The 57,671-nt window shown below is 37.4% G+C and carries 55 protein-coding genes and 1 pseudogene (1 of these 56 running past the window's edge); 22 read left to right on the forward strand and 34 right to left on the reverse strand.

Features of this window, described 5'->3' with window-relative positions; all coding sequences use genetic code 11:
- The 3 genes and pseudogenes from C9J29_RS21745 to C9J29_RS21750 form a co-directional block, all read left to right on the forward strand.
- Window positions 1-95 (forward strand): IS3 family transposase (locus tag C9J29_RS21745; protein WP_141395400.1); only part of this gene is annotated, 95 nt, incomplete at its 5' end.
- A 19-nt stretch (window positions 96-114) separates the two neighbouring features.
- Window positions 115-309, forward strand: a pseudogene (locus C9J29_RS25195) (protoglobin domain-containing protein); the annotation flags it as partial.
- Entirely contained in the window at window positions 292-1,074 is a 783-nt protein-coding gene (locus C9J29_RS21750) for a methyl-accepting chemotaxis protein (RefSeq protein ID WP_374189244.1), read from the forward strand. The pseudogene C9J29_RS25195 and the gene C9J29_RS21750, both read left to right, overlap by 18 nt.
- A 46-nt stretch (window positions 1,075-1,120) precedes the next feature.
- Here the strand turns inward: C9J29_RS21750 and C9J29_RS21755 are convergent, their stop codons facing one another.
- The 5 genes from C9J29_RS21755 to adh form a co-directional block, all read right to left on the reverse strand.
- Entirely contained in the window at window positions 1,121-1,600 is a 480-nt protein-coding gene (locus C9J29_RS21755) for an acyl-CoA thioesterase (protein WP_089986405.1), read from the reverse strand.
- Window positions 1,601-1,668: 68 nt separating this feature from the next.
- The gene (locus C9J29_RS21760; protein WP_036147902.1) at window positions 1,669-3,096 is read right to left on the reverse strand and encodes an aldehyde dehydrogenase family protein; all 1,428 of its coding nucleotides are present in this window, start codon (window positions 3,094-3,096) and stop codon (window positions 1,669-1,671) included.
- Between the two features lie 40 nt (window positions 3,097-3,136).
- On the reverse strand, window positions 3,137-4,105 hold the full coding sequence (locus tag C9J29_RS21765; RefSeq protein WP_089986406.1) for a DUF4003 family protein: 969 nt from the start codon (window positions 4,103-4,105) through the stop codon (window positions 3,137-3,139).
- 333 nt (window positions 4,106-4,438) lie between these two features.
- A complete protein-coding gene (locus tag C9J29_RS21770) occupies window positions 4,439-4,798 on the reverse strand; it encodes a DUF779 domain-containing protein (protein ID WP_036121675.1) in 360 nt (119 codons plus the stop codon).
- A gap of 21 nt (window positions 4,799-4,819) precedes the next feature.
- On the reverse strand, window positions 4,820-6,340 hold the full coding sequence (gene adh, locus C9J29_RS21775; RefSeq protein ID WP_069483192.1) for an aldehyde dehydrogenase: 1,521 nt from the start codon (window positions 6,338-6,340) through the stop codon (window positions 4,820-4,822).
- Window positions 6,341-6,579: 239 nt separating this feature from the next.
- On the opposite strand from adh, the gene rluF reads away from it, so the two are divergent.
- On the forward strand, window positions 6,580-7,281 hold the full coding sequence (gene rluF / locus C9J29_RS21780) for a 23S rRNA pseudouridine(2604) synthase RluF (protein WP_036121681.1): 702 nt from the start codon (window positions 6,580-6,582) through the stop codon (window positions 7,279-7,281).
- Window positions 7,282-7,303: 22 nt separating this feature from the next.
- Complete coding sequence (locus tag C9J29_RS21785) at window positions 7,304-8,023, forward strand: DUF6904 family protein (RefSeq protein WP_096365621.1); 720 nt, start codon at window positions 7,304-7,306, stop codon at window positions 8,021-8,023.
- Window positions 8,024-8,064: 41 nt separating this feature from the next.
- Here the strand turns inward: C9J29_RS21785 and C9J29_RS21790 are convergent, their stop codons facing one another.
- The 12 genes from C9J29_RS21790 to C9J29_RS21845 form a co-directional block, all read right to left on the reverse strand.
- Window positions 8,065-8,562 (reverse strand): cupin domain-containing protein, encoded by a 498-nt coding sequence (locus tag C9J29_RS21790; RefSeq protein WP_089986408.1) that lies wholly within the window; start codon window positions 8,560-8,562, stop codon window positions 8,065-8,067.
- Between the two features lie 116 nt (window positions 8,563-8,678).
- A complete protein-coding gene (locus C9J29_RS21795; protein ID WP_025116481.1) occupies window positions 8,679-9,386 on the reverse strand; it encodes an ABC transporter ATP-binding protein in 708 nt (235 codons plus the stop codon).
- Window positions 9,386-10,165, reverse strand: coding sequence for an ABC transporter ATP-binding protein (locus tag C9J29_RS21800; RefSeq protein WP_025116482.1), 780 nt, complete (start codon window positions 10,163-10,165; stop codon window positions 9,386-9,388). Before C9J29_RS21800 ends, C9J29_RS21795 begins: the two co-directional genes overlap by 1 nt.
- Entirely contained in the window at window positions 10,165-11,100 is a 936-nt protein-coding gene (locus C9J29_RS21805; RefSeq protein ID WP_089986409.1) for a branched-chain amino acid ABC transporter permease, read from the reverse strand. Before C9J29_RS21805 ends, C9J29_RS21800 begins: the two co-directional genes overlap by 1 nt.
- Window positions 11,101-11,112: 12 nt before the next feature.
- Window positions 11,113-11,988 (reverse strand): branched-chain amino acid ABC transporter permease, encoded by an 876-nt coding sequence (locus C9J29_RS21810; protein ID WP_012296114.1) that lies wholly within the window; start codon window positions 11,986-11,988, stop codon window positions 11,113-11,115.
- A gap of 147 nt (window positions 11,989-12,135) precedes the next feature.
- On the reverse strand, window positions 12,136-13,356 hold the full coding sequence (locus C9J29_RS21815; RefSeq protein WP_089986410.1) for an ABC transporter substrate-binding protein: 1,221 nt from the start codon (window positions 13,354-13,356) through the stop codon (window positions 12,136-12,138).
- A 355-nt stretch (window positions 13,357-13,711) separates the two neighbouring features.
- The gene (locus C9J29_RS21820; protein ID WP_107922756.1) at window positions 13,712-14,314 is read right to left on the reverse strand and encodes a methyltransferase; all 603 of its coding nucleotides are present in this window, start codon (window positions 14,312-14,314) and stop codon (window positions 13,712-13,714) included.
- 87 nt (window positions 14,315-14,401) lie between these two features.
- Window positions 14,402-16,186, reverse strand: coding sequence for a CotH kinase family protein (locus tag C9J29_RS21825; protein ID WP_107922757.1), 1,785 nt, complete (start codon window positions 16,184-16,186; stop codon window positions 14,402-14,404).
- 42 nt (window positions 16,187-16,228) lie between these two features.
- A complete protein-coding gene (locus C9J29_RS21830) occupies window positions 16,229-16,912 on the reverse strand; it encodes a DUF4956 domain-containing protein (RefSeq protein ID WP_031416746.1) in 684 nt (227 codons plus the stop codon).
- Window positions 16,913-16,929: 17 nt separating this feature from the next.
- The gene (locus tag C9J29_RS21835; RefSeq protein ID WP_107922758.1) at window positions 16,930-17,631 is read right to left on the reverse strand and encodes a polyphosphate polymerase domain-containing protein; all 702 of its coding nucleotides are present in this window, start codon (window positions 17,629-17,631) and stop codon (window positions 16,930-16,932) included.
- Between the two features lie 214 nt (window positions 17,632-17,845).
- A complete protein-coding gene (locus tag C9J29_RS21840) occupies window positions 17,846-19,264 on the reverse strand; it encodes a sensor histidine kinase (RefSeq protein WP_107922759.1) in 1,419 nt (472 codons plus the stop codon).
- Window positions 19,248-19,934, reverse strand: a complete 687-nt coding sequence (locus tag C9J29_RS21845; protein ID WP_090002649.1) for a response regulator transcription factor — start codon at window positions 19,932-19,934, stop codon at window positions 19,248-19,250. The genes C9J29_RS21840 and C9J29_RS21845 overlap by 17 nt, the downstream gene beginning before the upstream one ends.
- A 216-nt stretch (window positions 19,935-20,150) precedes the next feature.
- Here C9J29_RS21845 and C9J29_RS21850 point away from each other — a divergent pair, with 216 nt between their 5' ends.
- Complete coding sequence (locus C9J29_RS21850) at window positions 20,151-20,486, forward strand: heme oxygenase (RefSeq protein ID WP_036121712.1); 336 nt, start codon at window positions 20,151-20,153, stop codon at window positions 20,484-20,486.
- Between the two features lie 145 nt (window positions 20,487-20,631).
- Here the strand turns inward: C9J29_RS21850 and C9J29_RS21855 are convergent, their stop codons facing one another.
- Window positions 20,632-21,654, reverse strand: coding sequence for a YeiH family protein (locus C9J29_RS21855; protein ID WP_107922760.1), 1,023 nt, complete (start codon window positions 21,652-21,654; stop codon window positions 20,632-20,634).
- Window positions 21,655-21,767: 113 nt separating this feature from the next.
- Here C9J29_RS21855 and C9J29_RS21860 point away from each other — a divergent pair, with 113 nt between their 5' ends.
- Window positions 21,768-22,649 (forward strand): LysR family transcriptional regulator, encoded by an 882-nt coding sequence (locus C9J29_RS21860; protein WP_089986417.1) that lies wholly within the window; start codon window positions 21,768-21,770, stop codon window positions 22,647-22,649.
- 16 nt (window positions 22,650-22,665) lie between these two features.
- On the opposite strand, the gene C9J29_RS21865 is transcribed toward C9J29_RS21860, so the two are convergent.
- Window positions 22,666-23,583 carry a LysR family transcriptional regulator gene (locus tag C9J29_RS21865; RefSeq protein WP_008180625.1) on the reverse strand — a complete coding sequence of 306 codons (918 nt, stop codon included), beginning with the start codon at window positions 23,581-23,583 and terminating at the stop codon, window positions 22,666-22,668.
- A gap of 121 nt (window positions 23,584-23,704) precedes the next feature.
- Here C9J29_RS21865 and C9J29_RS21870 point away from each other — a divergent pair, with 121 nt between their 5' ends.
- Window positions 23,705-24,895 (forward strand): coenzyme F420-0:L-glutamate ligase, encoded by a 1,191-nt coding sequence (locus C9J29_RS21870; RefSeq protein WP_008180626.1) that lies wholly within the window; start codon window positions 23,705-23,707, stop codon window positions 24,893-24,895.
- Window positions 24,896-25,081: 186 nt separating this feature from the next.
- Here the strand turns inward: C9J29_RS21870 and C9J29_RS21875 are convergent, their stop codons facing one another.
- The 4 genes from C9J29_RS21875 to C9J29_RS21890 all read right to left on the reverse strand — a co-directional run bounded on the left by C9J29_RS21875 (window position 25,082) and on the right by C9J29_RS21890 (window position 29,466).
- Window positions 25,082-25,717: an RNA ligase family protein gene (locus C9J29_RS21875; protein WP_090002650.1), complete on the reverse strand. Its 636-nt coding sequence runs from the start codon at window positions 25,715-25,717 to the stop codon at window positions 25,082-25,084.
- Between the two features lie 24 nt (window positions 25,718-25,741).
- Window positions 25,742-26,698, reverse strand: a complete 957-nt coding sequence (locus tag C9J29_RS21880) for an AAA family ATPase (protein ID WP_090002651.1) — start codon at window positions 26,696-26,698, stop codon at window positions 25,742-25,744.
- 154 nt (window positions 26,699-26,852) lie between these two features.
- Complete coding sequence (locus C9J29_RS21885) at window positions 26,853-28,022, reverse strand: M20 metallopeptidase family protein (RefSeq protein WP_237068902.1); 1,170 nt, start codon at window positions 28,020-28,022, stop codon at window positions 26,853-26,855.
- Between the two features lie 31 nt (window positions 28,023-28,053).
- The gene (locus C9J29_RS21890; protein WP_090002652.1) at window positions 28,054-29,466 is read right to left on the reverse strand and encodes a YfcC family protein; all 1,413 of its coding nucleotides are present in this window, start codon (window positions 29,464-29,466) and stop codon (window positions 28,054-28,056) included.
- 576 nt (window positions 29,467-30,042) lie between these two features.
- On the opposite strand from C9J29_RS21890, the gene helD reads away from it, so the two are divergent.
- Window positions 30,043-32,346, forward strand: coding sequence for an RNA polymerase recycling motor HelD (helD, locus tag C9J29_RS21895; RefSeq protein WP_107922761.1), 2,304 nt, complete (start codon window positions 30,043-30,045; stop codon window positions 32,344-32,346).
- A gap of 104 nt (window positions 32,347-32,450) precedes the next feature.
- Here helD and C9J29_RS21900 read toward each other — a convergent pair whose 3' ends face one another.
- The 5 genes from C9J29_RS21900 to C9J29_RS21920 form a co-directional block, all read right to left on the reverse strand.
- On the reverse strand, window positions 32,451-33,206 hold the full coding sequence (locus C9J29_RS21900; RefSeq protein WP_008180632.1) for an amino acid ABC transporter ATP-binding protein: 756 nt from the start codon (window positions 33,204-33,206) through the stop codon (window positions 32,451-32,453).
- 13 nt (window positions 33,207-33,219) lie between these two features.
- Entirely contained in the window at window positions 33,220-33,921 is a 702-nt protein-coding gene (locus C9J29_RS21905; protein WP_107922762.1) for an amino acid ABC transporter permease, read from the reverse strand.
- Window positions 33,922-33,933: 12 nt separating this feature from the next.
- Entirely contained in the window at window positions 33,934-34,641 is a 708-nt protein-coding gene (locus C9J29_RS21910; RefSeq protein ID WP_025116503.1) for an amino acid ABC transporter permease, read from the reverse strand.
- Window positions 34,642-34,725: 84 nt separating this feature from the next.
- A complete protein-coding gene (locus tag C9J29_RS21915; protein ID WP_107922763.1) occupies window positions 34,726-35,589 on the reverse strand; it encodes a transporter substrate-binding domain-containing protein in 864 nt (287 codons plus the stop codon).
- 28 nt (window positions 35,590-35,617) lie between these two features.
- Window positions 35,618-36,787, reverse strand: coding sequence for an acyl-CoA dehydrogenase family protein (locus C9J29_RS21920; protein ID WP_008180637.1), 1,170 nt, complete (start codon window positions 36,785-36,787; stop codon window positions 35,618-35,620).
- Window positions 36,788-37,056: 269 nt separating this feature from the next.
- Between C9J29_RS21920 and C9J29_RS21925 the strand changes: the two genes are divergently transcribed.
- Window positions 37,057-37,803 (forward strand): hypothetical protein, encoded by a 747-nt coding sequence (locus C9J29_RS21925; protein ID WP_008180638.1) that lies wholly within the window; start codon window positions 37,057-37,059, stop codon window positions 37,801-37,803.
- Between the two features lie 96 nt (window positions 37,804-37,899).
- On the opposite strand, the gene C9J29_RS21930 is transcribed toward C9J29_RS21925, so the two are convergent.
- Window positions 37,900-38,274 carry a VOC family protein gene (locus C9J29_RS21930; RefSeq protein ID WP_008180639.1) on the reverse strand — a complete coding sequence of 125 codons (375 nt, stop codon included), beginning with the start codon at window positions 38,272-38,274 and terminating at the stop codon, window positions 37,900-37,902.
- Between the two features lie 206 nt (window positions 38,275-38,480).
- Here C9J29_RS21930 and C9J29_RS21935 point away from each other — a divergent pair, with 206 nt between their 5' ends.
- Both C9J29_RS21935 and C9J29_RS21940 read left to right on the forward strand, forming a co-directional pair.
- A complete protein-coding gene (locus C9J29_RS21935) occupies window positions 38,481-40,430 on the forward strand; it encodes a HAMP domain-containing methyl-accepting chemotaxis protein (protein ID WP_090002655.1) in 1,950 nt (649 codons plus the stop codon).
- A 267-nt stretch (window positions 40,431-40,697) separates the two neighbouring features.
- Window positions 40,698-42,647 (forward strand): methyl-accepting chemotaxis protein, encoded by a 1,950-nt coding sequence (locus C9J29_RS21940; protein WP_090002656.1) that lies wholly within the window; start codon window positions 40,698-40,700, stop codon window positions 42,645-42,647.
- A 44-nt stretch (window positions 42,648-42,691) separates the two neighbouring features.
- Here C9J29_RS21940 and C9J29_RS21945 read toward each other — a convergent pair whose 3' ends face one another.
- Window positions 42,692-43,111 carry a VOC family protein gene (locus C9J29_RS21945; protein ID WP_107922764.1) on the reverse strand — a complete coding sequence of 140 codons (420 nt, stop codon included), beginning with the start codon at window positions 43,109-43,111 and terminating at the stop codon, window positions 42,692-42,694.
- 236 nt (window positions 43,112-43,347) lie between these two features.
- On the opposite strand from C9J29_RS21945, the gene guaC reads away from it, so the two are divergent.
- Together guaC and C9J29_RS21955 are read left to right on the forward strand one after the other, a co-directional pair.
- Entirely contained in the window at window positions 43,348-44,331 is a 984-nt protein-coding gene (guaC, locus tag C9J29_RS21950; RefSeq protein WP_008177848.1) for a GMP reductase, read from the forward strand.
- A gap of 203 nt (window positions 44,332-44,534) precedes the next feature.
- Window positions 44,535-46,268, forward strand: a complete 1,734-nt coding sequence (locus C9J29_RS21955) for a methyl-accepting chemotaxis protein (protein ID WP_174804743.1) — start codon at window positions 44,535-44,537, stop codon at window positions 46,266-46,268.
- A 57-nt stretch (window positions 46,269-46,325) separates the two neighbouring features.
- On the opposite strand, the gene C9J29_RS21960 is transcribed toward C9J29_RS21955, so the two are convergent.
- Complete coding sequence (locus C9J29_RS21960) at window positions 46,326-46,550, reverse strand: hypothetical protein (protein ID WP_008177853.1); 225 nt, start codon at window positions 46,548-46,550, stop codon at window positions 46,326-46,328.
- A gap of 217 nt (window positions 46,551-46,767) precedes the next feature.
- Between C9J29_RS21960 and psiE the strand changes: the two genes are divergently transcribed.
- Window positions 46,768-47,223 carry a phosphate-starvation-inducible protein PsiE gene (psiE, locus tag C9J29_RS21965; RefSeq protein ID WP_008177855.1) on the forward strand — a complete coding sequence of 152 codons (456 nt, stop codon included), beginning with the start codon at window positions 46,768-46,770 and terminating at the stop codon, window positions 47,221-47,223.
- A gap of 15 nt (window positions 47,224-47,238) precedes the next feature.
- Here the strand turns inward: psiE and C9J29_RS21970 are convergent, their stop codons facing one another.
- Window positions 47,239-48,534, reverse strand: a complete 1,296-nt coding sequence (locus C9J29_RS21970; RefSeq protein ID WP_237068903.1) for a GNAT family N-acetyltransferase — start codon at window positions 48,532-48,534, stop codon at window positions 47,239-47,241.
- Between the two features lie 80 nt (window positions 48,535-48,614).
- On the opposite strand from C9J29_RS21970, the gene C9J29_RS21975 reads away from it, so the two are divergent.
- Both C9J29_RS21975 and C9J29_RS21980 read left to right on the forward strand, forming a co-directional pair.
- The gene (locus C9J29_RS21975; protein ID WP_008177858.1) at window positions 48,615-49,658 is read left to right on the forward strand and encodes an HAAS signaling domain-containing protein; all 1,044 of its coding nucleotides are present in this window, start codon (window positions 48,615-48,617) and stop codon (window positions 49,656-49,658) included.
- Between the two features lie 126 nt (window positions 49,659-49,784).
- On the forward strand, window positions 49,785-50,930 hold the full coding sequence (locus C9J29_RS21980) for a SpoIIE family protein phosphatase (RefSeq protein WP_008177860.1): 1,146 nt from the start codon (window positions 49,785-49,787) through the stop codon (window positions 50,928-50,930).
- 45 nt (window positions 50,931-50,975) lie between these two features.
- Here C9J29_RS21980 and C9J29_RS21985 read toward each other — a convergent pair whose 3' ends face one another.
- A complete protein-coding gene (locus C9J29_RS21985; protein ID WP_089986426.1) occupies window positions 50,976-51,830 on the reverse strand; it encodes a CheR family methyltransferase in 855 nt (284 codons plus the stop codon).
- 2 nt (window positions 51,831-51,832) lie between these two features.
- Complete coding sequence (locus tag C9J29_RS21990; protein WP_107922765.1) at window positions 51,833-54,580, reverse strand: ATP-binding protein; 2,748 nt, start codon at window positions 54,578-54,580, stop codon at window positions 51,833-51,835.
- A 170-nt stretch (window positions 54,581-54,750) separates the two neighbouring features.
- Here C9J29_RS21990 and C9J29_RS21995 point away from each other — a divergent pair, with 170 nt between their 5' ends.
- The 5 genes from C9J29_RS21995 to C9J29_RS22015 form a co-directional block, all read left to right on the forward strand.
- On the forward strand, window positions 54,751-55,941 hold the full coding sequence (locus C9J29_RS21995; protein WP_107922766.1) for a M14 family metallopeptidase: 1,191 nt from the start codon (window positions 54,751-54,753) through the stop codon (window positions 55,939-55,941).
- A 150-nt stretch (window positions 55,942-56,091) separates the two neighbouring features.
- Window positions 56,092-56,421: a PadR family transcriptional regulator gene (locus tag C9J29_RS22000; RefSeq protein ID WP_008177869.1), complete on the forward strand. Its 330-nt coding sequence runs from the start codon at window positions 56,092-56,094 to the stop codon at window positions 56,419-56,421.
- Window positions 56,418-56,825, forward strand: a complete 408-nt coding sequence (locus C9J29_RS22005; RefSeq protein ID WP_008177870.1) for a permease prefix domain 1-containing protein — start codon at window positions 56,418-56,420, stop codon at window positions 56,823-56,825. The genes C9J29_RS22000 and C9J29_RS22005 overlap by 4 nt, the downstream gene beginning before the upstream one ends.
- Before the next feature lie 2 nt (window positions 56,826-56,827).
- Window positions 56,828-57,484 carry a hypothetical protein gene (locus C9J29_RS22010; protein ID WP_008177871.1) on the forward strand — a complete coding sequence of 219 codons (657 nt, stop codon included), beginning with the start codon at window positions 56,828-56,830 and terminating at the stop codon, window positions 57,482-57,484.
- Between the two features lie 16 nt (window positions 57,485-57,500).
- Window positions 57,501-57,671, forward strand: the 5' portion of a protein-coding gene (locus C9J29_RS22015; RefSeq protein ID WP_008177872.1) for an alpha/beta hydrolase. The gene runs 861 nt beyond the window's last position; the window shows 171 of its 1,032 coding nt (coding positions 1-171); its start codon is at window positions 57,501-57,503; the stop codon falls past the right edge of the window.

Raw genomic sequence — 57,671 nt, forward strand, 5'->3', positions numbered from 1 at the left:
ACTATATTCACTACTACAATCACAAACGAATGAAAGAAAAATTAAAAGACCTAAGCCCGGTGGAGTACCGAACTCAGGTCTTAGCAGTTGCTTAACTAAATATGTCTAACTTTTTTGGGTCAGATCAAAACCCATGTTCGAATTGGCTTACAATCCAAATGGTATATAGCATCCTTCCAATCCCTTACTTCTACGTTCACAAATTTTGTGAATGAAGTGGATATCTCAAAGCATGATGCCATTCGTGCAATTAACGCGTTTTGCAAAATCATTAATTTTGAGCAACAGCTTGTGATCGAGGCATACGAAAAAGAGGAAGATCGTATTCGAACAGCCGCTGATCAAACGAAAAACGCCCTTGTTACGACAATTCAAAGTACAGCTGAGGAGCTTAACGCCATTAGTGAAGAGACAGCTGCATCGTTGTTAGTCATTTCCTCGCAAACGGATGATATTGCAGAGGCAACCAAGCAGGGATTAAGCTTCGTTGCAGATACACAGGAGAAATCAAGACGTGGGCAACATCAGCTGAAAGAGCAAAATGATTTAATCCAAGTTATTTTACAAAGTGTCAACAGCCTTGAGATAACTATGAATCAGTTACGTACCTCCTCTCAAAAAATTTCTGAGATTGTAGGACTTGTCACGGGCATTGCTGATCAAACAAATTTATTAGCTTTAAATGCGTCTATTGAGGCAGCTCGAGCAGGGGAACATGGAAAAGGCTTCGCGGTAGTAGCAGAGGAAGTACGGAAGCTTGCTGAAGAAACGAAAAATGCCGTGCAAAATGTGTCACATCTCATTAAAGAAACTGAAAGTAATATTACAACAATGGCAAATTCAGTTATTAATGTTGATCAAAAAATTCAACATAGCGTCAATACGCAAGAAAACCTATCTAAATCATTTAATGATATAGCTGATGCCGTATCCGGCATTCAACAACAGTATGTTCATACATCTAGAGATATTTCAGCCATTTCTAATTTAATTACTGAGCTATCACAAGGGGCTACACTTGTTTCCTCTTCTTCTGATTCACTTATTAATGTAGTTAATGAATTGAATATGTAATATAACAAAGGGAGCTTCACCTAAAGCGGTGGAGCTCCCTTTAACCTTAATGTGGCAATGCACGCTTTTGTTTACGATGCTCTCGTCTTGCAGGCCCTGTTTCAAATAAACGTTTTTCCTCATCTGTTTCAGGATAAATGGCAGGTACAGGTACCGGTTTTCCTTCTTCATTTACTGCAACCATTGTTACAAAGGATTCTGTCGTTAATTTTTCCTCACCAGTCTCTATATTGCGAGAAATAACGCGAACATAAACCTCCATTGAAGAACGTCCTGTAGAGGAAACTATACTTTCAATTTCAAGAATATCTCCTACATGGGCAGCCGATAAAAAATCAACTGAGTCTATTGAAGCTGTGACTACAAGTCCCTTCGCATGTTTCATCGCTGTAATAGCAGCAATTTCATCAATATAAGCTAACACTCTTCCACCGAAAATGGAATTGTGATTGTTTGTGTCTGGAGGTAATACGAGACGTGATTGAACCGTACGTGATTGGCTCATGGGTACAGCATTGTTTGTCATATTTCTTGTAACTTCCCTTCATGTATGTTCTTTCGTCATCGTATCGTAGAAAAAGAGCTTATGCAAATTTAGAACGATTTTTTCATCGTAATAAATTTCATGTCTGTCATTTCCTCAATGGCCCATTTAATTCCCTCTCGCCCATAGCCACTCATCTTCACACCACCATATGGCATATTGTCTACACGGAATGTCGGAACATCATTTATAATGACAGCACCTGCCTGTAATTCATCGGCTGCATATAAGGCATCTGGTAATACATTCGTGTAAATACCTGCATTTAAGCCAAGGTCCGACTCATTGACAAGTCGAATTGCGTCATCTAATGTTTCATATGAAACAATTGAGACGATTGGCGCGAAAGTTTCCTGACAAACAATTTTCATATCAGCCGTCACATTCGTCATAACAGTCGGCGTTAACGTCCGTTCTGTAAATACTCCTCCAGTTGCAATAACTGCTCCTTGTGCCTGTGCTTCTTCAATCCACTCTTTAATTCGTCCAACCTCATTCGGGTTGATCATAGCACTTACATCTGTGTTTTTATCTAAAGGATCTCCTACTACAAGCTTTTTAGTTTCCGCAACAAATGCCTCCGTAAATTCATCAATAATAGAAGAATGTACATAAATGCGTTGTAACGAAATACATACTTGTCCAGCAAAGTTAAAGGCACCGCTCACACACCGACTTATAATTTTAGTAAAAGGCGTCGATGGTTCGACAATGACAGCTGCATTAGAACCAAGCTCTAAAGTTACTTTACGTAAACCAACTTTTTCTTTAATGCCTAATCCAACTTTACCACTGCCTGTAAACGTCACCTTTTTGACGTGAGGATGTGTAACCAAAGTATCGCTAAGCTCACCACCACTTCCTGTCACAATTTGCAACGCTCCATCTGGCAAACCTGCTTCACGGAAAATCTCTGCCATAACGAGAGAACTTAATGGTGTTTGAGTTGCTGGCTTTAAAACAACTGTATTACCTACTGCAAATGCCGGCCCTAATTTATGGGCCACTAAATTAAACGGAAAATTAAACGGTGTAATAGCAGAAATTACCCCCAATGGCTCTCTCTTTGTCCAGCCTATACGATCTCCTGCTCCAGGTGCCGCATCCATCGGTACAGTTTCGCCTTTTGGTTGTTTGGCACCCTCTGCTGCAAATTGATAAGTGGCAATGGTACGATCAATTTCCGCTAACCCTGCCGTCAAAGGCTTTCCTGCCTCTAACGCTAAAATCTCTGCAAATTCTTCTTTTCGTTGTCGCATTAAATCGACAACTTTATATAAAATTTCGGCACGCTCGTAGGCTGTCGTCTTTTTAAACGAAAGGAATGCTTGCTGTGCACCATCGATTGCTCTCTCCACATCTTGTATAGATGCCTTTGCCACTTGAGCAATCACCTCACCACTATATGGTGATTTTAGCTCATAGCTTTCCTTTGCATCTTGCCATTGACCGTTAATCCACAGTTTTGTTTCCTTCATCCTTCAAATGCACCTCCAATAATTGTTCTCCCTCATTCTATCACGAAGAGCTCGAACTCGATGCAATAGCGGCTGCACTAACTGCCGCTATCATTGCAGCATGCTGAGCTTGAATTAATAATTCAATAGATGACATAATCGTCATAGACAGTGATTTTTGTACTTTCGCCATATCATAAATGGCGATTTGTACAGCCATAAAGAGAACAAATTCACGATGCCATTTTAATAATTTTAAATCCTTTAATTCATGATATAAATGTATAACTTCTTGCAATTGGTGATGAGTAAGATCTAGTAAGGCTAAAAATCCAAGTAAGGGATAATGCATGGCCTTTACTTTGACATCTTGATTTTTAAGCACATCTCGAATGGTCACGACATTGGGCACTAGTTGACGATCAAATTGTGGAGATAGGAAGGTTAATACTTGTGACAACCATTGCAGCTCATTTCCTGCATTAAAATTATATGTTCGTAATTCTTTATAATAGCGATTCATCGTTTCTGCACGTATTTCCACATCATCAGATGGACTACTTAGTAACACAGCGTATGGAATATCTTCATAGGATGTTAAAAATGGATGATGTTTACGAATGGCATCAAATAAAGCTCTAGCTGCATATGCATGCGCGTTTTTATCCTTTTCGTCCTCTGTCAAAAACTGAGCAGCAATATAACTAAAGTTACCGCTTCTAAATTTCGCTTCCTTTAATGCATTCACATTCGTTAATAAATTCATTACTGCTTTTTCAGCATCCGCATGCTCCATTAAATTAGCAGCTATGCTATAGCCTACCGTAGTTCTTAAGGGAGACATCCACGAGGATTGCTTCTTCATTTCCTGTAAAATATGTTTGTATTGGACCGCATCAAATGTTTTCCCTGACGCAACAAACGTACTAGCTATAGCTAAAACAATTTTACGATCCACTGTCCATCCCGCAGCCTTCGAAACATCTTCTACCGTATTTGTAAATTGATTTTCTATCATCACGTAATCCATATTTAGCACGCTCCTTTACCCATTTTACGTTACATAATGCGAGAAAGATTCATCCCATTTGTAACAATTAACATAAAAAGTAAACTTAATTTAATATATGTTACCCCATTTTTTTGATTTAATAGGAAATATTAAACAAATACGAAAGGAGGAACTACTGTTGATCGCAAAAACCACTCGGAAGTTAATATTTACCGTGACCTTAAAAGAACGTTTACAGCTATTTTTATTTTTACGAAATTCGTCTAACAATATAGCTTTACATACCCTTTTTTCTAAAAATTAATGCAAAAAGACAGCGGCAAAGTTTTTTGCCGCTGTACAAATGACTCGTTATATTAATCCTAGCTCCTGTAACTCCTCTGATGTGAAGGCTCTCGATCTTGTTAAAAAACGTTTTCCTTCAACGCCCTCTAATGAAAACATCCCACCTCTACCTTCCACTACATCCAGTATGATTTGAGTATGTTTCCAATAATCATATTGATTTTTATGCATATAAAATGGAGCTCCACCTATTTCGCCCAAACATATATCCTGATCACCTAATAGCAAGTCTCCGTCTGGATAACACATAGGGGAAGAACCATCACAGCATCCGCCTGATTGATGAAACATAACAGGCCCATGCTTCTCTTTTAATAGCTCGATGAGTGCCAGCGCTTCTGCCGTGGCTAATACACGTTCAATCACGCTCATGCACCTCCCTATGGATTAGAAGAAACCAAGTTTATTTTCGCTATAGCTAACTAATAAATTTTTCGTTTGTTGGTAATGAGATAGCATCATTTTATGATTTTCACGACCAACGCCTGACATTTTGTAGCCACCGAATGCAGCATGTGCAGGATAAGCATGGTAGCAGTTTGTCCAAACACGACCTGCCTCTATTTCACGACCGAAGCGATAGGCTGTATTAATATCTCTTGTCCAAACACCTGAACCTAAGCCATACAGTGTATCATTCGCAATTTCTAATGCCTCTTCTTTCGTTTTAAACGTAGTAACAGCTACAACAGGACCAAAAATTTCCTCCTGGAAAATACGCATTTTATTATGTCCTTTAAAGACAGTAGGTTTAACGTAGTAGCCATTTTCAAAGCCTTCCCCTACATTATTTTTCTCCCCACCGATTAGACATTCTGCACCTTCTTGCTTACCGATATCTAAATAAGAAAGGATTTTTTCCAGTTGCTCGCTTGAAGCCTGCGCTCCCATCATTGTGTTTGGATCAAGCGGATTACCAACTTTAATAGCTTCTACTCGTTGTAGTACACGTTCCATAAATTTATCATAAATAGATTCTTGAATAATTGCACGTGAAGGGCATGTACATACTTCCCCTTGGTTCAGAGCAAATAATACGAAACCTTCGACTGCTTTATCTAAAAATTCGTCGTCCTTATCCATAATATCCTCAAAGAAGATATTAGGTGATTTACCACCAAGCTCTAATGTAACTGGGATCAGGTTTTGAGACGCGTATTGCATAATCAAACGACCAGTTGTCGTCTCACCAGTGAAAGCAATCTTACCGATACGTGGATTAGATGCAAGCGGTTTCCCAGCCTCTAAGCCAAAACCATTCACAATATTTATGACACCTGATGGTAATAAATCTTCTATTAGTTCCACAAGCACCATAATGGATGCTGGTGTTTGTTCTGCAGGTTTTAATACGACACAGTTTCCAGCAGCTAGTGCTGGCGCAAGCTTCCATACAGCCATTAATAACGGGAAGTTCCAAGGTATAATTTGACCTACTACCCCTATTGGCTCATGGAAATGATAAGCAACTGTATCGTTATCAATTTGGCTTACAGAGCCTTCTTGAGCACGTAAAGCTCCAGCAAAATAACGGAAATGATCAATGGCAAGAGGGATATCTGCATTTAAAGTTTCACGTACCGCCTTACCGTTATCCCATGTTTCGGCAACGGCTAGCTTTTCTAAATTTTGCTCGATACGGTCCGCAATTTTAAGTAAAATGTTTGCACGTTCTGTCGGTGATGTTTTTCCCCACGCATCTTTAGCAGCATGTGCTGCATCAAGTGCCAGTTCAATATCCTCAGCTGTGGAACGTGCTACTTGTGTAAAAACTTGTCCAGTAACAGGAGTGACATTATCAAAGTATTGACCCTTCACTGGAGGTGTCCATTCGCCACCAATATAATTATCATATTTCTGTTTGAATTGAACGACCGATCCTTCAGTGTTTGGAAATGCATAAACCATTTTACTTCTCCCCTTTACACAATTTAATGAGACTATCTACAAAAAACATTATTTTATAGCGAAATAACCATATTTTCATAGAAATCCTCTCATCTAATATATTGTCAGAAACAAATAATAATTTCAACTTTTTAAAAAATTTTTCAAGCAATTTATTTTTACTAGAAAAGTATATAGAATTCACGGTTTGTATAACGTTAAGGTATACTTAAAAATAATATTAGATTTAGGAGAACAATATGCGTATTAATAAATATTTAAGTGAAACAGGCATTATATCACGTCGTGGCGCTGATAAGTGGATAGCCGAAGGAAAAGTTACAATTAACGGCGAACCTGCGACAGTTGGAAGTCAGGTTGAGAATGGCGACATTGTTTGCGTTGATGGAAAAGAGGTAAAGAAAGAACAAAAGCTTGTCTATATAGCTTTAAACAAGCCGGTCGGCATAACAAGCACAACGGAACGCCATATAAAAGGCAATGTCGTTGATTTTGTAAATCATCCTTTACGAATTTTTCATATTGGGCGTCTCGATAAGGAATCGGAGGGGCTATTGTTATTAACTAATGATGGCGATATCGTCAATAAAATTCTTCGCGCTGAAAACCATCATGAAAAAGAATATATTGTTCAAGTAGATAAACCTATAACAGAGCAATTTATTAACAAGATGGGCGCAGGTGTAGATATTCTAGATACAACGACCTTACCTTGTTATGTTGAAAAGATCTCAGACAAAGTTTTTAAAATCATTTTGGAGCAAGGCTTAAATCGTCAAATACGCCGGATGTGTTCAGCTCTTGGCTACTCGGTAAAGCGTCTACAGCGTATTCGTATTATGAATATTAAGCTTGGAAATTTAAAAGTAGGCCAATGGCGGGACCTAACTGATAAAGAGCAGGCAGAGCTATTCAAACTACTGAATTACACACCAAAATAAGTATAAGAGGAGGGCGAGGACGATGATTTCCATTCAAAGCACAGAACAGTTAACAGGTGTACAAATTTGCGGAGATTTTTGGGATTTAGATGAGCTAATCAACGCTATTTACAAAGTAACTGGTGATGCCAATAAATACTATGATTATCAAGGTCCTCGACTCCGTATTTTAAGCGTTTGCTATAAACTGAGACATGCTATGCTTGGGGAACACCAACTAGAGTTTGTGAGTAACGGTGTTAACAAGAACACCCTCACACAACATGAACTTATTTTCCCCAATAAAAACATCTATTTCGCTACAGATATTCTTTGGCCTGAAATTATCTTTAGCGCTATCGCTTTAAACGATTTTATCGATCTACACCTGACAATAAACAATGCATCTATTTGGAATCATGAGATAGCGACGATTCGTAAATTTCAAGCTGCTATTGCAGATTGTTTAGAACAGGAAGTGAAAGAAGAGGATTATGGAGTCTTTTTAACAATGCTACAGGCAAAAAGCCCTTTAACCTTCCTTTTCGCCACACAGTATGTGGATGTTCTGAATTTAGAATATATCCAATTAAATAAAGAAGAACGTAAAGCTCAGCTAGCTGCATTTGCATTACGCTTACTTGTAGAGGATCATGAATATGTAGCACTTAAATCACTCCTAATGGAAGCCGCGATTGCCACGAAACAACCTTTACACGCCATACAAATGCAGCTTAGCTATCCGGAAGAAATTTTATGGTAAACAAACAACGCCGTCTCACAATGAATGAGACGGCTTATTTATTATTTAATCGTTTGGTAAGCCATTTTACGAATTACAGCCTCATGCTGAGGGTAATCTGCTAAAAGCTCGTCCTGTGTAAACAATTCGAAATCCTCAAAGTCAAAGCCTGGGGCAACCATACATCCCACTAAACTAAACGTATCTGCTTCCTCCACCGATGATCCAAATATCGTATTTTTAGGGACCACAATTTGTGGTATCTCCCCCGCTTCTACGTTCAAGCCAAGCTTCTTCGCTTCATATGTTCCATCTGGAAAAATCATATGGACTGTAAGCGGACTACCGGCATGGTAATACCATAGCTCATCTGACTGCAAACGATGTAGATGTGAAATGTCCTGTGAGCGAAGTAAGAAATAAATACTCGTATAAATAGGTCTCTGAACATCTCTTACTGCAATATCTTCTGCAGCCCGAAATGAAGAAATATAATAGCCTCCTTCAGGATGTTCGGCTAAATTTAGTTGTTGAATAAAATATTGTGCTGAATAGTTCAAAAAACATCACTCCTTTTTTCCACCTTACCAAAAATGAATAGTAAAATGCTACCTTCGATTATTCAGTAGGAAGAACAACGAAAAAGGGCCTCTCCTTGTTGAGACGCCCTTCTCCATTATAAACCACCCAAATAAGCTGCTTTTACTTCTTCACTTTCTTGAAGCTCTTTAGCTGAACCAGATAAAACAATACGCCCTGTTTCGAGCACGTATGCACGGTTAGCGACAGACAGTGCCATATTGGCATTTTGCTCAACAAGCAATACTGTTGTCCCCTCTTTATTCACCTGTTCAATAATATTGAAAATATTTTTAACCATAAGCGGCGCGAGCCCCATTGAAGGCTCATCCATTAATAGCAATTTGGGCTTTGCCATTAAGGCACGACCCATCGCAAGCATTTGCTGTTCCCCACCAGACAATGTTCCTGATAGCTGTTTACGACGCTCCAATAGTCTAGGGAATAACTCAAAAACATGGTCCATATCTTTTTTAATTCCTGCTTTGTCATTACGCAAATAGGCACCAAGCTCTAAATTTTCTTCTACGGACATATTGGCAAAAACACGACGTCCTTCTGGAACGTGGGAAATCCCCGATTTAACAATAGTTTGGGCTGCTTTCCCCGCAATAGAGAAGCCTTCGTATTCAATAATGCCACCTTTTGGTTTTAATAAGCCTGACAATGTTTTTAACAATGTACTTTTCCCAGCTCCGTTTGCACCGATTAATGTGACAATTTCACCCTCATTTACTTCTAAAGAGAGGCCCTTCAATGCTTGAATGTTACCATAATAAACATCTATATTTTGTACTTTTAGCATTAGCCGATAACCTCCTCACCAAGGTACGCTTCAATTACCTTTGGATTGTTGCGAATTTCTTCTGGTGTCCCGTCAGCAATTAATTGTCCATGATCGAGTACATAAATACGCTCACAAATACCCATTACTAAGCTCATATCATGCTCAATCAGTAATATCGTTAAACCAAACTCCTTACGTATAAATGCAATTAATTCCATTAAATCATGCGTTTCCTGCGGATTCATCCCGGCAGCTGGTTCATCCAATAATAATAGCTTTGGATTTGCCGCTAATGCACGGGCAATCTCTAATCGTCTCTGCATTCCATATGGTAAATTTTTAGCTAACTCGTTCATATAGACATCTAAACCAAAGATTTTTAAAAACTCTATGGATTGAAGCTCCATTTCGGCCTCACCCTTGAAATGCGTGGGTAAGCGAAAAATCGATGACCACATCGAATGCTTAGCAAGCGAATGGTTGGCTACTTTAACATTGTCTAGAACAGATAGCTCTTTAAATAGACGAATATTTTGGAATGTACGGCTTATTCCCTTTTGTGTTACTTGGTAAGGTGCAAGCCCGTTTAATTTCTGTCCGCCAAATGTGATGGTCCCCTCTGTTGGTGTATATACCCCTGTCAGCATATTAAAGCTAGTCGTTTTCCCAGCACCATTGGGACCGATTAAACCCACTAATTCACCTTGATTGAGATACATATTAACACCCTGTACTGCCTTTAAACCACCGAATTGAATCCCCATGTTTTCAACATTAATAAGAAGGTTTCCAGTCATTATTTTGTACCTCCTTTTTTACCAAACTTAAATAAATCCGTAATTTCTTTTGTTCCCATTAATCCTGTTGGGCGATAAAGCATTACGATAATTAGTACTAAACTGTAAATAATCATACGAGTCTCTGGGAAGTTTGCTAGATACGTCGATACGATCGTTAAGAAAACCGCAGCGATCACGGAACCTGAAAGACTTCCTAAGCCACCAAGTACAACGTAAATTAAAATATCAAATGATTTTAAGAAACCGAAAGTTGTCGGCTGAATAATGTAAAAGTTATGGGCAAAAATTGCACCTGCTAGCCCAGCAAAGAAAGATCCAATCGCGAACGCGACAACCTTATAGTAAGTTGTATTAATTCCCATCGCATCTGCTGCAATCTCATCTTCGCGAATAGAAATACATGCGCGACCATGACGCGAATTTGTAAAGTTTGAGATGACAAGAATCGTTAATACGACACCAAAGAATGCATACGTCCAGTTAGATAAATATTTAACCTGCATCCCTGCAGCACCGCCAACATAATCCGTATTTAAGAAAATAATACGAATGATCTCCGCAAATCCTAAAGTCGCAATTGCGAGATAGTCCCCTTTTAAACGAAGTGTCGGAATACCTACAATTAGACCTGCGATAGCTGCTGCCGCTGCTCCTAATAAAATCGCCAGTGGGAATGGTAACATGAGCTTCGTCGTAATAATCGCTGACACATAGGCTCCAACAGCTAGGAACCCGGCATGCCCAATCGAAAATTGACCTGTAACCCCAATTACAATATGCAAACTAACAGCTAGCATAATGTTAATACACATCGTAATCAGCATATTTTTATAGTACATATCAATGACTTCGGTCGTAATCAATAATTGCACAACTGCATAGATGACTAGCGCTAATACGGCATAGCCCCAGAAAACTTTAGACTTTTTCATATAACCGCTCACCTACACTTTCTCACGGGCATTTTTACCAAAGATACCCGATGGTCTGAATATTAAAATCAAAATTAAAATAACGAATGCCGCTGCATCTCTCCATAAAGAGAAGCCAAGAGCACTTACTAAAGATTCTACAACGCCTAGTAACATACCACCGACCATAGCGCCAGGAATAATCCCAATCCCACCAAGAACAGCTGCGATAAACGCTTTAACTCCTGGTATAACACCCATTAACGGGTCAATTTTCGTATAATACACACCGAAGATAACACCGGCTGCACCAGCTAAAGCCGAACCAATTGCAAATGTTGCAGAGATTGTATTATCAACGTTAATCCCCATTAAACGTGCTGCATCCGCATCATGAGAAACGGCACGCATGGCTTTCCCGATTTTTGTTTTATGTACGATGAATTGTAAAAGAATCATCAGTACAACAGCGACTGATAAAATTAAAATAGAGGTACTACTAATTTGTACGCCTAAAATATCAAAAGACTTATTTTTGAACACTTCAGGATACGCTGCCGGTTGAGCCCCTCTGAAGAAAATCGTTGTATATTCAATTAATAACGATACGCCGATCGCTGTAATTAATGCCGCAATACGTGTTGCATTTCGTAATCGTTTATAGGCGATCCGTTCAATTAAAACACCAAAAATTGCGCAAATGAGCATCGCCAATAATAATGCTGGGAAAAAGCCAAGCTCCCATTTAGCAATTGCGTAAAAGCCGATAAATGAACCAATCATGAAAACGTCACCATGGGCAAAGTTAATCAGCTTGATAATACCGTATACCATCGTATACCCTAGCGCTATTAACGCGTAGATACTTCCTAGTGAAATACCATTCACAAGTTGCTGTATCCATTCCATACGCATTCACTCCTTTGAATTTTCTGAAAAATGAGAAATTTGTACATGCATCGATACTAAAAAGTTATGTTTTATGCTGCTATTCTAGTTATCTAAAACAGAAAAAAGGAAGGCGTGTTTACCCGCCTCCCCCTTGCTTACAAAACATTAAGGATTAACTTTAGAGTTGAACACTTGTTTACCGTCTTTAAATTCAAGAACTGTTGCTGTTTTAATTGGGTTATGGTTTTCGTCAACTGAGAAAGTACCTGTTACTAAAGAAAGATCTTTTGTTGCAGCTAATTCATTTTTAATAGCTTCCCCATCTGTAGAACCTGCACGTTTAATGGCATCAGCAATGTAGTAAATAGAGTCATATCCAAGTGCGTTGAACGCATCAGGTGCCTTATCACCATTTGCCGCTTTAAATGCCTTTACAAAGTCTTGAATTTTTGGGTCTGGATCTTCTGCAGAATAGTGGTTAGTAATATACGTATTATTTAATGCATCCTTGCCCGCTAGATCCACTAAAGTCGGTGAATCCCAACCATCAGCCCCCATTAAAGGTACATCAATACCCATTTCACGGGCTTGTTTAACAATTAAACCAACCTCTTCATAGTATCCAGGGATAAAGATAAAGTCTGGATTCGATGCTTTAATATTTGTTAATTGTGTACGGAAGTCTGTATCCTTGGCTACATAAGCTTCTTCCTTCACAATTTTTCCACCACTTTTAGTAATCGTTTCTTTAAAGGACTTTGCTAAACCTTTTGCATAATCAGATGCGTTGTCAGCAAAAATAGCTACGTTTTTTGCACTTAGCTCACCTGAAGCGAAGTTAGCTGCCACAATCCCTTGGAATGGGTCAATAAAGCATGTACGGAATGCATACTCGTTAACGCTGCCATCCTCATTTACCGTAATATTTGGGGCAGTCCCAGAACCAGTAACAATAGGGATTTTATTTTGATTGGCAATTTGAACCGTTGCTACTGTATTTCCTGAAGTTGCAGGAGCTAGCATTGCTACTACTTTATCTTGCGTTGCTAGTTTAATAGCTGCAGCTGTAGCCTCAGAGTTTTCGGATTTATTATCTACTTTAATCAGTTCAATCTTCTTACCATCAATACCACCAGCATCATTTATCTCTTTTACAGCCAATTCTGCGCCCAGACCGATTGAAGAACCATAAGATGCTACATTTCCTGAAAGCTCTAGGTTTGCACCAATTTTAATTGTATCGCCATCAGATGAACCACCGCCTGATGATGGGCCACCACCTGAACTTGAATCGTCTCCGTTACCACAGCCAGCAAGTACACCAGCAAGTAAAGAAGATGCTACTAATAGTGAACCGAACTTCTTAAGCTTTTTACTCTCTTTCATAATTAGATTCCCCCTGAAGATTTCTAAAATATTAGATATTTCTGATAATTATAAACAAATAAATTCATTTCCTCAATAGCAAAAATAATTATTTATAACTACCTAAAAACGACAGAACAATATTATTCATTTATGACTTTTACATTGTAAAACATTCTTTATATTTAGTCTAGAGTGATTTTTCAGTATAATTAGTTATTTAAGAATTATCTTTCAATTCAGTTTATAGTGTAGTACAAAACTATCATATGCGATTATTTTTTTAAGATAAGGTTTTGGCTGTTCTTCATTTTTATTAAATTATTTCCCTGAAAATAAGTGTAGAAAAGAGAAAAAAGCATGGAGACGATTGCCCCTATGCTTTCTTTAATTCGAACACACAAAGGCGTTCATTCATATTAGTTTCATTTTCTAAATGCACTTCATGGAGCAATTCAAATGGTGTCCCCTGATGTAAAAACTGTAAATAATCATAGGGAGGATAGTATAAAATTATATGAATATCTCGCATGTTTTGCTCATAGGATTGCCAAATGTTCTGAATAACTGTGCGGAAAATATGAATGGAAAAGGGATTAAAAAAGAAAAACACATTATCACGCGGCTTTATTTCATATGCCTCTGCTATCGTATGAATAAATGTAATAGGTGCATGTGAACGCTTTTTTTGAAGATAGCTTCGTTTATTTTCTTCTGCCTCAGCATAAAATCCAGCATCCATCTCTATTCCGATCGTTGGAATATGAAATTGATGATGAACATAAATGGGTACCCTTCCCTTTCCACAACCCATATCAATAAACACAGGGTCGTTAGGCATCTCATAGATAGCAAATAATTGTTCAAGCCCATTATAAGGGGTTGGTTCATAACGGTGATAGTGGGCAAGCTTTGGGAAACCATATTGTTCTCCCACGGTCTTAATATGCAAATATTTATCAAACTGTTGTTCATTCATATGAAAGGACTCCTAAGAACAGAATGCTTTATTTTAGCACGAGAAAAAGCAAAAACCATACCCAAAAGTTTGGATATGGTCATTTTTTTATCGGCCTCTACGCTTAAATCTATAAACAAAGAGAAGTGAAAGAAGTAATAACACGAAGGATGCAATGATAGTAATCACTGTAGTCTTATCAATTGTAGCGGCTGGATCGGCGATTTCATTATTAGCACCAGGCATACCCATTGGCGCTCCGTTTTCATCCGGGCGCTGCATAGGCCCACCATTTTGACCTTCTCCCCCCCTTGGTCCATTGCCTTCTTTGTTAAACGTAGGACCTTGTGATGGATCAAAATCCTCTGGTAGCTGACTCGGATCACTATTATCAGGCATCCCTTTCATTTCTCCATCTTCATTTGGAACCGGCATCGTATTATCTTGAGCAGTTATCGATGCCTCCACAACAAGCTCCCCAGAGAGCTGTTTTAAAATAGATTCAGAGCGCTGCTTTGCAAACTCAGGTAAACTATTCTCACCTTCAACTGCCTCTAAAAACTGTTCCGTCGTAGAAAATTTAGTTGGATCCGCTTCGACATAGGTTGTTAAAAGCACCGCTAATTTTTTTGTCATGGATTGTACATAATCCTCTGTTAAATAATTCGTCGTTAACTCTTCTAAATAACCTTCATATTGAGCGCGATATTTCTCATTAGTAAGTAAGGCATTTAGTAGTGGCCGTTCCTCCAAAGTTGTACCAGAGACAGGAGTAGTCACACTAAAATTAATAGCACTTTCGGCCATTAGGTTTCCTGACATGCCCATATCCATGTTAAACTGGCCATTCTGTTGTTGCCTATCGACACCCGCTTGATCCGTTTGTCCATTGTTCTCCATTGGTGAACTTTTTGAATTAGAAGCATCCACTGGCTTTTGACGATCTTCTCTACCCATTCCCATTCTACCGCCACCTGCTCCAAAGCCACCAAAGGACATATTGTAATCCCAAGGGATAATTGAAAAATTGCCATTCTGTTCGTATAAATAATAGTTATGCTTCATATTCCCTTGATAACTGTCTAAATTTACAAGTGCCGTATTGACGGCGAAATAACGTAGCATTTCATCGACATCCAAATATTTTTCAATGTCTCCACCATTATTAATTGCATCCAGCATTTCCACAAATTTGGATTGATTAATATTATCTTTATTTGTTTTTAATCCAATACCTGTATAATCCGTCATATCGTCACTTATATATTTTAAATCACTGCCTGTCCCATCTGGCTTAAATAAAAAGCCATTATTGGAGCCATAGTTATTAGCTAGGAACGTTTCATCCACTGCTTCTACGCCTAAAAACAAACCCCGCTCCTCACCATTTACTGTGACATACATATAGGAATGTGCTGGCGTTGGTAAGCCCATTTGCTCCATTAATTCATAGGATATATACTCTCGCATTAATGTAGAGTCACTATAATTATTATTTAAATTTAACTTTTTCAAGCCATATAAGCTTTGAGTATCATCATAATAATCAAAATCAATTTTTAAGCTATAACGATCTGAGTCACTGTTGATGACGGATCGTAACGTTAAGTTTCCTTTAGTGCGTATAGCCACATTCTCAGTTTTCTTGCCGTTTACTGTAATATCCGCCTGTTTTAACTCTTCATCTGCCGCATTTTCCAGCATGTCAGCCCAATCTTCCTCGGCTATCTCAATATCCACTGTAGTAACTTTGTTTTTATTAAAAACTATATTCTCATAAGAGAAATTGGTATTCTTAGTTTCAATGCCTACATTCGGAAGTACAGCATATATCACGACAAAGAGAAGGAGAAGAATTGCCATGCACAGGTAGACAATTCGGGTTTTAATCATCACTGACACCTCGCTTTGGAATCCTTTTTGTGAACGCAGTCATTATGCTGTAAAGTTCCCGTCATAGCTTAGCATAATGGCAGATTTTACACCCGGCACTTTTGTAAGCAGATCCATTAGTTTAGCATCGTTTTGTTTGACGCGAATTTCATACGTAGTTTCCATCTCCTCATTGTTCATAATCGACTTCGATTTGAGGGCGAATTTTTTTGTTTGTGCAGCTATAATTCGCTCCACCTCTTGAGATGCTAGCTCTTCCTCAAACTTTACAATTAATAAATAAGGATTTTCTACTGTAATTTTATTGACAAATACTAACAGCACAAGACCAATTAACACAGCTCCAATAATGACTAAAGGAATAAACCCTGCCCCACATAAAATACCTGAAACAATGGCCCAGAAAATGTAAACTAAATCCATAGGATCCTTAATAGGCGTTCGGAAACGCACAATGGATAATGCACCAACCATACCGAGAGATAGAAGAACATTCGAACTGATCCCCATAATCACGAGTGCTGTCGCCATTGTCATAATGAGCAATGCAATATTGAATGAATGAGAGTAAATCACTCCATTAAAGGTTTTCTTATAAACTGCGTAAATGAAAAGTCCAATGAAAAATGCTACGACCAAACCAATAATTGAATCGATTAATGAAAAAGATGTTGTTTTTTCTAAAAAATTAGATTTAAAAATATCACTAAATTTAATTGTATCCATCGTTCGTTCTCCTTTTATTAGCCATACATACGACTAAGTTGATATTTTGAATATGCCTCGGCACGTGTATCTACAGACTGAAGTAAATATTTGATGATGTCGGGTAAATAGTCATCGTATTTCACCTCTAAAATCACTAGGTTTTGCTCTAGTACATCCACCATGGGTAAGCTTGGATTAAACATATCTGTATTGCGTAAGCTGGATTGCACCTTACTATCAAAAGTTACTCGCACATTACCAAATGGGTAAATATACGCCTCTCGCTCATAATCTACTACTGTTGTTGGTCTAAGCTGGCTGTAACTCATCTCTTGATATAAGTCCCTAATCAGTCCTCGCTCATCCACCGCCATCCATGAAATATCTCCAAGGCGCATTTTTTCATATTCAGCTTGAGATATTGCACACTTCGTTTTAAAGGTTAAATTATTCCGTTTACTCTTACGCTCAAGATTGATAATGGCACTAGATTTACCGTATATTCGTACGCGGTATTTATCTCGATTAATATAGCCTTCCTTTTTCTCATTGAGCACTTTATTCGCAAAATTGTCGAAGTACGTACTCCGAATTAAATATTTCCCCTCCGCCCCCGCATGCATGTCCAGCTGCATAATATACTGTAGCTTTGCTTTTAATAACGCATAGTCTGGATAGGAAATCGCCTGTTTAATTTCTTGACGACCATTTGGATTAAATGAGGTTACTATAGGCATTTACATCACACTCCCTACTAAATTTCATTGTCGTATAGCGGCTGAAGCCCAACGATAGCAAAAGCATCTTTTTGCTCGTTTCTCGTCTACACTGTTTACTATAAAGAGCGTTTGTGTCAGGCAGATGTCAACTTTCCATTTTCTTCACTGATATTTTACAAATCATTTCTGGCCTGTTGTTTCCATGAAGCCCATTAAAAAAGCTACCACGCCTTTACGACGTAGTAGCTTTTTGCAATAGTAATTCAAAAGAAGTTCCTGTGGCGTGACTTTCGATTAATTTTAAGTCACCACCAATAGATTGTGCCATCATTTTACTAAGAGGTAATCCAAGACCTAACCCTCGAATGGCATATTTTTTATTCTCTCCTCTATAAAAACGCTCAAATACAAATGCCTGATCCTCTACAGGAATACCTCGCCCTGTATCCGTTACAATAATTGAGACCGTATCCCCTTGCTCTTTAAGTGTTAGCGTTACAGATCCTATATCCATCGACTGTTTCGCATTGGTTAATAAGTTGGTCATAATTTGCTGAATACGGACAATATCAACATGTACATGGATGGCAGGATCAACTAAGTGCAAGTTTACATGAACACTGTCATCTTCCTGCATTACTTCCCACTGTGCGACCGCCTCCCGCAGAAGCTGATTGACGTTTACAGGCTCAAGCTTCACCGGAATCGCATCTACTGCAAAGTGGTTAAAAGCAAGTAAATCACCAACCATTGTTTTCATTTTTGTCGTTTCGACCACAGCCATATCAATAAATTCCATTGCATCTTGTCCTGTTACAACGCCATCCTTTACAGCTTGTAATAGCCCACTTATAGAAGTGACGGGTGTTTTCAGTTCATGGGTGACGCCTGCCAATAATTCTGTTCTGGTTTTCTCCAGTTGTTCAAGTTTTTGAGCCATATTTTCAAAGGAAGTTACAAGCTCATATACCTCTTTTTCCTTACTATCCTGAGGTAAATCGACTGAATAGCTACCCTCCTGCACTTGTTTTGATGCTGCTGCTACTTGTTTGATGGGACGTGCTAAACGTTTGGATAAAAAATAGATAGCAACCCAGCCTAATAAAGCCAACGCCCCAATCAAAATGGCAAGCTGACCATAGGCTTGATTCACTCTTGTTAAATTTTCTTTCTTCTCCACTACTAACACCCAGCCAATTAGCTCCTGACTATTTTCTATTTTTCTTTTGACCACATATTGAACGGGCTCTAATCCTATCGTTAATTCCTTTGTACCTTCTTCACCATCTAACATACTCACTACATTTTTAGCACTACCTGGTGGTACAGGGCGGTTACTTGTTATGATATTGCCCTTTGTATCGACTACATACAGGATAGGATCAATTTCTCTCATAGTAAAACGTTCCCGATCCCTAATGAAACCAGGAATACCGTTAAACGGCCCATTACTGAGTCCCGAATTATCGGTTAAACGATAGACCGTCTCATCCGCTAAAAACTCCATCATCTCTAGTCGATTTTCAAACGTCGTATGGCGAATCCAAGCTGCCGAAATCAAGGAAATTATAGCTAAACCTATAAATAGTGTAAGTAAGTAACGGCTTGTCCAATATTGAAGTAAAGATATTCTTTTATTTCTTTTGAACACTCAGCTGATACCCCAATCCACGTAGTGTCTTTATTTCGCCCTCTGCTTCATCCCAATCCATCAATGCTTTACGAAGCCGTTTCACTGCTAAGTCTACCGCTCGATCACTTCCGTCATACTCCCAGCCCCAAACATGATCAATGAGCTGATCACGCGTAAATGTTTGGTTCGGATGGTCAGCTAAAAATAAAAACACCGATAAATCTCTAGGCGTTAATAGTATTTCCTTCCCTCCTAGAAACACTCTATGTGCCTTCCTATCAATTTCGAGAGAACCGTAACGCTTTAAAGAGGATGAATCGGTGCTTCCTTCAGCCCGTCTTAAAACGGCCTTCACTCTCGCAACAACTTCATCTGCAATAAAGGGCTTTGCAATATAATCGTCTGCCCCTTGGTCAAATCCTTCTAAACGGTAATTCACCTCACCTAAAGCGGTCAACATTATAATGGGACAAGCACTGAATTCTCTAATTTCCTTTAAAATAATCCAGCCATTTTTCTCAGGCAGCATAATATCTAGTAACACTAAATCTGGTTGGGTCTCAATAAATTTATCTAAAGCCTCACCACCACTAAAGCATTGTGTTACATCATAGCCGACCTTTTTCAAATAAACGTTTAACACCTGGCTAATTGCATATTCGTCTTCTATTACTAATATTTGCGCCATTTTTGTTCACCTCGCGACTAACTAGCTCTTATGTTTATTATAGCACTGGATTATGTCAGTTAAATGTCAGCGTATAAGCAGAAGTATACTTACGATGAGAATATATTGAGGACTTCTATTGACAATGTCTTCTTAAGCCACTTATCATTGATTGCGAATGATAATCAGTGATAATTCATTCAAAAACCTAGTAAATGAAAATAAGGGGGGAAAAGCATGATCATTGTTACAAATCGTATTCAAGTGAAGCCAGGTTTTGCAGCAAGAATGGCTCCAAACTTTACAAAACCAGGTCCTCTACAACAATTTGAAGGCTTCCATAAAGTAGAGGTATTAATTTCAACGGATGATCCTACTTATGACGAAATGAGTGTTAATATGTATTGGGAATCCAAGGAGCATTTCCAAGCATGGCGTAATAGCGATGCATTTGCTGCAGCCCATCACCGTCCAAGTTCAGGCTCTGAAGGGGAAAAAACGGATAGCCCAATTATCGGTAGCAAAATAGTAGTTGCTGAATTAGCAACTTCCATCGAAGCTTTACGTTCATAAACACACTAAATATTTATACATGATCTTCTGATTCTATCTAAAAAGCCCTGCATGTTGGCATACAATGCAGGGTCTTTTTCATTAAGGTAGTTTGTACAACATCTTTTTATAAATGATTAGTCCTAATACAGGGAAATATTTTTCATCATCGTGCTAAAAAAATAACAAGAAAATAGCCTAACACGGATAGACAAACTGAACCAATTAAACCAGCAACAAACGCCTTTACTCCAAGCTCCTTAAACGTTTTAATCTCAACATTTAATCCAAGACCTGCCATCGCCATAGCAATTAAAATGTAAGCAATATTTACAAGGGCTTGCGCCACATTAGCCGGTATAATACCTAATGAATTAATCGCACTCATTGCTAAGAAACCTACTATAAACCACGGTATGATTGACAATGAAAATGCTTTTTTCTCTTCCCCTTTAGCCGTTTTTCGATAGAAAATACCGATTATAAGGGCTACTGGAACAAGCAGTGCGACACGCGTTAACTTTACAATGACCGCTATATCAATGGCTTCATCTCCACCTGCGGATGCCGCGGCAATAACATGAGCAATTTCATGTAAGGTACCACCTGCGAAAATGCCATACTCTGTTGGTGTTAAGTTCATTACAGCATAAAGTACTGTATAAACAAGTGTAAATACTGTACCTAATAATGCAACAATGGCTGCCCCCACAGCAGTTTCCTTTTCATTTGCTTTAATTTGAGGTGCAATTGCCACGACAGCTGCAGCTCCACAAATGGCGGTTCCACAAGCCGTTAGTATCCCTAGCTTTTGATCTACGTGGAAAATTTTTGTTAGACCATATACTACAATTAATGCAAATAATAAATTAATGACGGCAATCAAAAAAACATTAGCGCCAGCGTGATAAATATCAGCTAAATTTAAACGCATCCCCAATAAAATAATACCGAATCGTAATAGCTTCTTACTGGAAAATGAAATTCCCACTTGCCAGGAATCCTGCACTTTAAATGCTGCGCGCCAAGCCATCCCTAATATAATAGCAATGACCAATTGCCCTAATATTGAAAAGAAAGGAAAAGTAGCAATATATTTTGCAACTAAGGCTATCAAGAGTGTTAGTAATATTCCCTTTAGAAAGTTTGGATGAAGTGCGTATTTTCCTTTGTTCTGTCCATTAACCATGATGTTCACTTCTTTCTCCTTTGTTGATTACTACTTTATAAAAAAGCTCATGATTAGTAAAATACATATATATAATTGTTATTATTAATATTTCTAATTACAGGGGTGTAAATATGCAATATGAGGCTTTAAAAACGTTCATCACACTGGTAGAGGTCAATAATTTTACAAAGGCCTCAGAAATACTTCATATTTCACAGCCGAGTGTCAGCCTACACATTAAGAACCTTGAGCAGGAATTACAAACTACTTTATTTATTCGTTCGCCAAAATCTGTACAAATTACACCAACTGGTGAAATTCTCTATAAACGGGCTAAGCAGATTATGGCGATAACTGAGGCAGCTAAGGATGACATTGCAGCCTATCATCAAGAAGTACAAGGGACACTTGTCATAGGTGCTAGTTTTACCATTGGAGAATATATATTGCCTCCCATTATCGCTAGCTTGCAACAACGCTTCCCACAACTTGAGCTTCAAATTATTATTGGTAATACGAAAGAAATCATTCAATATACAAAATTATTGCAAGTTGATATTGGCCTGATAGAAGGACAAGCCCACGACAATGAACTTTTGATTAAGCCATTTATGCAGGATGAGTTATTTATTGTCAGTGCAAGTAATCATCCATTGACAAAGCAATTGCCTATTACTGCGGACAAGCTTCAACAGCAAAGCTGGGTTGCGCGTGAGGAAGGCTCCGGCACACGTTATTATTTAGATCATTTATTTAGAGCTAATGGTTTACTGGTCCAATCACTGTTAACCATTAGCAGTAATCAGGGCGTTAAAGAAAGCGTTATGCAAGGACTTGGGCTTTCCCTACTGTCTGCGTGTGTCATTGAGCGTGAGTTGAAAAATGGTGATATGGCGATTCTCTCCCTTGAAGGACAGCATTTTATGCGGACATTTTCTTATCTTTGTTCGCCAACTATGAAAAATAAGCGGAATGTCGATATTTTAATTGAAGCATTATCAAAAAAAGCTTAGCTGACTTTTCCCGTCGCTAAGCTTTTTTGATGGTTCTTCTAGTATTAAAACGTTTATGTTCAATGATTTCGACAAATTTGGTCGCCGCTCGAGAAAGGGGTACGGTCTTTAAAAAGCACATACCTATACTCCTTGGCGGAATTTTCCCATTTAAAGATAATTCGTATAGAAGTCCTCGGTGGAGATAATCCTTTGAAAACTCCTTTGTAACACATGCGATTCCTAAATTACTACGGGCAAATTCTAATACAAGATCATGTGAACCTAACTCAAACTCAGGTTCAATATGGACCCCATTGGATAATAAGAAATCCTCTACGTATTTGCGGGAATTGGATTTTTTCTCCAGGAAAATAAGCGGGAATTTTAACAGGTCCTCATAGCTTAAACTTTTAGAAGCCAGTGTCTTATATTTCTCCCCACAGACAAAAATATCTTGAATATCCGTACATACCGTTAACTGTAATGTCGAATCCTCTATAGGAAAATTACAAAAACCGATATCCACCTCACCTGATTTAATAAAATTACAAATTTCTGAGGTAGTACCATTTAGCATTTCCAACTTAATATTCGGATACATCGTATGAAATGCCTCTAAATAAGGCATAAGGAAAAAACGTGAAATCGTATCTCCTACGCCAATCTTTAGTTGCCCAGTTGTTAAATTTTTAAATTCTAATAACTTTTCTTCACCCGCATCTAACAGTCCTAAAGCCGAATTTGTATATTCAAATAGCAGACTGCCCTCTGTTGTCAAAGTGACCCCCTTAGGCGTCCGATTAAAAAGACGTGTACCCAGCTCCTTTTCCAGTTGCATCATCGCTTGACTAACAGCAGGTTGAGTCATATATAAATCCTTGGCGGCTCTTGAAAAGCTATTATTTTTAGCTACAACACTAAAAACACGGTATAAATCTAATTTCCCTATCATATAAGCACCTCTTATAGCTAGTATATGAACTATTAATTTTACTTATATCATGAGTGAGGCGTATAGTAAAACCATATGGATTTTAAATCACTTTACGAAAGTTAAATGAGGAGAGATTAAGTTGGAACGTGTAATCGGTACAGTTGTAAGAGGTCTTCGTGGTCCTATTATTAACGAAGGCGATCATATTGAACAAATCGTTTTAGATACGGTGTTAAATGCTGCGAAAGTAGAAGGTTACGCTATTGAGGATCGAGATATTGTGACCGTAACTGAGTCAGTCGTAGCACGTGCACAAGGGAACTACGCAACAATTGATGATATCGCTGTGGATGTAGCCGCGAAATTTGGCAATGATACTGTAGGAGTTATTTTCCCTATTTTAAGTCGAAATCGTTTTGCTAACTGTTTACGTGGTATTGCTAAGGGCGTTAAAAAGGTTGTCTTAATGCTAAGCTACCCATCTGATGAAGTTGGTAATCATCTTGTCGATATCGATGAGTTAGATGTAAAAGGCATTAATCCTTGGACAGATACATTAAATGAAGTGGAATTTCGCGAGCATTTCGGCTATAAAAAGCATACATTTACTGGTGTAGATTATATTGAATACTATAAAGAATTAATTGAAGCAGAAGGGGCTACATGTGAGGTCATCTTCTCCAATAACCCAAAAACAATTTTAGATTATACAAAGAGTGTTCTAGCATGTGATATTCACTCACGTTTCCGCACAAAGCGCATTTTAACAGCAAACGGTGCTGAAAAAGTTTACAGCCTTGATAATATTTTAGCTGAATCCATCAATGGATCTGGTTTCAATGCTGAATATGGACTACTTGGCTCTAACAAAGCTACAGAAGATAGTATTAAGTTGTTCCCACATACTTGCCAGCCAATTGTTGACGGTATCCAAGCTAAAATCAAAGAAGCTACAGGAAAAACTGTAGAAGTTATGATTTACGGAGATGGTGCATTCAAAGATCCTGTGGGTAAGATTTGGGAGTTAGCAGATCCTGTTGTTTCTCCAGCATTCACAGCCGGATTAAACGGAACTCCTAACGAGGTTAAATTAAAATATTTAGCAGACAATGACTTTGCTGATCTTCGAGGAGAAGAGTTAAAAGCTGCTATTTCTGAATACATTCAAAATAAAGATGAAGATTTAACAGGTCAAATGGCTGCACAAGGAACAACACCGCGCCGCTTAACTGACCTTATCGGCTCTCTATCTGATTTAACATCAGGTTCAGGGGACAAAGGAACTCCTATGATTTATATTCAAGGATATTTCGATAATTACACTAAATAATATAAAAGAACTCTCGTACTAGTGACGGGAGTTCTTTTTTGGATGGAGGATGACAGGAATCGAACCTGTAATCCCTAGATGAAAGGGATATGCAGCCTAGCAACTTCCTCATATATACTATGGTTGCTTTATTCTATAAAGTATTACATTTTTCTCAGTCCTTTTCATAAATGAGTGTAATTACGTTTATTTTAAACGGTTAGGTATTACTTTTTCTTGTAGCCAATGCTCACTTGTTTGAACATGGTGAGGTCTCACAAATTTGCCCAAATTATATTGGAAATCATCATAATGAAAGGATGCGGCATTTCGAATGACATAACCCTCTTGCTCACCATCAAACATTGATTTCCCAGTAAACATTCGTTTTATTTTACGCTCATCAAAAATCCCTCTGTATAAAACAGGCACCGTTTCAACACCTAATTTTTCCGCAAAGGCAACCGTCTCATCCCAACTCAAACAAATATTATCTTCATTCCAAATACTAAATAAATAAAAATAACTTGTTAATGCCTGATAATATATAGAATGCTTCGCGTACATATTTTCTCCACATAATCGCCAACTATCTGGGATCTGATAAGAAAAACTAGCATGGAATGTTTTGACCCAATGTCTAGAAGGATGGTTAGCTGAATGGATGCTTCTAGCATGCATATAGTCCTTGTACAGCGTTGTTCCTTCTCCATCTAACTTTTCAGTGACAACAACCTCTTTCCCAATAAAATGATTCACATTTTTAGCAACCTTGTCATCATGAGTATAGCTTCTGCTCCATGGTAAATGGTAGCTTCTTGGATATTTCATTAATTTCGTCATATTTACACTTCCTTTCTTTACTGTTTATTTAGCAAATTGGTCGGCCTCACGGAAAAAGTAAAGCCTAGTTAATAAATCCCCATCTAATAAATGATAAATTTCACTTCCCCCTTGATCGCCACCATACTGGATTAGCATATGGAATTGTACTAAATAGACGACCTTTAATACAAAATCCTCTTCAAAACCCAATTCCAATAAAAAATGACAAGCCCTCTGTGCCGATACATTTTCATGGCCAAAATAGCCAAATCGTTGTTGCAACGGTTTATACTTCTTACAAAATGGCTTACCCACATCATGGAATAATGCTGCTATTTGTAATGCCAGCTTATCACTTTCCGAATAGTATTCATTGATATAGGCAAAGACAAAATAAGTATGTTGACATAATAGGAATTGGTGATGTGGATTTTCTTGATTGAAATGATAAATCTCTTTAAAAAGTGGGATTGCTCGAAGTGTTTGAAAAAGCTCCTCATAATTGGGCTCACGTTGAATAAGCGAAATAAATTGTTGTTTGGAAATTGCATAGGGGCTAGATCCATGTACGATATGCACTTCATCAAACCCTTCTCCCGCCGTCGGAAATTCTAAATGCTTACTCATTTTTTCCATTACCACTAACGGTACATTTCTCTTCCGTTGTTGGTTTCTAGCTACACATATGGAATAGGGCGTGTCAAAATAATAGCATTCCTTCCTAACCGAGCTTGGCAATTTACGTAGTGCAAATATCCTCCGCTCCCGTTCAATATTGGTAGCATCTACAATGACCGTATAACCCTTTGCCACAAGGTCATTAAGACGCTCATATAATGTACGAAAGACCTGACGTGATTTCTGTTTTGTTGCGTCACCAAATAACTCTTGACGTATAGCGTCACTAGAAAGAACAACGGCATTTTCTCTTTTCGCAAGCTGCTTCACAAATGTACTTTTTCCACTTCCAGGTAATCCAACTGTGAAAATTACCTTCATCTCTTCTCACCTCCCTTCCAGTTTCTATATCGTATAAGATAAACAATCCTTTAGTGCTTTTCAATATATCCTTACAAGCAATTTAAAAGGCATGAGTCATGTACTAAATCGCACTCATGCCTTCTATATGAATTATTTTTAGCTTACTTCACCCTTATGGACATAGTGTTCGTGCAATATTTTCAAAGTAACGAACACCATAAATTAGAGCTTCTTCATCAATTTTAAAACGAGGATGGTGTAATGGGTACGCTTCTCCAAACTCTTCGTTATGTACCCCTATAAATTGCATCGATGAAGGAACAACTTCTGAAAAATCTGCGAAATCCTCTGTACCAAACATTGGTCCAGGTAACTCCTTCACACCTGTATCTCCCACAATCTCTCCAGCTATACGGCGGGATAACGCTGTTAACTCTTTATCATTTGTAACAGAGGGACATCCTAGCTCCCATTTAATTTCTACCTTTGCACCGTGCATGGAAGCAATACTTGTAGCTATCTTTTCTAAATGTTTACGCGCATCTACACGAATCGTAGAATCTAGTGAACGAATCGTTCCACCAAGCTCTGCTGTATCAGCAATAATATTTAAGGCCGTTCCACAATGAAATTTTGCCACCGTTAAAACAGGCGCATGTGTACTCGGTACTTTACGTGACACAATTGTTTGCAGAGCTACAACTATTTCAGAACCAATAAGTAATGGATCTATAGCGACCTCTGGTGTAGACGCATGGCCGCCCCTACCGTAGATTTTAATTTCAAAATCATCTGCCGCTGCAGTAAATTTACCGTCTTTCATAGCAAATTGTCCTACCTCATAATCAGGGCTCACATGTAGAGCAAAGGCATAATCGACATTTTCTACAATTCCTAGGGCTACTAGTTGAGCAGCTCCTCCAGGAGTCACCTCTTCAGCATGCTGAAAAACAAAACGAATTTCTCCACAAAAATCAGTCCCACGCTCAGCCAATGCTTTTGCTGCACCAAGTAGCATCGCTGGATGGGCATCATGACCACACGCATGCATGACTCCAGGATTGGTTGATTTAAAAAGTAAATCCGTTTCTTCTTCAATCGGCAATGCATCAATATCAGCTCGCAGTAAAATGGTATGCCCCTTATTTTCTGTTTTCGTCCCCTTTAAAAATGCACATACACTCGTCTCTGTTAAACGCTTCACCTCTAAATGTGGAAACGTTACTAGTTGATTATAAATATATCGGGCTGTCTCATGCTCCTGATGTGATAATTCTGGATACATATGCAAATGCCGACGCCATTTAATTACCTGTTGTTTTAAATCAATTGTTTCTACCAATCTAATCACTCCTACTATATGATTTATATTATTAAAATGGTCCATAGTTTATGAGATGTGCAATGACTAATAAGACAATTGCTAAGCATGTCTGTATAAGGAAATAAGGAAATACCCATCTAACCCATTTTGAAAATGGGATACCTGCAATTGCTAATCCTGCTAATAAAACCCCACTCGTTGGAATAACCATATTTGAAATACCATCACCAAATTGGAAAGCCAGTACAGCTGTTTGCCTAGTTACACCAATTAAATCTGCTAAAGGTGTCATAATCGGCATTGTTAACGCTGCTTGTCCACTTCCAGATGGTACTAAGAAATTTAAGCAGAGCTGAAGTAAAAACATCCCTACTGCATTTATTGAAGCTGGTAGAACACTTACGGCATTAGAAACAAAATGCAGAATAGTATCAATTAATCCTCCATTCGTCGTAATCACTAAAATGGTTTGGGCAAATCCAATGATTAGAGCCCCTTCTACCATATCTCGAGCTCCCGTAATAAAACCTTCAGCCATTTTATTCGGTCCAATCTTACATATAATAGACATAATAATACTGCTTAATAAAAAGATTCCGCCAATTTCACTTATATACCATTGGAATTTTATTACCCCTACAATTAATGCAACAAAATTACCTAATAGTACAAATAATGCTAGTAAATGTCGTGTACTTATTTTAAAGTCCAGATCAATCTTTATACTTTCCTCCGGATTAAACTTTCCATAAATCCCTTTCGATGGGTCGCTCTTTATTTTTTTAGCATGTCTATATATAAAAAGGACTGTCAAAATATAAAAAACGGCAAACACGACTATTCGATATGACATCCCTGAATACATCGGAAGCTCGGCAATTGTTTGAGCGACACCAATGTTAAAAGGGTTTGTAATGCCCGATGTAAAGCCCGTTGCTAATGTACCGAGCATAACGATAGCAAAGCCTGTCATTGCATCCATACCGAGTGCCATTGTTAAAGGGATAATGATGGCTATATATACTAGCGTATCCTCTGCAGAGCCAATTAATGTTCCTAAACTAGCAAATATTAATACGAGAATAGGGATTAATACGTACTCCTTTTTCCCAAACTTAGAGGCCATCACTTTAATAAACGAATCAATGGCACCCGTTTTTTGCATGATCCCTAAAGCTCCACCAAATAGAAAGACAAATAAAATGATGGGAGCACCCTCAAGCATCCCCAAATGCACACTATTAAATATTTCTAGGAAGCCAACAGGATTTGAGCTTATGTATTGAAAGGATTCCGGATCAACAACCATTCTCCCATTACTCTCAACTCTTTCATACTGTCCCGCTGGTAAAATATACGTTAATAGCGACATCACTAAAATAATAATAAACATTAATACAAATGCATTAATTCCCTGTATACGTGGTTCAGCTTCTTTTTTTTCTTGATGCAGGTTTACCATAACCGTCTCCCCCTACTATTTATTATTCTTTAAACCGAGACATAGACAACGTAGCAATTAGGCAAGTGATTACACACCATATTTTCCGTCACACGGAAAACTGTTCCGATTAACGGAAACTTTATACACAAGAATAAAAAACAGAATTTAAAATGTCAATATATTTTGATAATTCCAATAAATATATTTCTACTAATAGGACACGTAATTAATAATCATTTCTTTCAAAACAGGAATAATTACGGACTTTTCTACATATAAAAAAGACTGCTCCACCTTTTCGTAGAGCAGTCCATGCATATCAATATTTTATTACCTTATACCATTATTGTATCATAAATTTACAAAAATTACTAGACTATACTTCTTACCGAAGTAGATGTATGATAAATTTCCTGATTCAATCACCATACAAAATCTCCTTGAGATAATGACGTTTGAAGACTTTCGAGTTATTCAAAGGATCAGTGTTCAGCCATTGAAAAGGAATCACAATTACCTACATCCCACCATCTATATAGGTAAGGGTTCATGCCGAGCGAAGATAAAAACTATGGAGAGGAATGTGAGTAGACATTGGAAAATCAACATGAGTGGATGGAAGAAAAGCAGCACCTTAAGCATTGTTTAAATATCATTGATGACAAAATGAAGGAATTACTGCTTCAAGAAAAAGGCTTTAAAGAAAATGCTGTCGCCATCAAGAAAACTTTCTGGAACGATGTCAGAGTCAATTTAGATACTGCTGAGGATGTTGATGAAACATTTTTTGCTATTAAACAACAAGTAGAGCTACTTTCAGATTCAGAACTTGCACAGCAAAGGGCCATTCGAAATGTAAAGGTTTATGAACGTTTACAGCAGTCACCCTATTTTGCACGAATCGATTTTTTACAAAGTGAGCATCCTGAACCTCTAAAAATTTATATAGGTGTTGCCACACTTTTGGATGAGCAAGATGAAAACATCATCATTTATGACTGGCGTGCACCCATTTCCAGTATGTATTATGATTGCACTCCTGGTGAAGCTTCCTACGAAACTACAACGGAGGATATTCACGGTGAGATGCTGCTTAAACGGCAATTTATTATTAAAAATGGTCAGCTACAATCCATGTTTAATACAGGCCTAACCATTGGTGATGACTTATTGCTCGATATCCTTGCACAAAATGCAAACGAACATATTCGCAGTATCGTTGCAACCATTCAAGCGGAACAAAACAAAATTATTCGCCATATCCACTCACGTTACCTCATAGTAGAAGGTGTTGCGGGTAGTGGTAAAACGGCCGTCGCACTCCAACGAGTGGCTTATTTATTATACCGATATCGTAATGAAATGACAGCAGATCAAATTTTACTAATTACGCCTAATCAACTTTTTAATCAATATGTCCATACCGTCCTACCTGATTTAGGTGAAGACAATATGCAACAACTAACGTTTATTGAATATGCTGAAAAACGTTTAGGTCGTCAGTTCCAATTAGAATACCCTTATGAGCAGCTTGAAGATCTATTAACAGAAAAAGATGAAGCTCAATATGTAACAAAATTAAATAGCATTTCATTTAAAGCAAGCCTGACTTACAAACAATTGATCGACCAATATGTAAGCTATTTGTCGAATAAAGGCTTATTATTTAAAAATATTGTTTTTCGTGGAGAACGGATTATTACTGCACAGGAAATTACTGAATTCTTTTATTCTTTCCCATCCTCCATGTCGATACCAAATCGCCTACAATTAGTGAAGGAATGGTTATTACAGCAATTAACGAAAATTGAAAGGGCTGAACGTACGAAGGATTGGGTAGAAGAAGCGACTGAGCTATTAGACAAGGAAGACTACTCCAAGTCTTACAGTGAGCTCTTATATGAGGGACGCTATACAGAAAACTCATTTGATGATTTTGATCATGAACGCAAAAAATTAGCGCGCCAAATTGTAAAAAAACATTTTAAACCTTTACGAAACTCTGTCAATCAATTAAGATTCGTTCATATATTAGGTACCTATCGTCAACTCTTTGATATATCTAATTCTCTCTATCAAGAATTTCAGCAGCTTGTCCCAGACAATTGGGAGGACATTTGCCAAAACACCCTTCCTAATTTAGCAAAACGATTAATTGCTTATGAAGATGCAGCTCCGTTTTTATATTTACAGGATAAAATTGAAGGTCAGCAAACAAATACGACAATTCGCCATGTATTAATTGATGAAGCACAAGATTATTCTCCATTCCAACTAACCGTCTTACAGCAATTATTTCCTAAAGCGCGTATGACAATCTTAGGCGATGGCCATCAAACTATACATCCGCATACCTTTGATAATCCTTCACTGCTCGACCCTCAATTATATGGTGAGCATGCTGAAAAGATGATTTTAACGAAAAGCTATCGTTCGACAAAGCAAATCATTCAGCTCACGGCTAAAATTTTAAATGATGGTAGTGAAGTAGAGGCGTTTAACCGAGATGGTCTAGAACCTTCGATTACAATTTTGCCAAATGAATTGGAGTTAAATAAACATATTATCCAGAGCATCAACACCCTATCTCATAAATTTGAAACGATCGCTGTTATTTGTAAAACTGCAGCGGAATGCTCAGCAGTGTTTGAACAATTAAGCAATCACGTTGATATTCAACTTATTACACACAACACTAAGCAATTTAAAAAGGGTATATTATTACTCCCCGCCTATATGGCAAAGGGGATCGAATTTGACGCGGTCCTGATCTATAATGCATCAGCCGCCAACTATTCACGAGAAACAGAACGTAACTATTTCTATACAGCCTGTACAAGAGCTATGCACGAGTTACACATTTATTCCATCAACAAATTAACGTACTTCCTTCAATGATAGGGAAGTGTTGAATGTACGAAGTGATTTCCATTCAGGGCTACAAAGCTCCAGACGACACCCCTGTATACATTGGAGCTTAGTCCGAATGGAAATGATCCTCGTTAAATATAGAACGTATAGTCTTCTGGAATGACACGTTTTAAAAATTTCTTCGTCCGTTCCTCTTTCGGGCTAACAAAAATATCATGAGGGCTACCTTCCTCTACGACAACTCCTCCATCCATGAAGATAACACGGTTTGCTACGTCTTTTGCAAAACCCATTTCATGCGTCACCACAAGCATTGTTGTCCCCTCAGCAGCAATATTTTTCATGACCTGTAGTACCTCGCCTACTAGTTCGGGGTCAAGTGCAGACGTTGGCTCATCGAATAAAATAATATCTGGATTCAACGCTACCGCCCTTGCAATCCCTACCCGTTGTTGCTGACCTCCCGATAACTGACTTGGATATGCGTCATATTTTTCAGATAAGCCTACTTTATCAAGAGCCCTTTTGCCAATTTCTACTGCCTCTGTCTTAGGAACTTTTCGTCCAATAATTAGCCCTTCTGTGACATTTTCTAATGCCGTTTTATTCGTGAAAAGATTATAGTTTTGGAAGACAAATGCCACACGCTGGCGAATTGCATGTACGTCTTTTTTCTTTACATGTTGAAAATCCACTTCAATATCTCCAAATGTCGCATGTCCTTGATCCGCTTTTTCTAAAAAATTGATACAGCGTAATAATGTTGTTTTTCCTGAGCCACTAGGACCTAGAATAACGACTACATCACCTTGATCGATAGCTAAATCTACACCCTTTAAAATTTCATTTTCACCAAATGATTTATGAATATTTTTAATTTCTAACATGCTCATTCACCCCTTAGGCATTGGCCGCTTTGTATTTGCTTAAATATTTTTCATAACGCTTGAACAAGTATTCGACTGTGCTACATAAAATTAAATACACAATAAAGATATCAAGATAGGCTTCCACATAATTGTAGCCGACATTTGCAGCTACCTTTGCCTTCAATGTAATTTCAGGTAGAGACATTGCGTACCCTAAGGAAGTTGCTTTAATCAAATTGACTGTCGCTGTACAAATATTCGGTAGCGCAACAACTAATGCTTGTGGAATAATGATTCGGGTATACGCTTGGAATGTTGTCAAACCTACTGAGTATGCTGCCTCCAATTGTCCCTTTTCAATGGTACTTAACGCCGAACGAAATACCTCTATTAATATAGCTGTTGAACTGAATGCAAACACAATAAATGCATACCATATTGGATTGATTTTATATATATCATATGGAATTTGATATTTTTCAAAAATAATTTTTAACATAAGCGGAATACTACTATAAATAATGAAAATTTGTATAATAATTGGTGTTCCTCGCACAAAGGATACGTAGATCTTTGCTAAATGATGTACAACTGGAATTTTGTTAATCCTCGTTAACGCCAGTAAAAATCCTAGTGGCAGCGCAATGAACAGAGCAACAACTGTGACAAGGAGTGCGATGGGAACACCTGATAGTGCAATGAAAAATGTTTCAAGTAAAAATTGATAATTCATGGTTACGCCTCCTTACGTTGTTTCTAAGGTCTTTTTACCCCTGCCAAATATCTTTTCTAATATAGTAAATATCTTTTCAATAATAATAGATAATACCCAATAAATAATAGCCAAGGCGATATAAATCTCTAAGGCATGAGCATTAATATTACTAGCTATAATTAAATTGGCCTTCCCTACAATATCAATTAATCCGATCGTATAGGCCAAGGCACCTTCCTGTAATAAAGCAATCATGCCATTTCCAAAGTTGGGTAATGCAACGACAAGTGCCTGGGGGAAAATAATTCTTCGGTAGGCTTGTATGGGCGTTAACCCTACACTAACAGCCGCTTCAAACTGCCCTTTCGGAATGGCTAAATAAGCCGATCGCATCACCTCTGACATAATTGCTGCAAATTGTAATGTGAATGTTACTACCACGAAAATAGCCGTTTCAATGGAATGGAGATTGAGACCAAAGTTTTCAGCTAATGCGGGTACACCATAATAGACAAGAAATAATAAAACAATAGATGGTGTACATCGCATAATCGTCGTATACAGGTTCGCTAATTTTCTTAATAGCTTGACCGAAGAGAGCTTAGCTGCCGCTAGTAATAAGCCAAATATTGTGCCTAAGACGATAGAGGACCCTGCAACTAAAAACGTGATTTTTAAAAACGGTAATAAGACGGGGATCGCGCTCCAAATATAGGTCGCGTCAAAATATTTATCCATTTCCTCACCAACTTTTGTTTTATGAATAAAGACTGCTGAGCGTGCCAGCCTCAACAGTCCTAATAATGGTCAATATGCTTTAAATTAACGATTAACAGTTTCTAACACTTCAAATAAATCACGGCCATAGAATTTCGTGCTCAATTCGTTTGTTTTCTTCTGTTCTTTAATTTGAGCGATGGCTTTATCGTAAGCATCCGCAAATTCTTGTTCTTTTTTATTGAAAAGAGGCCATGTTTTAATCACAGAAAATTCATTATAGACTACTTCATCTTTTAAGTTATTATAGGGTCCATCTTCTGCAAGTACTTGCTGTTTAAATGGTCCTTCAATCATAACGCCACCATCGACGCGCCCTTCATTTACCCACTGCACAACGTCAACTGTAAATGCGTCACCCGCTTGAAGCTTTACTTTATTGTCAGGGTTGGCCGTATTATATTCATCAATAATTGTGTATTGCGCATTATTAGCTGCAATAGGTGCCAACGAATAGCCCTTTTTCGCAAAATCAGCTAATGTCTTTATCCCTTCATCTTCTTTACGTAATACTAGGCCTGCACTACTTAATCCTAAAAATTCCTTTGGGAAAATAAATTTCTCTGTCCGTTCCTGTGTAAAGAATGCGTTTTTCACCCCAACCTGATATTTCCCTTGCTCTACACCAATTAATAAATCATCACTTGTCGTTCCTACATATTCAAATTGATAGTCTGGTAATAATTCATCTACTAATTTCATTACCTCTACGTCATAACCTGTTGGATTTCCATTATCATCTATATAACTAATAGGCTTTGAGGCCTGATCATAGGCAACTTTGATTGTACGAACTTCGCCACCATCATCTGAATTCTTATCAGCTGACTTTCCAGAATTACAGCCCGCTAAAAGTGCGACAGAAGCCAATCCAATCGCAGCTAATTGAAATATCTTATTCTTCTTCATGTAACATTTCTCCTTATTATCCACATTATTATTGATGGTCATTTAATTTCTGCTGTTCGATAGCAGCCGTAGCTAATTTAATTATGGTCATATCATCCATTGGTGGGTTATGAAGCCCCGCACGTACGTTTCGATAATAGCGCTGTAGCGGATTTGACAATTGTAAGCTTTTCGCCCCGACTACACGCATCGCCTTATCAACAATGTCAATTGCGATATTCGTTACGGTATGTTTAGCAACAGCCATTTCATTTGTTAAAATGGCGCGTCTTGCTGGATTATCGTATGCCTCAGCTACCCCATATAAGACAAAGCGTGCTTGATGAAGCTTTAACTCGATGTCTCCTAAAAGCTGTTGAACATTTGGTAATGTACTGATCGGGGCATTCAAGCTATTAGGTTGATGATGATTAGCGAAATGTACCGCATAGTCACGGGCAGCTTGTGCAATTCCTAGGTATGTGGCCGGGATATGGAGAATCCAGCCATTTATTTTACCGCCACTAGGATGGTTTGGTAATTCGACTAAGTGATCTTTAGCCACAACGACATCATTTAATACGAGATCATGGCTGCTAGTACCTCGCATGGCAGACATTTCCCAGTTTTCCTCAATGGATAATCCTATTGAATCTTTATGGATGAGGAAGAACCCAATTTGTTGCTTCTCTTCAATCCAAGCCGAAGTGAGGAAATAATCTAATACTGGGGAAGCTGTAGTAAAGATTTTGCGTCCATTTATGCGCCATCCGTCTTTTATAGAAACAGCATTTGTTCCTGGTCTCCCCCCACGTGTTGGGCTCCCAGTTGCTGCTTCACTTACAGCCCTATTAATCATGGCACCTTTCTTTATTTCCTCTGCAAATGCCGTTAATAAATCCTCCGTCCATAATTTTGTGGCATATATTTCGCCCACAACGCCTAATGTCCATCCGAGGGAGAGCGAGGCATTCTCGTCATAGCTTGCTAATGTTTCTTGTATAAGCACCATGTCATAGACTGATAGGCCCTCTCCTCCATATTGTTTCGGTAAAGTAAGTTGCGGATAACCAATTTGCTGGAGTAGTCGATGTGCTTCAAACGGGAAACGAGATTGTTCATCTACCTCAGCTGCCTCGGCCTTTATAGGATTTGAGATGGCTTCTAACTTATCTAACCAAAATCGCTGTTGCTCCGTTTTAACAAATAAATTCTTCAAAAAATCTCCTTCTTCCCAATATATATAAATCTTATATATTTACTAAGGATTAATGATAAAAAAAATCCCGCGCTACAAATTTGTAGTGAGATAACATGTGGTACTGAATTTTCTGATTCGTTGACATTTATATTACTTATCACCTTTAAAAATGTCAATGGGTGAAATTCAAGTTTTTTTGTCTGTTTAATATGGTTTAGACCTATTCGAATTTTTATGCACCAAGCTTTGTTTACAACATATGCTAAGACTATGAGAGAGGTGTATATATGACTAATAACATAAATTCTCCGCAAGGTGCGGGCATCGCATCCCATTTAGCACCACAGGTTATTCAAACTAAATTTGGAGATATTAATGGGGATGGCTTCTTTGAAACTATTTTTTTAATGGGGACTCAAAAGCCTGGTAGCCCTTTATGGGAAAACATAACCTTAACCATTTTTTATGGGCAAACAGGGCGAATCGAACAAATCCCACTAAAAGAAAATGTGGGCTATCACCCAACCATTTTTCTAGGAGATTTTACTGGTAATCATATTGAGGATATCATGGTTATTTCTGATACAGGAGGTAGCGGAGGAATTATTAACGGGGAAATATTCTCCTCTACGAATAATCAGGTGCATTCCATTTTTGACACAGAATCATTTAATACTAAGCTCCAATATACTGTCAATTATGCCAACAACTATAAGGCAGTTGTTCAAAGTAAGGCTCCTGCAAAAAAATATATACTTGATTTACAATATAAAGGCCCGGAATATTTAGCAGAAATCTATCATCCAGATGGGACATTAAAGCAACCGATTGAAGGCTGGGTTGACCCAATTAGCGGATTATATCCTGTTGATTATGATCGGGATGGGACCTATGAAATTTTAGCGTATCAAGAGATTGCAGGTAGGTACCATGCTGATGGCTTAGGATATGTGGAAAATATATTAAAATGGAATGGCCACGAATTTGTAGTAGATCGACAAACGGTTAGTATTTTCGGAGAAGATTTATCATAGAGAACTAACTCATATTTATATAAGAAGATATTAAACAGGAATCTGCTTATTTTTGCCTACTTCACGACAAAAATAAGCAGATTCATTCATTTATTATTATTTTTCAACTAATGCAAAGTAGTTGCTTTCTGGATCAGCAAAATTAAAAACTCTACCCATTGGCATCATGACTAAATCGCCCACTTTAATGCCCTTTGCCTGAAAATCCTGATACATTTCTTCAATTTGGTCAGCGTAAAACATAATAGAGGGTGTTCCTAAATTTAATTCTGGCTGCATTTTAGCAATGATTTCTTTATTGTGTAGCACAAAGGATGTTTGAGCTTCCTTCGACGGTGCAATTTCAATCCAACGCATTCCCGCCTCTTCCTGCTCGTTTTTAATAATAAACCCTACTTTTTCTGTCCAAAATTTCACTGCAGCATCTTGGTCGTTAACATATAACATGACTTGTCCAATTTGATGAATCATGACTCTATCCCCTCCTCTTTTATGAATTTAGTATACAACAAATCAAAGCATTATATAGCTTCTAACAAATCTGTTTAGCGAAATTTCTAAAAATTGATAATAATATCTATTAGGGCTTACCTTTTACTTTATTTCTGTTAGAATGAGAATTATTTACCTTATAGGGAAAAGTATAGAATAAAAAATGTTATGTGAGGATAATACAAGTGAAACAACTAAGTGTCAGAAAAAAGCTTATTTTTTCGTTTTTAGCAATGCTTCTCATTCCAACACTGTTAATTGGAATAGTGTCGTACCAAAGCGCTGAAAAGCAAATTTCAGAAGAACAGCAAGCTAGTGCAACTGAAAGCGTGCGCATACTCAATACAAATATTACGAACACGATTGAACCAAAATTGAAAGATGTGGAATATTTCTCAAAAAAGTTTAATCAATCTTATTTGCAGGAAAATAAAATTCCTGAGCTTAAATCCCTTCTACAGGAATATGTGAATATGCACCCTGAAGTTGACCTTATTTATATTGGTACTGCTGATGGGAAACTACTGGATGAACCTGTTCAAGTGTATGCGGATGACTTTGACCCTCGTACAAGACCTTGGTATAAGCAGGCTTTAGAAAATAATGGCCAAGTCTCAATTACCGCACCTTATGTTTCAAAATCTACAGACGATATTGTCATTACCATCACTCAAGCTCTACCAGATGGTTCAGGTGTAATAGGAATAGATTTAAATATCTCTACATTAAGCGACATTACGAATGAAATACGCATCGGCGAAACAGGCTATGCCTCTCTTTTAGATAACAATAAAATCTATATTGCTCAGCCTGATACGGAAAGTGGTACTGAGGCAACAGAAAACTATATCGCGAAAGTTTATGAACAAGAAAGCGGGACGATTATTGAAAGAGATCGTCATTTACAGTTTGTTACTAATGAGCTTACAGGTTGGAAGGTTATTGGTACAATGTTTACCGCAGAAGCAGCAAAAGCAGCTGCCTCCACATTAAATATCAACTTAATAATCATTGTTGTCTCAATTGTAGTTGGTGTGATTTTCATGCTCTTTATGATTAAATCTGTTGTTAATCCAATCAATAAGCTGAAACATAGCGCCTTAAAAATTAGTGAAGGCGATTTAACTGAGTTTATAGATATTCATTCTAAGGATGAAATTGGACAACTTGGTGAAGCCTTTATCTCTATGAAGGTGAGCTTAAAAAAACTGATTCGCAACGTGGACCAAAGCTCGCAGCATGTACAAACATCTGCTCAAGATTTATCTGCAAATGCTGAGCAAAATATTGCTGCCTCTGAGCAGGTTGCTGACGCCGTAAAACAGATGGCTATCAGTACAGAGAAACAAACTACTGCTATTGACCAAAATGCGATTTCCGTGGAGGAAATTGCTAAAGGGGTTGTGGAAGTTGCAGATAGTTCTATGCAGGTATCTGATCTTTCTAGCCACGCTATCCAATTGGCAGAGGAAGGCGGTCAAGCTGTCGAACAAACCGTTAGGCAGATGAATTCGATTCATGAGTCTGTTACACAATCAGATACAATGATTAAGACACTTTATGATCGCACAAAAGAAATTGGCTCCATTTTGGAAATGATTAGTGCGATTTCAGACCAAACAAATTTACTTGCCCTGAATGCTGCTATAGAGGCAGCAAGAGCAGGAGAGCATGGAAAAGGCTTTGCCGTAGTGGCTGACGAAGTTCGAAAGTTAGCAGAGCAATCACATCACTCAGCAGAACAAATTTCTGCACTCATTACAACTATTCAACAAGATACCGCTAAATCTGTACAAACAATGGTAAAAGCATCTTCAGATGTCCAAGAAGGCTTACAACTAACGGAGGAAACGAATAAAAAATTTGCGAATATTATTGCAAGCCTTCGAAACATCGCACCAAAAATGGAGGATATTTCGGCTTCCGCTCAAGAAATGTCAGCAGTCGTGGAGGAAGTCTCTGCTACAGCCATTGAACTATCAGACCATGCTAAATTAAATGCAGCAGCTACAGAGGAAGTTGCAGCTTCAACTGAACAAACTTTATCCTCGATGCAGGACATAGCTTCTGCTGCTAAAACGTTACTTGATATGGCTGATGAATTACAGGGTCATGTAAATCGTTTTCACTATTAAGGTACCTCATTTAAAAATCTGGGTTCAGCACTTCTTGAGCCCAGATTTTTCTTTTGTCTAATACTACAAAATAGGACATTTTTCTTTAAATATCCCCAAAACATAACTTTATTTTCCAGATTTTTCAGAAAATTATGTTGATTATTCTCCATTTTCCTCTTAGAATCAGATTACAACATGAAAGACTAATTCCATGTACAACCATCATTAGCCTTCGTTGTCCCATGATCTACAAACTAATCATGACTTATTAAGGAGGAATACCCTATGAAACAACTTAGCTTAAGAAAGAAACTCATCTTTGCATTTTTAGTCATCCTTCTCGTTCCTGCACTTATGATCGGCTATACCTCCTTTAAAAGTACTAAAAGTCAAATTTTAAATGAGCAACAAGCAAGTGCTATGGAAAGTGTCAGAATGCTTAATACCAATATTACAAATATGATTGCGCCTAAAGTACATGATATTGAATATTTTGCAAAAAAGTTAAATCTATCTCATTTACAGCCAGAGAATCGTCAGGAATTGAATAATCTTTTCCAAGAATATGTTCATACACATCCGGAGGTAGAATTGCTATATATAGGTACTGCAGATGGTGGCATGATTGATGCACCTGTCCATGAGTATGCTAGTGATTATGATCCGCGTGTTCGACCTTGGTATACGGAAGCGATTGAAAACAAGGGACATGCATCGATTACTTCTCCTTATCTATCAAAATCTACAAATAATATCGTAGTGACCGTTATGCAAGCTCTCCCTGATGATTCAGGTGTTATTGCCTTAGATTTAAATATCTCTGTTCTAAGTGCACTAACAGATGATACACGTATTGGGAAAACTGGCTTTGCGGCCATACTGGACAGTAATCAGCTATATGTAGCACAAAGGGATAAAGAAAGCGGAACCGAAGCTACAGAAAAATATATATCCAAGGTTTATGAACAACAGGAAGGCATCATTATTGAAAAAAGCCGTCATTTACGCTTTGAGACAAACGAACTGACAGGATGGAAGGTTATCGGAACAATGTTTACCGTAGAGGCTACAGATGCTGCCTCCGCAACCTTTAATATCACCTTACTAATCATTGCAGTTTCCATCATTGTTGGCATTATTTTTATGCTTGCTATGATTAAATCCATTGTTAGCCCTATTAAGCGATTACAGCAGAGCGCACTTAAAATAAGTGATGGGGATTTAACGGAATATATTGATATTCATACGAAGGATGAAATTGGACAGCTTGGTGAGGCATTTGTCTCCATGAAAGTAAACTTAAAAAAGCTCATTCGCAATGTTGATCAAAGCTCTCAGCATGTTCAAACTGCTGCACAAGGTCTTTCAGCAAATGCTGAGCAGAATATCGCTGCTTCTGAACAAGTGACAGAGGCAATGCAGCAAGTAGCTATTAGTACAGAAAAACAAACAACAGGAATCGATCAAAATGCTATTTCCATAGAGGAAATTGCAAAAGGAGTTGTAGAGGTAGCAGATAGTGCACTACAAGTCTCTGATTTATCCAGTCAGGTTATCCATTTAGCAGTGGAGGGTGGACAATCTGTCGAACAATCGGTGAATCAAATGGTATCCATCCATGAATCTGTAGCACAGTCTGATAGCATGATTAAATCACTATTCGATCGTACAAAAGAAATAGGCTCCATCATCGAAATTATTAGTAACATTTCAGACCAAACAAATCTTCTTGCTTTGAATGCAGCGATTGAAGCAGCACGAGCTGGCGAAAATGGCAAAGGCTTTGCAGTTGTGGCAGATGAAGTACGTAAATTGGCAGAACAATCTCATCAGTCAGCAGAGCAAATTGCCTTGCTAATTACAGGCATTCAACAAGATACGGCTAAATCTGTTCAAACCATGATGAAGGCTTCTGCAGATGTCCAAGAGGGCTTACAGCTGTCTGAGGACACAAAGAAGAAATTTATAAGTATTATTGAGAGCTTACGAAACATTGCTCCTAAAATGGAGGATATATCTGCTTCTGCTCAGGAAATGTCTGCTGTAGTGGAAGAGGTTTCGGCAACGGCCATTGAACTGTCGGATCATGCTAAACTCAATGCAGCAGCATCTGAAGAAGTAGCCGCTTCAACTGAACAAACATTGTCCTCGATGCAGGAAATCGCATCATCTTCTAAAGCATTACTCGATATGGCGGATGAATTACAGGGCTATGTCAATCGTTTTCATTACTAAAAATAAAGCACGGTGAATGATCACCGTGCTTTGAATTGTATTAATTATTCATTTACCTCATGGCTAAACTGCCACTCTACACCAAATTTATCTGTAAGGGAGCCGTAACATTTGCTCCAAAAAGTTTCTTGAAGCTCCATAACAACTTTCCCACCATCTTTAAGCTTATCAAATGCTTTTCGCATCTTCTCTTCATCATCAGAAACAACTGCTAATGTAACATTGTTTCCAACCGCATATGGTGAGCCTGGAAATGTATCTGAGAACATAATTCTACTACCGAATACGGAAAGTCGTGTATGCATTACAAGATCTTTTGCTTCCTCTGGTAATGGATAATCAGGGTTTTGTGGTGAATCCCCAAATGTCATAATTTCAGCCTTGTCCGTACTAAAAGCATCTTCGTAAAACGCTACAGCTTCTCGACAATTCCCGTTAAAAATTAAATATACCTCTACCGCCATTTCCAACACTCCCTTGACATTTTTTGAAACAATTATATTGTACATGGATTATAAATCATAACACAAACTAAAAGATAAATAATTCATCTATATCATAAGAAATATAGCCTTATCTTCAAATTTTTTATTTATTTTAGCAAAAGCTTTGACATTTCCTCAAAAATCATGTAAATTACCAAATGGCGAACAATTTAAAATAAATCTTTAAAAATATTCGTATTTTAGGAGTGTATATAATGGATAACGTATTTGACTATGAAGATATTCAACTAATTCCCGCAAAATGCATCGTAGAAAGCCGTTCAGAATGTGATACTTCCGTTACTTTAGGAGGGCATACTTTTAAACTTCCTGTAGTACCTGCTAATATGCAAACAATTATTGATGAAACTCTTGCTAAGAAGCTTGCTGAAAACGGTTACTTTTATATCATGCACCGCTTCCAACCAGAAGCACGTATCAACTTTATTCAAGATATGCATGGCAGTGGTCTAATTGCTTCTATTAGCGTTGGTGTAAAAGAAGAAGAATATGCGTTTATTGAAGAATTAGCAGCTACAAATGTAGTACCTGATTTCATTACAATTGATATTGCACATGGCCATTCTAATGCTGTTATTCGTATGATTCAGCATATTAAAAAACACTTACCAAATAGCTTTGTTATTGCTGGTAACGTGGGAACACCAGAAGCTGTACGTGAGCTTGAAAACGCTGGGGCAGATGCGACAAAAGTTGGAATTGGACCAGGTAAAGTTTGTATTACTAAAATTAAAACAGGCTTTGGTACAGGTGGCTGGCAGTTAGCTGCACTTCGCTGGTGTGCAAAAGCTGCTACAAAGCCAATTATTGCTGATGGTGGTATTCGTACACACGGTGATATTGCTAAGTCTGTACGTTTTGGCGCTTCAATGGTGATGATCGGTTCTTTATTCGCGGGTCACGAAGAGTCACCTGGTCAAACAATCGAAGTCGAGGGTAAAAAGGTAAAAGAATACTTCGGCTCTGCTTCAGAATTCCAAAAAGGCGAACGTAAAAACGTCGAAGGAAAGAAAATGTATGTTGAGCATAAAGGAAGCATTAAAGATACATTAATTGAAATGCAGCAAGACTTACAATCTTCTATTTCTTATGCAGGCGGCACAAAGTTAGAAGCTATTCGAAATGTTGATTATGTAATCGTGAAAAACTCTATCTTCAATGGCGATAAAGTGTACTAATACGTTACAACCCCACTTCAGGACAGAACAATCTGAAGTGGGTTTTTTTAGATCATTTCATTATCCCCATTTCTTTATAAACACCGTGCCTACAATACAAAACAAAATACTCTATTTATTATCAGAATTTTCTATTTTATTAGATAATTTTATATTATACTATAACTATACTGTATTACTTTAGAGGAACGGAGGTCTTTTCTATGATTAAATCAGTGCGTAATAAGTTGGTCGCTTTAGCCATTATTGTTATTCTCATATCTACAGTGCTGGTTGGAACAGTGAATTATTTTGTAGCAAAAGGCGAGATGGATCAGGTAGGTAGACAAAGTCTTAAGAATGGCACACTAGGCATACTTGAATTAATTGCACAATTAGATGGACAGGTTCAAAATGGAAAATTAACATTAGAAGAAGCACAGGAAAGTGCCAGAACACAGATTGTTGGTAATAAAATTGAAGATCAAAAGCGATCTATCGATAACCCTGTAAAATACGGTGATAATTTTTATTTCTATGCCTTTAAGGATAATGGTATGGTTGAAACACACCCCTCTCTTGAAGGTCAAAATATATCCGACTTACAAACGAGTGATGGACGCTATTTTGTAAAGGAAATGATTGAAACGGCACAAGCAGGTGGCGGATATGTGCGGTATGACTGGGCACTACCCTCCAATCCAGATATTATTGCTCCAAAAATTACTTATGTTGAAATGGACAAGCATTGGGGATGGATCATCGCGGCTGGTACATATGAAATGGATTTTAATGCAGGCACTAAAAATGTTTTATATTACACATTTGGTACAACCATCCTAGCTACTATAATTGGTGTCATGCTTTTTTGGTTCTTCTCTGGACAGATGACCGCCTACATACGAAAAATTATGGTGATCACATCGGATATTGCGCAAGGTAAGCTCACAGGAGAGGACATTCCCGTTACGACAAAGGATGAACTTGGCACACTAGCGAAGAATGTCAATAATATGAAGCAAAGCTTGCATGAGATGGTCAACAATACAAAGGACAGTGCCTCCCAAATGAGAGTTTCTTCAGAAATGCTTAGTGCGATTACAGAGGAAACGACCGCCTCAGCTGATGAAATCCATCAAGCTATCAACGACATTTCTAAAGGGGCTGTTGTGCAAGCAGAGGAGGCAGAAATGGCTAGTAGTAAAGTGGAAACACTATCATCTCTGATTTCCAATGCTACAAGTAAATATAATGACATTACCGAAAATATGAATACTATTAATCAATCACAAGAAAATGGTAGACAAAAAGTAGATCTATTACTGCAAAATTCTCATGAATTCACGCAAGTAATCGAAGAGTTAAGAACTAATTTTTCAAGTTTAACAAGCCAGATGAAAGAAATTCATCAAGTAGTACAAACAATAACTTCCATTTCAGAGCAAACAAATTTATTAGCGCTAAATGCAAGTATCGAAGCAGCTCGTGCAGGTGAACACGGTAAAGGATTTGCTGTAGTAGCAGAAGAAGTACGAAATTTATCAGAGGATACAAATGAAGCTACTAATCGTGTCAAAAATCTATTACAGCGCATTGAGATTGATACGGTCAATTCAGATACAAAAATGATACACACTCTTCAGCTTTCACAAAGTCAGGCAATGTCGATTACAGAAGTAAAAGGAGCTTTTACTTTCCTAGCCGATTCTATTCAGGACATAACCGAGCACCTTGTTTCTCTTAATGAGGGTATGAGTGAAATGGCAGAAAACCGTGTAGTGGTCATTCATGCTATTAACGAAATAGCAAGCGTGGCCACAGAATCTGCTGCTGCAACAGAACAAATTAATGCATCCATTGATGAACAAAGGTCAGCCGTTACGTCTATCATGCACTCCTCACAGGAGCTCCATACAGAGGCCGAGCGCATGTATGAATTAGTAGAACGCTTTACATGACATGTGACATCCTATAAAAAAGAATGCTACGAATTGGTCGTAGCATTCTTCTTTTCATTATAGTTTGTTAATAACTGCGTGGATTGTTTCCTTTAGTTCTGCATCATAGCTAGAAAGATCAACAAGGTTTCCTACACGCTCACGTAATACTGGGCGTTCAATTACTAGCTTCTCATCAAGTACTTGAACAAGTAGTTCGATAATAAGACGATCACGAACAACTAACGCTTCTTCTAAACGCTCTGGTGTAATTTTCGCATCTGTTTTTGCTGATTTTGCCATTTCAAAAACCCCTTTTAAATTTTATATTCATGCACATCTATTTTAGCATACCACTAAATTATTTTAAAAACTTTCTTTCGCAAAAAATACCAAAACTTTACAATTACTAAAAGAAAGATTTACGACAATTTGTTATATTCATATCATAATACACTCGTATTTTGCCATATGATAAATATGTTTAGGCTCACTATACAAATACGATTGGAGGAGTTATATGAATCAAAAAAATTCAACCTATATACAGCTCATTAAAGCTGTACCAAAGTCTTTGCAACTTTTTCTGAATGTTTGCCTAGTCCTCTTAGCACTCATACTAGCGTTTTTACTCTTTAAGGAGCTAATAGAATTTCTTAAAATATTGCTCTTCTCTAAGGAAGGTGGCGATTACAAGCTATTCCTTGCCAACATCCTTATATTTTTCTTGTACTTTGAGTTCATTACGATGATTATTAAATATTTTAAAGAGGATTATCATTTTCCGCTTCGATACTTTATATATATAGGTATCACAGCTATGATTCGATTAATTATCGTTGAGCACGATCATCCTCTTAATACGTTAATTTATTCAGTTATTATTCTCATACTCATCATTAGTTACTTTATTATTAATATTACACCACTTGAAAGACCGACACGATCATCTCTATTTATGAAAAAGGAACATTAGCCCAGCACAACTATTCTAAAACGCCGTCGTACATTTTGGTTTTTCAAATACAAAGAAAAATTGCTGTAAAGCCTGTAGATATTGCTCCTGACTGATTTTTATTTGCTGCAGCATATACAGTTCTTGGACCGTTATGACTCCCATTACCAGTGAGGAAAGCTCAGCCACATCTACAACTACTTCCACATCATAGTGACCACTTTCAATAATGTTCATCGTGCCTTCAACCACCTCGATAATGAGTTGCTGATTATTTTCAGCAAGTAATGAGTCCGAAACTGTTAATTTAAATGTCAGTGTTACACCATTAAAATGGTGTGCCGTTAACTCTTCAAAAAAACCTTTTACATTAATAATGCGGTACATCAGTCCAACCCCTGACACGGCATTTTCATGGTAAACACTAGGAATTAAATGATTTGTACCATTTCTGACATCGCCTAAAAAGAAATGAACATTGTCTTCTTGTGTATTCCACTCAATGCGGTTTACTTGATCTGCCTGACTGTTTAAAAATGTACTCAGCTCTAACAATGCCTGCGGTGTCTCATATATCCATTCTTTAATGACTAAATTATTCAACATAAAATTACTCTCACCTTGCTTTTCAAATGAAAAAACGATATAGCCTTGTACGGTATCATCCTCTTTCATCGCAATCACATAGTTTTCGTCGTTTTTAAAAATAAAGGAAAGCTCTGATTTTGTTTTGAGAAACATTCCATGCTTTTGAGACGCTACCCTGTTATAACAATCTGTTAGCTGCTGTTGATCTTGCACTGTTAAATATGAAAGGTGCTTCTTCGTTGGGCCTTTAGGAAAGCTTAAGGGCTCTACTAAATATTGATACATTCTCGGTCCATATCCAAACCCCATTTTTTTATAAAAATCTGGCCTAAACGGATACAAAGCGACAAAGTGAATATCCTTTGCTAAAAAAAAGTGAAAGAATTGATGGATTAACTCCTTCGCAACTTTTTCCTTTTTATGTAGTAAATCAACTGCAACAAGCCCTACTCCGCCAATCGGTATCATTTTAGAGAAAAGGTTCATTTGAAAATCATGTAATCGCATGCCGCCAATTAGTTTGTCATCATCCCAAAGTCCAAAATAATTTAGGGATTCATCATGATTCTGATTATCCATAAAAAGATTTTTTAACTGCTCTTTTGTTGTCTGAGCTCCGTTCATTCTTCCAGGGTAGGCTCCTACAACGATACTCGCAAAAGTTAAAAAATCTTGCTCTTTTACTAATCTCTCTACCACTCTCATTGTTTCCCCTCCATTTTCAAAGTATGATATGACGTTCATATTCATTTTCCACCCATAATAACATATATTACCACGTCATATAAATGAACAATGAACATGATTAAAGGAGGAATAAAGAAATGACTTTAATTGATGCGTATATCGATGAAGTATCTAAAAAACTACATAAAAATAAACGTGAAAACATAAAGCTTGAGCTAAAAGCTACTATTGAAGATATGTTGCCAGAGCCATATTCAGAAGCAGATATAATGGAAGTGCTAAAAAAGCTTGGTAGCCCTGCAAAAGTGGCAGCAAGCTATCAAGATACGCCACGTTATTTAATTGGTCCAAACGTGTTTGATCTATACACTAGAACCATTAAACTCGTATTTCCTTGGGCAATTTTTATAACGATCATTGTTCAAGTAATTCAGAGAATTTTCCTCTATTCAGGAGAAGAAGCCTTGCTCTCCACTATCATTTCAGCATTCTCCATGACGATTGTGGCCATTATTTCTGTATCATTTCATGTTTTGTTTTGGATCACCATTTTTTTCATCGTCATCGAACGCTCTAATACGGATAAAATTCAAATATTGCCTTTCCTGAATGACCCTAAGGAGTGGACACCTGAAAGTTTAAACATTAAAAACATTCCTAAAGACAAACTCATCACTTTAAGTGATATAATTTTTAGCTTTGTAGGGATTATTATTTTTACCTTTGTTTATTGGAATGCCAATCGTCTTTTAGGTATATATACAACAAATGGGAATGGTAGCTTAAAGTTTGTTATGCCAATCTTTAATCAAAATATTTTACAATCCTATGCTCTTTTCTTTATGCTCTGTGTCATTCTTAGTCTTACTTTAACATTTTTAAAATGGCGTACGGGGCAATGGACCATGACGATTGCTATCATCAATGCATTGCTTCAAAGTGCGGGAACTATTGTATTTATTGTCATCGCTGTTCATCAAGATTTTATCCATAGTGCCTCCATTCCGTACATTGCCGCAATCGTAGAAAGCAACACAGCAAAGGTCTCCTCTATTATAGATAAGATCCTACTTGCCAGTATGTGCATTGCTGTTTTAGCCAATGCATTTGATATATATCAAGGATTTAGAAAAGCTAAAATACCAGCCTCTAAAAGTGATAAATTGAAAATTTATGATTGAAAGCTCTTCTTTCAAATCGCGAAAATACCTTTCTCCTCTAATGTTTTGTATAATAATAAAGTTGGAAGTAATTTATATACACGAATAATAATCTGCACAATTCAATTAGAGTAAGGGGAAATAACTATGACCATTCTTCTAGTAGATGACAATCAAGTCAATTTATTTGTCATTGAAAAAATACTGAAAAATGCAGGTTATGAGCACTGTGTTTCTCTTTCATCTGCTAATGAGCTATTTGATTATTTACAATTAAATGAACCAAATCCAACAGGAAGCTCAGTTGATTTAATTTTATTGGATATTATGATGCCTGAAGTAGATGGTATAGAGGCCTGCAAACGTATTAAACAAATTGAAAGATTGAGAGATATTCAAATTATCTTTGTTACAGCGCTCGAAGATAAAAACAAACTCGCAGAAGCATTAGATATCGGGGGCGTAGATTATATTACAAAACCGATTAATAAAACGGAATTGCTTGCTAGAATACGAGTTGCCCTACGTTTAAAAGCTGAATTAGATTGGCACACTCAACATGAAAAAAAAATACAATACGAATTGGATTTAGCTACTCATGTGCAAAGAAGCCTGCTTAGTCCACCGTTAAATGAAAAGGATATTCGTCTAGAAGTCTCTTACCTACCATCCTCTAACTTGGCAGGTGATATGTACTATTGGCATAAAATAGATGATCATCGTTATGCCATTATTTTATTGGACATGATGGGCCATGGTATATCTGCAGCGCTAGTTTGTATGTTTATCTCCTCGGTTTTAAGAGAGGCTGTTAAACAATTAAACGACCCTGAACTTGTTATTAAAGAACTGAATCGTTATATGACCCTGTTGCAAGATGGCAAGGATGAAAATCTTTATTATTTCACAGCGATTTATTTAGTGATTGATACGAAACAAAAAACAATCGAATACATAAATGCTGGTCATCCTGCGGGGTACGCATTAATTGATGAGGAAACTTGTGTTCCATTAAATCAAGGTAGCTGTGCAGTCGGCTTTTTCGATGAAATTAATGTCAAAAAACAATATATACAATACGAAAAAAATGTACAAATTGTTATGTTTACAGATGGTGTCTTAGAGGCAATGGGACCTTGTGAAATAGAATCAGAAAAGCATTTGCAAACGCTAACATCCTCTAAATGGGACTATGCTCAACCCCTCATCGACAACCTATTACCTAAGGACAAACAAAACAATCAACCGGATGATATGTGTGTCTTAATGATCCAAGCCCGTGCTGCTGATTAAATAAAAAGAAAGAGGCTACCTCCATCCTAGGTAGCCTCTTTCTCTTTAATCTATTTTTTGATAAATCCTTTCATTCCCAACAACTTCCCTATAATTCGAAATAACCTCTTCAAAGCGCAATGTTTCCTTATCGCCTAAACATAAAAACCCCTTGTCACTTAGGCTTTCATAAAACAAATGATGGACCTGACTTTGCAGCTGAGGTGAAAAATAAATAAGGACATTTCTACATAAGACAACATGAAATTCATTAAATGATTGATCTGTCACTAGGTTATGCTGGGCAAAAATAATATTCTTCAATAATGTTGGATGGAAATAAGCATATTGATAATCTGTCTTATAGTATTCCGAAAAAGCATGGGCTCCTCCTGCAAGCATATAGTTTTTCGTATATGCCTGCATTTTATGAATTGGAAAGACACCCTTCTTCGCCTTTTCTAATACTTGCTCATTCATATCTGTTGCATAAATTACAGCCTTGTCTATAAGCCCTTCCTCTTGAAGCAAGATGGCCATAGAATAAACTTCCTCACCAGTTGCGCAGCCAGCATGCCAAATCCGGATTTCTTGGTATTCTCGTAAGGCGGGGATCACTTTTTCACGAAATGCCTTAAAAAAACTAGGGTTGCGGAACATTTCCGTGACATTGATTGAAAAATCATTTAACAGCTGCTCTAAAAATTCCTGCTCATGAATAACCTTTTCCTGAACACGAGAAATGGTTGGAATGCTATTTATTCTCATCCTATTAAAAATTCGACGTGAAATGGAAGAACGGTTATATTGCCGAAAATCATAACCTGATAAACGATAAATAGCCTCTAATAACAAATCAATTTCTAAATTTGTTTGCTTATTCAATTGTATATTTTGCTCCAATGGCTCAAAATGTTCCATCTTTATAAACTCCCTTTAGAAACTAACCATACTCTTAAAACGGATATTAATTGATCTAAATTTAATGGTTTACTAATATAATCAGATGCACCAGCTTGCAATGATTTATCACGATCATTCTTCATAGCCTTCGCCGTCAGAGCGATAATCGGTAGATCTGTCCGCTTCATTTGTTGGCGAATAATAGTCATTGCTTCATAACCATCCATATTCGGCATCATAATATCCATAAGCACTAAATCAATCTCATGATGAGCTTGCAAAACCTCTAAACATTCCAGTCCATCTTTAGCCACTAAAATGTTCATACCTCTTGTTTCAAGTGCCGTTTTCAAGGCATAAATATTACGGTTATCATCGTCGACGATTAAAATATTTTTCCCTTGGAAAACCTCTACCTCATGTTTTAAAGCTTCCCTATTATCCTGCGCCGGCTCTTCTCTAGGTGCCTCTTCCTCCATTGTCACAGCTACCTCATTTAAAGCAGCAAGCTTATCGCAATGATCTTCTTCAACTCCATTTGGTAAGCTTGGAATCGTTAACGTAAAGATACTACCTTGTCCCTCTTCACTTTGCAGTGTAATCCAACCACCGAGTAGTTTCGCAAACTCCTTACAAATTGAAAGACCCAGTCCTGTTCCACCATATTTTCGAACAGTAGCCCCATCTGCTTGCTGGAATGACTCAAAGATCAATTGATGCTTGTCTTTTGGAATTCCTATACCGGTATCTGAAACAGTAATTTCTAACCAATCAGCGCTAATATCTTGCATATTGCTTGTAAGCTGGCTCTGTGCAAGCTGGTTAATGGCTAAAGTTACAGATCCATGTTCCGTAAACTTAAAGGCATTTGATAATAAGTTCTTTACTATTTGCTGGAATCTCTTTTCATCTGTATAGAATACATCGACAACATTATCTGCCTTTGAAATATGGAAATCTATATTTTTCTTCATTGCGACAGGTGCAAAAGTATGCTCAATTTGAACAGGTACTTCGCTCACATTTACTTCATTAAAAATGATATCTAGCTTCCCTGCCTCCACTTTTGATAAATCTAAAATATCATTAATCAACGCAAGCAAATCCTCACCTGATGAATGGATTACCTTCGCAAATTCAGCTTCCTCATCTGTTAAGTGGTCTTGGTTATTTTCTGCGAGCATCTCTGACAAAATTAATATGCTATTTAAAGGCGTTCTAAGTTCATGTGACATATTCGCTAAAAACTCCGATTTATAATTAGAATTAAGTATAAGCTGTTCTGCACTTTCCTCTAATTCCTGCTTCGCCTTCTCTAGCTCGCGTGATTTGGTCTCTGCCTCTTTCGTTCGCTCTTCAAGCTGCTCGTTAATCATCGTCAGCTCTTCTGTCTGCATTTGTAATTCCTCAGATTGTGTTTGAAGTTCTTCTGATTGAACTTGTAACTCCTCGGTCATCGCTCTTGATTCATTCAATAATCGAACAATTTCCATCCGCCCTAATACACCGTTGACGGTTAAGCCAAAGGTTTCAGTCACCTGCTTCATTAGCTCCTGCTGTAATGCATTAAATTTTGTCATTGTAGCTAACTCAACAACGGCAATGACTTCATTTTCAAAAATAACAGGAATCAATAAAATATGTTGTGGTCTTATTTCACCTAGCCCTGTTCTAATTAAACGATAATCTTGCGGAATATTATCATAAAATAACACTCTTTTTTCTAATGCACATTGACCAATTAAACCTTGTCCTACCTTAAAGCTCTCCCTACCGACACCATCTTCTCCGTCAGCAAAAGCAGCCTTTTTCATAAATAGTACTTGTTCCTCTGCCTCTTCCCGAACATAGAATGCTCCAAGAGATGCCTCAGTTTTCTGTGCCATTTCTGATAGGAAAGTTTCAGCCAATTTCGTAATAGCTGAAATACCTTGATATTTTGTTACGATATCAGCAATATTCGTTTGTAACCATTCTCTCTTCTCGACCGATTCCAATAATAGATTGGTCGCATCGGCGAGCTCATTAATTTCATCATTTGTATTAACATGTATCCTTCTTTTAAAATCGCCCTTCGTAGCAGCCATTTCCTGAATCGTTTGTGTGACCTCTGTTATAGTTTTTACAATGGAACGAGAAATTCCACTTGCTATGACAATAGCAATTACAGAAACAAAAATTAAAATCCCAAATAGACCACTAGTTAATTGACTATTTTGTTTGTCTAACTGAGCAGCCTTTGCTTGTGTGTAAGTATTTTCAGTTGCACGGAATGCATCGAATAATTTGCGCATCTTCTCCATATCTTGGCGTCCATTATCCACTTTAAAAAATTCCGTTAATGCTTTTGTATTCCCGTCCTTTTTATATTGAATAGTTGGTCCACCCGTTGTTTCAATCCAATGCTCGATCGTTTCCTCAATCTCTTTTAATTTTTCCTGCTGGGTTGGTTTATCTTTCATTTGCTGATAAAGATCATTAAAATCTATTTTCCAGTTTTCCGCTCCATTATCATACGGCTCCAGATAACTAGGTTCACCCGTAATAATAAACGCTCGCTGACTTGATTCCATATCCAATATATATTTTTCAATATCATTGGTTAAAGTTTTCACATTAGAGTCGTACTTAATAATAAAATTTCTTTCCTTTTGCAAAGAAGTAATTTGATTATTTAGGATGATCACTGATGCAAGTAAGCAAAGAATAATGATGATATAACCTAATGTAATCTTGGAGCGTATACCCAATTTAAATTTATTTAACATTTGGTTTTCCTACCTTTACCTTTCTTGTACTCTATTTTTGTTATAAATGTGACTAGAATATTAACTTAAACTCTCCTATAAAGAAATTTTGCAGCCTGCGCATTAATAAGTCTTAGTTTCTCACATATACATTTTATATTGAACCATTTTTAATTAAGGAGAGAATGCATGTGGACATATTCGTAAGGCCAGGAGATTCCCTTTGGCATTTCAGTGAAGTGTTTAAAATACCTCTTCCACTCATTTTAGATTCCAATCCCAATATAAATCCTCAATTTTTAAGAGTCGGGCAACGCGTTCGTATTCCTGGATTTGTGACCATTGACTATCAAGTAAAACAAGGGGATTCTCTTTGGCAAATTGCACAAAGATATAATCTCACACTTGTTGCCTTATTACTCGTAAACTCAGGTGTTAATCCAAGTCAATTACAAATTGGCCAGATGATTCACATACCTCAACGCATAACATGGCGCTTAATTGACGGTAAGCAAAATTATACGTACAACATCATGATGAATGATATTCAAAGGCTCGTTAACGCCTATCCATTTCTTCGCAATTCTATCATTGGTAGCTCTGTGTTAGGTAAGGAATTACCCGAGCTATTAATTGGTAATGGAGCTAAACGTGTTCACTATAATGGCTCCTTCCATGCAAATGAATGGATTACCACACCTATTATTCTAACATTTTTAAATGACTATTTGCTCGCTCTCACGAACCAAAATAATATGAATGGACTTTCTTTATTCCCTCTTTATCAGCAAACGACCCTATCCGTAGTACCAATGGTGAATCCTGATGGCGTCAATTTAGTCATACAAGGCCCCCCAAATGATGAATCATTAAAAAATCAACTTATCTCATGGAATAATGGTAGCTCTGATTTTTCTGGCTGGAAAGCAAACATCCATGGTGTTGATTTAAATGACCAGTTTCCTGCTGAATGGGAATTAGAAAGCGCCTGTAACCCGAAAACTCCTGGGCCTAGAGATTATGGCGGAGAAAAACCTTTGTCTGAGCCTGAGGCCATTGCAATGGCAGATTTGACCAAGCAGCGTGATTTTGCTAGAGTACTAGCCTTTCATACACAGGGCCGCGTTATTTATTGGGGCTTTGAAAATCTTGAACCACCTGAATCAGAGGTGCTTGTGAATGAGTTTAGTCGAGTGAGTGGCTATGAACCCATACAATCTGCTGGGAGCTATGCAGGCTATAAAGATTGGTTTATCCAAGATTGGCGTAGGCCAGGTTTTACCGTTGAATTAGGAAGTGGCACAAACCCTCTACCGATAAGTCAATTTGATGATATTTATGAGGAAGCTAAGGGAATCTTTCTTGCAGGATTATATATGTAGAACAATATGATCGATAACTCCACTCGCTATACAGCGAATGGAGTTCTTTTTTCGAGCTCTAAAAAAAGAAAATAAATTACTTTGACAGGCAGAGTAATGTTTGCTAATATTACTCTGACAGATAGAGCAATAAAATGAAGTAGGTGACTTATGGTTCGCAGTGATATTATCCGAGGACACTTGGATTCGATTATTTTACGGCTCATTTCAGAAAAAGACCGCTATGGCTATGAAATTTCTCAGGAAATAAGTCTCCGTACAAATAATCGATTTCAGATTAAAGAAGCAACTTTGTATGCTGTTTTTCAACGTCTTGAGAAAAAAGAAATTATTGAAGCCTATTATGGAGATGTTTCACATGGTGGCAAAAGAAAGTATTACCGCATTACCTCATTAGGAAAGGCCTATTTAAATGAGTTAGTGAAAGAATGGTCGGAAGTAAAAGAAATTATTGATTTATTTATGGAGGGCGTCGAATGAAGAGAATAAAAAACCATATTGATGAGCTGTTTAAGGATATTCCTCACAACAATGAAACGGAAATGGTTAAACAAGAAATTATTGAAAACCTTGAAGAGAAAGTATTTTATTTGATGGACCAAGGAAAGGAACAAGAGGATGCCATCAATAAAGCAATTGTAGAGTTTGGAGACATAGAAGATTTAAAAAAAGAACTGGGCGTTAAGGTGCCTGCTAAGAAAAATATGGCTAAATTAAATTTAGAATTCTCTCTTTGGGGTAGTGGCTTAATTATTGCATTCTTTATATTTATTAATCTTTATTACACACCACAAACAATTTGGGCAATCTATCCAATCTTCGCCATCCTTTGGTGGCCATTGTCTATGTACTTTGTATGGTCTCGTAAGAGATGGGGTGAATAAACATGAAGAATTTTATTAACTTCTCACTAGCTGGGAGCATCATGACAATGATTTTTTTAGGTATCGTCAATTTCACGACATCGTCCCAAACAATGTGGTTTATCTATCCTTGCCTACTGCTATTGCTTTGGCCAATTACGATCATCTGTATGTATAAAAGAATGTATAAACAATATTCAATTATTTGTAGTACGGTGATTATCGTGTTTCTTATTATAGAAAACTATATTTACACACCAGATCATCTATGGTTCATTTACGCCATTTACCCTATTCTCTGGTGGCCAATTCTGATGTACTTAGATGAAAAAGCAAAAACGCTAAAAGTCGCACTGATCGGCTGTGCTTCTACTATTATTTATTATGCTTTAGTAAACATCATTTTATCACCTCAATACCCTTGGGCAATCTATCCTGCATTTTTAGTTATGTGGTGGCCCCTAGCTTTATACCATGCTCAACGAAAAACATTTGTGGCTTTCTCCGTCACTGCTACATTATTAATAAGTATCTTTTTTATCATCGTCAATATTGTTTCTTCCCCAGGAGTTATATGGGCAATCTACCCTATTTTTGTTACGCTTTGGTGGCCTCTGAGTATGTATTTCTATGTGTATAAAAGAAGAATGTATCAAGGAACATTCGCGAAACGCATGTAAGGAAGGAAGGAATACGATGAAGACATATATTCATTTTATTAAATATTTTGTTATAGTCATTGTACTTTTACTCGTATTGATGCTTCTCTTCCCAACGTGGACCTCCTCCATAAAAGGCTCTAACAGCATTAGCGTTTTAGAGCAAGTCGAAATTAATGGCACTGGTCATGAAATGATGATCCGTGGT

Origin of the sequence: Lysinibacillus fusiformis (genome assembly GCF_003049525.1) — a bacterium.
In the GTDB taxonomy this organism is placed as follows: Bacteria; Bacillota; Bacilli; order Bacillales_A; family Planococcaceae; genus Lysinibacillus; species Lysinibacillus fusiformis.

Bases quoted from the DNA above. Each gene is read 5' to 3' on its own strand.
- C9J29_RS21755 (WP_089986405.1), bottom strand. From the start codon at position 1,600: ATGACAAACAATGCTGTACCCATGAGCCAATCACGTACGGTTCAATCA.
- C9J29_RS21760 (WP_036147902.1), bottom strand. From the start codon at position 3,096: ATGAAGGAAACAAAACTGTGGATTAACGGTCAATGGCAAGATGCAAAG.
- C9J29_RS21765 (WP_089986406.1), bottom strand. From the start codon at position 4,105: ATGGATTACGTGATGATAGAAAATCAATTTACAAATACGGTAGAAGAT.
- adh (WP_069483192.1), bottom strand. From the start codon at position 6,340: ATGGTTTATGCATTTCCAAACACTGAAGGATCGGTCGTTCAATTCAAA.
- rluF (WP_036121681.1), top strand. From the start codon at position 6,580: ATGCGTATTAATAAATATTTAAGTGAAACAGGCATTATATCACGTCGT.
- C9J29_RS21785 (WP_096365621.1), top strand. From the start codon at position 7,304: ATGATTTCCATTCAAAGCACAGAACAGTTAACAGGTGTACAAATTTGC.
- C9J29_RS21795 (WP_025116481.1), bottom strand. From the start codon at position 9,386: ATGCTAAAAGTACAAAATATAGATGTTTATTATGGTAACATTCAAGCA.
- C9J29_RS21800 (WP_025116482.1), bottom strand. From the start codon at position 10,165: ATGACTGGAAACCTTCTTATTAATGTTGAAAACATGGGGATTCAATTC.
- C9J29_RS21805 (WP_089986409.1), bottom strand. From the start codon at position 11,100: ATGAAAAAGTCTAAAGTTTTCTGGGGCTATGCCGTATTAGCGCTAGTC.
- C9J29_RS21810 (WP_012296114.1), bottom strand. From the start codon at position 11,988: ATGGAATGGATACAGCAACTTGTGAATGGTATTTCACTAGGAAGTATC.
- C9J29_RS21815 (WP_089986410.1), bottom strand. From the start codon at position 13,356: ATGAAAGAGAGTAAAAAGCTTAAGAAGTTCGGTTCACTATTAGTAGCA.
- C9J29_RS21820 (WP_107922756.1), bottom strand. From the start codon at position 14,314: ATGAATGAACAACAGTTTGATAAATATTTGCATATTAAGACCGTGGGA.
- C9J29_RS21825 (WP_107922757.1), bottom strand. From the start codon at position 16,186: ATGATTAAAACCCGAATTGTCTACCTGTGCATGGCAATTCTTCTCCTT.
- C9J29_RS21830 (WP_031416746.1), bottom strand. From the start codon at position 16,912: ATGGATACAATTAAATTTAGTGATATTTTTAAATCTAATTTTTTAGAA.
- C9J29_RS21835 (WP_107922758.1), bottom strand. From the start codon at position 17,631: ATGCCTATAGTAACCTCATTTAATCCAAATGGTCGTCAAGAAATTAAA.
- C9J29_RS21845 (WP_090002649.1), bottom strand. From the start codon at position 19,934: ATGGCGCAAATATTAGTAATAGAAGACGAATATGCAATTAGCCAGGTG.
- C9J29_RS21850 (WP_036121712.1), top strand. From the start codon at position 20,151: ATGATCATTGTTACAAATCGTATTCAAGTGAAGCCAGGTTTTGCAGCA.
- C9J29_RS21855 (WP_107922760.1), bottom strand. From the start codon at position 21,654: ATGGTTAATGGACAGAACAAAGGAAAATACGCACTTCATCCAAACTTT.
- C9J29_RS21860 (WP_089986417.1), top strand. From the start codon at position 21,768: ATGCAATATGAGGCTTTAAAAACGTTCATCACACTGGTAGAGGTCAAT.
- C9J29_RS21865 (WP_008180625.1), bottom strand. From the start codon at position 23,583: ATGATAGGGAAATTAGATTTATACCGTGTTTTTAGTGTTGTAGCTAAA.
- C9J29_RS21875 (WP_090002650.1), bottom strand. From the start codon at position 25,717: ATGACGAAATTAATGAAATATCCAAGAAGCTACCATTTACCATGGAGC.
- C9J29_RS21880 (WP_090002651.1), bottom strand. From the start codon at position 26,698: ATGAAGGTAATTTTCACAGTTGGATTACCTGGAAGTGGAAAAAGTACA.
- C9J29_RS21890 (WP_090002652.1), bottom strand. From the start codon at position 29,466: ATGGTAAACCTGCATCAAGAAAAAAAAGAAGCTGAACCACGTATACAG.
- C9J29_RS21900 (WP_008180632.1), bottom strand. From the start codon at position 33,206: ATGTTAGAAATTAAAAATATTCATAAATCATTTGGTGAAAATGAAATT.
- C9J29_RS21905 (WP_107922762.1), bottom strand. From the start codon at position 33,921: ATGAATTATCAATTTTTACTTGAAACATTTTTCATTGCACTATCAGGT.
- C9J29_RS21910 (WP_025116503.1), bottom strand. From the start codon at position 34,641: ATGGATAAATATTTTGACGCGACCTATATTTGGAGCGCGATCCCCGTC.
- C9J29_RS21915 (WP_107922763.1), bottom strand. From the start codon at position 35,589: ATGAAGAAGAATAAGATATTTCAATTAGCTGCGATTGGATTGGCTTCT.
- C9J29_RS21925 (WP_008180638.1), top strand. From the start codon at position 37,057: ATGACTAATAACATAAATTCTCCGCAAGGTGCGGGCATCGCATCCCAT.
- C9J29_RS21930 (WP_008180639.1), bottom strand. From the start codon at position 38,274: ATGATTCATCAAATTGGACAAGTCATGTTATATGTTAACGACCAAGAT.
- C9J29_RS21940 (WP_090002656.1), top strand. From the start codon at position 40,698: ATGAAACAACTTAGCTTAAGAAAGAAACTCATCTTTGCATTTTTAGTC.
- C9J29_RS21945 (WP_107922764.1), bottom strand. From the start codon at position 43,111: ATGGCGGTAGAGGTATATTTAATTTTTAACGGGAATTGTCGAGAAGCT.
- guaC (WP_008177848.1), top strand. From the start codon at position 43,348: ATGGATAACGTATTTGACTATGAAGATATTCAACTAATTCCCGCAAAA.
- C9J29_RS21955 (WP_174804743.1), top strand. From the start codon at position 44,535: ATGATTAAATCAGTGCGTAATAAGTTGGTCGCTTTAGCCATTATTGTT.
- C9J29_RS21960 (WP_008177853.1), bottom strand. From the start codon at position 46,550: ATGGCAAAATCAGCAAAAACAGATGCGAAAATTACACCAGAGCGTTTA.
- psiE (WP_008177855.1), top strand. From the start codon at position 46,768: ATGAATCAAAAAAATTCAACCTATATACAGCTCATTAAAGCTGTACCA.
- C9J29_RS21970 (WP_237068903.1), bottom strand. From the start codon at position 48,534: ATGAACGTCATATCATACTTTGAAAATGGAGGGGAAACAATGAGAGTG.
- C9J29_RS21975 (WP_008177858.1), top strand. From the start codon at position 48,615: ATGACTTTAATTGATGCGTATATCGATGAAGTATCTAAAAAACTACAT.
- C9J29_RS21980 (WP_008177860.1), top strand. From the start codon at position 49,785: ATGACCATTCTTCTAGTAGATGACAATCAAGTCAATTTATTTGTCATT.
- C9J29_RS21985 (WP_089986426.1), bottom strand. From the start codon at position 51,830: ATGGAACATTTTGAGCCATTGGAGCAAAATATACAATTGAATAAGCAA.
- C9J29_RS21990 (WP_107922765.1), bottom strand. From the start codon at position 54,580: ATGTTAAATAAATTTAAATTGGGTATACGCTCCAAGATTACATTAGGT.
- C9J29_RS22000 (WP_008177869.1), top strand. From the start codon at position 56,092: ATGGTTCGCAGTGATATTATCCGAGGACACTTGGATTCGATTATTTTA.
- C9J29_RS22005 (WP_008177870.1), top strand. From the start codon at position 56,418: ATGAAGAGAATAAAAAACCATATTGATGAGCTGTTTAAGGATATTCCT.
- C9J29_RS22010 (WP_008177871.1), top strand. From the start codon at position 56,828: ATGAAGAATTTTATTAACTTCTCACTAGCTGGGAGCATCATGACAATG.